Source organism: Candidatus Arsenophonus triatominarum (genome assembly GCF_001640365.1).
Taxonomy (GTDB): domain Bacteria; phylum Pseudomonadota; class Gammaproteobacteria; order Enterobacterales; family Enterobacteriaceae; genus Arsenophonus; species Arsenophonus triatominarum.
Genome location: NZ_LWMI01000014.1, coordinates 1 through 56,680, shown reverse-complemented (window position 1 = coordinate 56,680; position 56,680 = coordinate 1). Strand labels below are relative to the sequence as shown.

Genomic DNA, 56,680 nt, shown 5'->3' with positions numbered 1-56,680 from the left:
ATGTAAAATAGATAAACAAATTTAATAACAATAATTATTAAATAATTCACTAAATGATAATTTATAAAATAATAATTTAACGATTTCCTCTAATATAACGCAACAGAGAATCAAACCTATTTAAACACAAATCCAGCCATCAGCAATAAAATTAAACCAATTATATTCAACAAGTTGATTTTTATAGGGATTTAATAGTAAAATAAATAGTATATTAAAGCAATTTAGACTGAAACAATTCTATGTCCTCTTAGTTAAATGGATATAACAAGCCCCTCCTAAGGGCTAATTGTAGGTTCGATTCCTACAGGGGACGCCATTAAACAGTTTGTGACTGTTCACTTTAGTTCGCAAAATCCAGTAAAAACTTCCATTGATGCGTATTTATAGTTCTTAATAGTTCACTGAAGTTCGTTGACAACCACTATCTTTTTTGGGTAAATTCGGGGTAAATTATATATCTAATAACCGAAAATTTACCCAATGCTTGCAGTTAAACAAGTAGAATCCGCTAAAACAAAAGATAAGCCTTACCGTTTGTCAGATGGTAATGGTTTGTATCTATATGTACCGATTTCAGGTATTAAAGTATGGCAAATGCGTTACCATTTTTTGGGTAAAGAAAAGATTTACACATTAGGTAAAGTGTCAAATATAACCCTACAGAACGCAAGAGAGAAAGCATTTGAATTAAAGAAAGAACTCCTTAATGGAGTTGATATTTCAAAAAGTAAACTAATAATAAAATCAGAAAATAAAAATACATTTTTTGAAATATTTAAGGAGTGGTATGCATTCAAGCACGAAGTATGGTCAGAAAGATATAGAAAAGAAATAAAAAATATGTTTGAAAGTGATATTTTACCGCTTATCGGTAACAGAGTCATTTCAGAAATAAAGCCTATGGAGTTAGTGAATATAATAAGGCTATTTGAAAATCGTGGTGCTATGGAAAGAGCAAGCAAAGCTAGAAGAAGGTGTGGTGAAGTATTTCGCTATGCAATTGTAACTGGTAGAGCAAAATACAATCCAGCACCAGATCTTGTTGACGCTGAAAGGGGTTATATAAAAAAACATTATCCTTTTCTAACTGAATCACAGATACCCGAGTTTAATAGAGCGTTATTATCATTTTCAGGAAGCATAATAAGTAGAATAGCAACACAAGTACTTCAGTACACCGCTTTAAGAACAAAAGATCTAAGATCAATAACTTGGGAAAACGTTAATTTTAATAAAAGAATTATAACTATTGCTCATGCAGTAATGAAGAATAGAAAAGATCATATCGTGCCGATGTCTGATCAAGTTTATAACTTATTGAAACATCTAGAGCCAATCACTAAAAGTATATCTCACTTCGTTTCCGCCGGAAGAAATAGCAAACATAAGCCAATCAGTGAAAATACTGTTTTAGGTGTCATTCGTTACATTGGTTTTGATGGTATAGCTAGCGGTCATGGATTCAGACATCAATTTAGTACAATTTTAAATGAGCATGGGTTCAATAAAGACTTAATTGAAAGACAGTTAGCTCACGTGGATAGAAATAACATACGAGGAATATATAATCACGCTCAATATCTAGAAAAACGTAAAGAAATGATGCAATGGTTTGCAGAGTATATTGATCAAATAACAACAAAAAATGATTTAACTGATTAACGTTACTTTCTCAGCTTAAATTACCTTTTTTAATTCCAAAACCACTAACACGCAACCAACAACTAATTCTTAACAACTTCCTTCAACGCTGCTAATATGGTGCCATTAAGTGGGACTGAGTATCCCAACGATGAAATGGTCCACGGTTTATTTGAAGTTGACACGAGTTTCGCACCAATAAAAAAACGCTCTATTTTTAAGTTTAATTCAACATAATATATAAATAGACAAAATCTTATAAATTAAAAGCAACTTACTGTAATTTAAACAAATTTATACGTTTTAGTAACTTGCAAATTAACCTTTGCTTTTAAGCCATTTCTGGAATTTTATATGCCTGTTCGAAACTCGTGGTTGAGAAAAAAGCCAAAGAGACGGGCGCAGTGCTCGAAGAACGGAAGAAATACCGATTTAGTCCGAGTCATTAAGAGTAAACGCCCCTGACCAAGTAGGGGCTTCCTTGCTAAAGCTGAATTGTGATGAAAGTAAGTAGCGTACTTAATGTACCTTATTTGTTTTCAATAATGCAACTGGATGTTAACAACCGTGAAAGATGTCGGATGAGTAAAAAATTCACCCCAACGCCCCATATGATGCTGTCTTTCGCCAGTTTCTGAGTGAAAAAGAGACGGCTAAAGACTTCTTTGAGATTTGGCTACCGTATGAGATTTGTAGTGGCATACTAAATTTGGCCACCTAAGTTGAGGTGATATGCTTACCTCATAATTTTTATAGGTGCCGAAATGAGTAAAATAATTACTGCTGAATTTAAATGTGAAACCGCCAAATTAGTCCTTGACCAAAATTACACCTACCAGGAAGCCGCGAAAGGCATGAACGTCAGTCTTTCAGCGATTAGCCGGTGGGTAAACGTTAAGGGAAAACATCGCCTGGTCTGCCATTAACACCTGAACAAATTGAGTTCAGAGAAATGAAGAAAAAAATCCACCGGCTGGAAATGGAGAATGACATCTTAAAAAAGGCTACTGCGCTCTTAATGTCCGACTCACTGAAAAATTTTCGGTAGTTGAAAAGCTAAGAGTGCTTTATCCGGTGAAAACTTTGTGTCGTATTTTTAATGTTCACCGAAGCAGTTATCGCTATTGGTGTCGGCCTAAGGAGCCAGATATTGAGCAGACGATAAAACGTAGCCTAGTCAGCGAAGCGTGGAACGTTAGTGGCGGCTCTGCTGGCGCAAGGACTATCGCCACGATGGTTACCAATACACACAACGTGAAACTTGGGCGGTGGTTAGCGGGTAAGTTGATGAAAGAATTAATCATCGTCAGTTGCCAAGAGCGAAAACATAAATACAACCGCGGTGGAAATGAACGTATTGATATTCCAAATCTGCTCAATAGGCAGTTCGCTGTTACAAAGCCTGACCAGGTTTGGTGCGGCGATGTAACCTACATTTAGACAGGCTCACGATGGGCCTATCTGGCTGTGGTATTGGATTTGTTTGCCCGAAAACCGGTGGGCTGGGCAATGTCATTTGCACCAGACTCAGAATTAACCGCCAAAGCACTACAAATGGCTTGGGAACTACGTGGGCATCCCAAACAGGTGATGTTCCATAGTGATCAGGGAAGTCATTATATAGCTAGGCGACTTAATTTTGATTACAGCATATGTATTAAAAACAGGTCATCGATAGTGCATCCTGTTTCCATCTTTTTACGTTTAGCTTGAGACCATTTATGTTCTATAGGATTTAAATCTGGTGAATACACAGGCAAATATTCTATCTGGTGTCCTGCGTTTATAATTGCCTGTTCAATATTCTTACCTTTGTGAAAGCTAGCGTTGTCCATAAAAATAACAGAATTTTCAGGAAGTTCTGGGAGCAATATTTTTGTGATCCAAACATAAAAAACATCACGATTAATATTGCAATCAAATAATCCGATAGCAAAAAGGGTTGTTCCCAATAAAGCGCCAATAACATTTGTTCTTCCCTTAGCACCCCAGTTTTTCAGGCCAAAACAACGGTGACCTTTTGGGGAATAGCCGTGAGTTCGTGGAGTGTCATGTGAAAAACCACTTTCATCAATAAAAACAACAGATTTATCTTTTTTTTCATACTGTTGTCTTTTTTGCTGATGTGCCAGCCTGTCGCTTTCGTTGGTTTTTGGATGGAATAGAGTTTTTTTTATAGGTTAATCCCAGCTTTTTAAGGGATTGCCAAATAGTCTTTTTACAAACACCGAATCGCTCTGCCCGTTCCTTTTGGTAAGCATCTGGATACTGTTCCACATCTTTTGCTAAAGCATTTTTATCGAGCTTCCTCTTACGTGGCGTTGAATTTTTTGGCTCTGGTCGTTTAAGCCAACGTACTAAAGACGCTTTTCCAATACGGAATTGTTTCGCAGTTTCTCGAATTGTTAAACCTTCGGCTTTCCTTACAGATATTACTTTACGTCGAAAATCAATTGTATAACTCATAACACACCTTGTAATCAAAATTAAGTCGCCTAGCTATACCAGTCGTCAGTATAGGCAGGCATTGTGGCGTTATCAGATGACCCAAAGTATCAGTCGCAGAGGGAATTGTTGGGATAATAGTCCGATGGAACGATTCTTCCGTAGTCTGAAGACCGAATGGGTGCCAACGACTGGCTACCAAAGCTTTAGTACTGCTCAGTCAGCCATTATTCGCTACATAACCCACTACTATAGCGATATAAGACCTCACTGGTATAACGGTGGATTAACGCCAAACGAATCAGAGCGACTGTTCCGTGAACAGTCAGGTAGGGTGGCCAATTTTAGTTGACCACTACACTTAGCGCCAAGTGTTGGACTGAAATCATTTAAACTTACGTTAAGTAAAGTAGCAAATGCGGCAGCATTTGTAATATTTAAAGGGTTTATTCCATTTAGAATCTGAGCAACAGCACTCTGACCCATTCCTAGTTCATGAGCTACCCTCTCTTGGGAAAGATTTAATTCTTTCTTTTTTTCCTCAAAAATGGATTTAAGTCTAATCGCATCTCTGAGTTGCTCTTCATTTAACGGCTTTTTTTTCATGTAAAAAATTCTATTACCTATTGGAATACTTATCAATAACATGCGGCATTTACATTAAAATTACTTTAAGTAATAATTTAACGTGTAAAAAGGGGATATTTTAATGAAACGACTAACACTACCTCAATATGTTGATATGCATGGACAAGAGAAAGTCGCTCAAGTTTTGGGTCTATATCAAGGAGCAATTAGTAAAGCTCTTAGCGCCAGAAGAAATATTACTATTCTTGTTCATGAAGATGGAAAAATTGAAGCTGAAGAATTAAAGCCTTTTCCATCAAAACGTTATCAACGATAAAGTTAATTAACACCACCGCTCTTTAACATCTTGGGCTCCCTGAAATTGGGAGATTTTTAAATTCCCAGCCCATCGGGAGAGAAAACTATTATTTGAAACTTATGAACTAAGTATAGGACATCCTAAAGATATTTAAAATTATGAAGTAAGAATAGCACACCAAACTTAGTGACCAAATTTAGTGTGCCATTACAATCTCTTGTGAATAAACCATTTAAATTTCTATTTTTCAATAAGCTACATAATATTTTTCATTGGTAATAATCATTTTTAAATGAATTCATCTTTTTCTTTATCAATATCCTTGAAAATTGTATTCAATTAAACATGAACTAACAGAATTGAAATAAAGATTATCAAATTTATAAACTGAAAATGGTAAATTATATTCAAGTTCTAGAACTGAGAAGGGGTATCTCAGTACTTCATTTTAGTTTCGAAAATACTTACGTGTGGCTGCAAAGGATCATCCTGTAAACGGAGATACGGATTTTCATCTAGGTCAAGCTCATCATCTATAAAACCGTTAATATTTTGTCCAGTCCATATATCACCATCATCAGCCCTTTTTTTACTCTCATCGTGGTTGACTAAAGTATCAAATCTTGGCTTCAGGTTTTCTTTATATGTTTTTATAAAATCGCTGGCGCTTAATTGCTTTTTACTCTCATCTTGTGATGAGTGTTTTAAAACTTCTTTTGCGTATTGCTGGTTTGAAGGAACGATGTTTGACAAAATTGTATTTTGTGGATTTAAGCTAATGGAGCTTATGAACGGATAATCTTTTTTGACACGTTTTTGTACTGCTACGTTAACAGAGGGCGCTTCCAACGAAGATGTTGGGGAAGGTTTTTCAGCCAACTTATACATAGATTTTTTTATTTCTTGATGAGAATCGATAAAGTCATATATCCATGTGTTATCAGGATTACCTTTATTACAGAAATTTCCTAATCTTTCATTAAAATGAGTTTTGTAATTTTTTTCCCCAAAAAAATCACGATTATCTTTAACGTTAATATCACCGTAAGAAAAGGCTCTTTCTTCCATCGCCCCTTTTATAGAAAATTTAAATGTATAATCACTACTAGCTTCATTTTTTATAATAGATGCCTGAAATTTATCTTGATGTTTTGCGGGACTCATTTCCTTCAATTTATAGAAAGCTTCTGCTTTTTGTAGAGAGGATTCAATATCAGACTGATTGTCTGGGGTATGAGTTAAGTCATAAAGCAACCCCAAAACTTCATCTGTCTTCGTTCCACAAAACCAGTCTTTTATTTTAGTAAATATATCCAGATGTGTAGCATCTTCTTTTGAAGAACTATTCACTGCTTGTTGAATATATTTATCGCCAATTTCTCTAGTAAATAAAGAATAAGGATTTAGATTGGATTGAACTGATATTGACATAATATTTCCCTATATAAATATATTTTTTAAAATTAAATAATTGATCTGAAGTTAATATAAAAGTTTTCGATTTATTTTTTTACTATTCGTATGACCAGTTCAAATTAACTAAAAATACTTACTAAGTCACCTTAACCTTAAGTCTAGTTTTGCACTATTCATTTAGTTAGCTCTTACCATGAACTTACGTTAGGATTGTTGCAAAGTGTAGTGGCCAATTTTAGTTGACCACTACAATATGTAGTGGCATACTAAATTTGGCCACCTAAGTTGAGGTGATATGCTTACCTCATAATTTTTATAGGTGCCGAAATGAGTAAAATAATTACTGCTGAATTTAAATGTGAAACCGCCAAATTAGTCCTTGACCAAAATTACACCTACCAGGAAGCCGCGAAAGGCATGAACGTCAGTCTTTTAGCGATTAGCCGGTGGGTAAACGTCAAGGGAAAACATCGCCTGGTCTGCCATTAACACCTGAACAAATTGAGTTCAGAGAAATGAAGAAAAAAATCCACCGGCTGGAAATGGAGAATGACATCTTAAAAAAGGCTACTGCGCTCTTAATGTCCGACTCACTGAAAAATTTTCGGTAGTTGAAAAGCTAAGAGTGCTTTATCCGGTGAAAACTTTGTGTCGTATTTTTAATGTTCACCGAAGCAGTTATCGCTATTGGTGTCGGCCTAAGGAGCCAGATATTGAGCGGACGATAAAACGTAGCCTAGTCAGCGAAGCGTGGAACGTTAGTGGCGGCTCTGCTGGCGCAAGGACTATCGCCACGATGGTTACCAATACACACAACGTGAAACTTGGGCGGTGGTTAGCGGGTAAGTTGATGAAAGAATTAATCATCGTCAGTTGCCAAGAGCGAAAACATAAATACAACCGCGGTGGAAATGAACGTATTGATATTCCAAATCTGCTCAATAGGCAGTTCGCTGTTACAAAGCCTGACCAGGTTTAGTGCGGCGATGTAACCTATATTTGGACAGGCTCACGATGGGCCTATCTGGCTGTGGTATTGGATTTGTTTGCCCGAAAACCGGTGGGCTGGGCAATGTCATTTGCACCAGACTCAGAATTAACCGCCAAAGCACTACAAATGGCTTGGGAACTACGTGGGCATCCCAAACAGGTGATGTTCCATAGTGATCAGGGAAGTCATTATACCAGTCGTCAGTATATAGCTAGGCGACTTAATTTTGATTACAGCATATGTATTAAAAACAGGTCATCGATAGTGCATCCTGTTTCCATCTTTTTACGTTTAGCTTGAGACCATTTATGTTCTATAGGATTTAAATCTGGTGAATACACAGGCAAATATTCTATCTGGTGTCCTGCGTTTATAATTGCCTGTTCAATATTCTTACCTTTGTGAAAGCTAGCGTTGTCCATAAAAATAACAGAATTTTCAGGAAGTTCTGGGAGCAATATTTTTGTGATCCAAACATAAAAAACATCACGATTAATATTGCAATCAAATAATCCGATAGCAAAAAGGGTTGTTCCCAATAAAGCGCCAATAACATTTGTTCTTCCCTTAGCACCCCAGTTTTTCAGGCCAAAACAACGGTGACCTTTTGGGGAATAGCCGTGAGTTCGTGGAGTGTCATGTGAAAAACCACTTTCATCAATAAAAACAACAGATTTATCTTTTTTTTCATACTGTTGTCTTTTTTGCTGATGTGCCAGCCTGTCGCTTTCGTTGGTTTTTGGATGGAATAGAGTTTTTTTTATAGGTTAATCCCAGCTTTTTAAGGGATTGCCAAATAGTCTTTTTACAAACACCGAATCGCTCTGCCCGTTCCTTTTGGTAAGCATCTGGATACTGTTCCACATCTTTTGCTAAAGCATTTTTATCGAGCTTCCTCTTACGTGGCGTTGAATTTTTTGGCTCTGGTCGTTTAAGCCAACGTACTAAAGACGCTTTTCCAATACGGAATTGTTTCGCAGTTTCTCGAATTGTTAAACCTTCGGCTTTCCTTACAGATATTACTTTACGTCGAAAATCAATTGTATAACTCATAACACACCTTGTAATCAAAATTAAGTCGCCTAGCTATAGCCGTACAAGGTGTGAATGGCAGGGCTTGTACTCTGGAGTATATCTCGGCATCGAAACGGCGCAACACGCTATCTTCATTAAACCGCGTGAGCAAATCACCGCGAATGGTGTCTATCAGTTGTGACAGTGTCGGGCGCGAAAAACCGCTAGTTTGCATGGATTACTCTCCACAGGTTGTTGAGGGTCATCGTTTTTATGTTATGATCAGGTAATAAGGTCAGGGTGACAATTGCCGTTAATCTATCGATGCCTGAGCGATATATTCCTTCGCTTTTTACGCCGTCTGATGAGTTAATGTTGTGCGTTTCAGCAGATGCAATCGAGAGCCAATCCGGTCGTTTTTTATGGTCGGCCAGGTATCGCCCCACCATCCAAATGGCGTATCGGTGTCATCATCCGGTTCAGCCCGTCGCCAAGTGAACAGCGGGATAATCACGGCACGGCTTAATCGGTCGTCATGTTGAATAGGGATCCCTGTCATATTATTTCATACCTTGAGTGGGTGTAGTAGCTCAGACTTAATCTGACAGTTACCGGTTATTTATACAGTACCTGTCAGGTTAAATTTGATTTAAATCTTTCTCTCTCCAAAGTTGTTTTCCATCGTGTAAAGTTGCCATAGGAGTTCGACCGCAACACATTTTTCCTTGATGAGTGCGTTGGTTATTATATTCCGCTAACCATTTATCTAAATCAGCTTGTAATTCATTTAAAGCCCTATAGATTTTCTTACGAAAAGCCACCTGATAGAACTCTTGTAATACAGTTTTATGAAAGCGTTCACAAATCCCATTAGTTTGAGGTGAACGAGCTTTAGTTTTTGTATGATCAATATCATTGATAGCGAGATAAAGTTGATAATCGTGATGTTCAACTTTACCACAATACTCACTGCCTCTGTCCGTCAGTATACGTAACACCGGTAACCCATGCTGGGAATAAAAAGGGAGAACCTTGTCATTTAATAAATCTGCCGCCGTTATCGCGCTTTTTGTTGTGTAAAGCTTACAATGAACGACTTTACTGTAAGTATCAATGTAAGTTTGTTGATAAACACGACCAACGCCTTTTAAATGACCGACATAAAAAGTATCTTGTGAACCCAGATAACCTGGATGCGCTGTTTCAATCTCACCACAGGCTTCATCATCTTGCGCTTTCTTTTCTAGAGCACTGATTTGTGATTCTGACAGGATAATTCCTTCTGTTGCGATTTTATCTTCAAGCGCTTTTAGGCGTTTTGTAAAATTTTCGAGATTATGGCGCAGCCAAATAGAGCGAACGCCACTCCCCGAAACAAAAATGCCTTTTTTTCTTAGTTCATTACTACTGCGGTGTTGACCGTGTGCAGGGTATTCAATCGCATACTCGACTACAGCGCTTTCAATCTGTTCATCTACTCTATTTTTTACGTTAGGCACCCGTCGATTTTGATTAATTAAAGCGTCTATCCCACCATCGTTAACAAGTTCCTGGTAGCGATAAAACGTATCTCGGGATACCCCCATAATCTTACAGGCTTTTGAGACGTTATTAAGCTCTTCAGCGAGGTTAAGTAACCCGACTTTATGTTTGATGATAGGATTATTTGTTTGATACATAGAATTACCTTTTATTTAATTATCTAATGATGTTAATTAAAACCGGTAACGCTCTTTTTTAAATCAGAATTGTCGGATTAAGTTAAGACTAATACAGATTAAGTATTTTTATCTTTTTTGAGGCGTGAACGTCTGTATTGTTGTTTTTCCTATATGCAATCCAGAAACTCCAGATATTGTCACATTTGTTGCTCCACCTTTTTTTTCAATTTTAATACCTTTTTCTTTTTTTGCCGCTTCTTCAAAACTTGAATACATCCTACTCTTTTCTTTGCTAGCAGATGGTCTACTACTAAATGAAGAAGCGGATGGATGAAATGATTGTTTAAAATCTTTTTTTAGTGTTGAAGAACCAATAGTTATATTACTACTTTCTTTAAATGTTGAATATGAACCTTTGCTTTCTATTGCGAATCCTCCCTGTATCTTTTTAATTCCTGATAACAATGTTCTATCAATTTTTACATTACTATTTCCTTCTAGATTTTTATATATTTTATACTTTTCTCTACTGCTAGATGGTCCACTAAATGAAGATACTGATGGTTTTGTTGTTGATGAGGTAGATGATTGTTGACTTGGTGTATTTTTCGTACCTGAAAAAAAAACAGAAAATTTTGAAAAAGTGGAATTGGAACTTTTTGTATTTTTTTTATCGCATTGGTTTGTTGTTAAAATATTAGATGTTATTGTTGATGTCGATGTTGTTATTTTGCTCATAAAAACCTCCAGAATAATTATCTTATGGTTATGAAAGTTATGGTTTTCCTGAACCACTTTAATTATAGTAGAAATTTATTGTTATTCGATAATATTTTTTAATGGGCAACAGAAATCTGATTCTGTGTTTATTGATGCAGTTAAAAATAAAATCATACTGAGTTTAGGTTAGAAAGAAAAATTTTCACTAATCCTCTTCTGCGTCCAGTGGTTTCAATTCCTCAATCGGTGGAACATAGGCGGCTTCTGGCGCTACTCGTAACTCACATAATGTCCCACTCTCATCTTGCCTATAAACAACTTCACTAATAACTAGCTCCCGATTGTTAAAGCCGAGCACCGGATCAAACACAATCACTCGCTGGTTAGGTTTCTTCCATACACGAGTTTCGCACAGGCATATAAAATTCCAGAAATGGCTTAAAAGCAATGGTTAATTTGCAAGTTACTAAAACGTATAAATTTGTTTAAATTACAATAAGTTGCTTTTAATTTATAAGATTTTGTCTATTTGTATATTATGCTGAATTAAACTTAAAAATAGAGCGTTTTTGTATTGGTGCGAAACTCGTGCCATAGACTGCCATCACCTTGCCGCCAACCTTGTACCGTATAAGTGGTTTCGTCAGTTCTGGCTGCCCGTTGCTTGGCTCCAAATTCGCTACGCGCGCGACAACTGGCCCAGTTACATTACCCGATTGCTGGATATGCTGAGGGCGATAGCGTGTTATCTGGCTATCTTTGACTTTGGCACGAATAGCGGTTAATGTCGCTTCCCCAAAATCGTCATCATCACCCGATAGTTGACCCGCCACCTGATATTCAGAAAAGCGTTCACGGATACTCTGTTCTGTATCACAGGTGAGAATATTTTCTCCCCAGACAAGCGCAGTTGTTGCACAATCATTGCCGACCGTGCCAATCAATAGATTGCCGTCTTCATCATCCCAGGCGAGCGCCTGTTGGCTTCCTAGCGCTTTGTTTAGCACCCATGGACCCCGCGGGGGTTTCCCATAGTCAGCCTGAAAAGCCTGTAGCGGCGTTTTGGGGGCCTTTTGGCTAATGACACCTTAATGCCAAACGGCTCTGCTAGCGCTGAGGCTATTTGATAAAGCGTTTTCCTCGTAAATAACGTGGAGTTGGCGGCGCAATCAAATCTGCTGTCTTACTCCGGCCACTGATGCCAACTTGTAGCGTCATAGCGTATCGGAGTCGCTTCAATCCAACCGGTTAAGACTTTATCCTGACCCATCATAACTTCGACACGTTCACCTTTTTTAATTCTCGGCTGTAGCGGTACGCTTCCCGATTCACCAGGCCACTGGCAGGTAATTTCTACATTGAAATCGCGGGATAGTCGTTCTATCCCTGCTGAAATCTGAACACACGTCCAGCCGCCCCATTCGCGCCCGTTGACGCGCAATATCACGGAGTCACTCATCTTGCGGGTACTCTCAAGGGTTTAACCGGCATAAAGCTGGGATGATTAACCGCATTTCGACTGGTAATATCGGCTTCGCGTGCGGCGTTGTCATACCAGTTAGCCGCCAGAACTAACGCCGGTAGCACCGTCTCTGGCGTGCGGGTAACCGTTTTTTCAACTTGTGCCAGTAGTGTGGCAATATCCCTGTTGGCATCGGTTTTCACTTGTTGCAAGGTAAAGAACAGTGCATCGTCAAGCGTTAACGCCTGTTCGTGCTCGATAGCCTGATTCAGCGTTTCTCGCACCGTGACCAACGCATCCCACGTTACCGCCGCGAGTCCTTCAATGTGACTGCTTGCCGAAGGTGGGGATCATATCAAACTAATAGTATGTTTAGTTCATCATCGGTTAGGCCGGTCGATATTTTGATAATTAGCCGATCAACACCATTAGCAAATAGTTGCTTTGCCAGTTGGCGAGTAGCTTATTGACGGCCTTTTTCTAGACCTTGCTGCAATCCCTCGTTAACCCCATCCTGTCGGCCTAGCTGGTAGCCTTTGCTCGCCTAGCTGGATCCCCTCTTTACGGCCTTTAGCCTCAAGTTGTTCCGCGATAGTCATAAAATCCTCCCGGTAAGTCGGTGCCTTCTCTGCAAGGGTACGTATGAATCCCTCGCCGTCAATCGTATTTCCTGCTTGCGCTATATAATATAATAAACTCTTGCATTTTTCTTTAGAATATGCCATTTTTCTATTACACGAGTCGCGCACAGGAATATAAAATTCTAAAAATAGCTTGAAATGATGATTAATCAGCAAGTTACCAAAAATAATTTATTTAAATAACAATAATTTACAGTTTATAAGATTTTCCTAATTATATATTATGCTGAATTAAACTTAAAAATAACTCGTTTTTGATTGATGCGAAACTCGTGCATATGTTGAAATGACTATAGTGATCTGAGCCGATGATCACCTAAAATTTCGATTTATTCAACAAAGCTGCGTATGTGATGAATATCGATCTCCACTATTTGCCGCCTTACAGCCCGAATCTAAATCCGATAAAAAGGCTGTGGAAAGTGATAAATTAACAAGCGAGAAACATTCCACGGTATATTACCGAGACTGGCAGGGGCCTTTACACATAGAATTAATGACCACTTCCAGACGCTGAAAAATGCAACTTTAAGTTAATTGAGTATATACCGTAATTATTACAGCTAGATCAGGGATGATACATTATCTAATAAATAGCCATATAACTCAGCTCGGCCTCTTTGGTTAAACAACATTTGTTCAATATTATTTAGTTCTAAAAATGATTTTACAAATTTAGTCAGAGATCCATAAGGTGTTTTGTTTAAGTTATTTGCTATGGACTTCATTGCGTTAGACACAAACAAACCACATGCGTTAGGTGCATTTTCTTGGAGTGATTCTTTCACTACTGAAACTTCATTTGTGCCAAGAGAGCCGGCAAGTGTTTTTATGAAATTCATTTCTTTGTTATTTAGATAATTTGTACTATCAAACAATATTGCTGATTTATCTCCCGACTCAGTCGTAGACAACCCAAACAAAACCCAATGACCTCTAAACAATAGGGGAATAAAATCTCCTAGTGAAGGTATTTGTTTTCCTTTATTGTCAATGTTTAGTAATGTAGACAATAATTTTTGTGGTATATGTTCATTATCTGTATTAGTCTTAACTTAATCCGACAATTCTGATTTAAAAAAGAGCGTTACCGGTTTTAATTAACATCATTAGATAATTAAATAAAAGGTAATTCTATGTATCAAACAAATAATCCTATCATCAAACATAAAGTCGGGTTACTTAACCTCGCTGAAGAGCTTAATAACGTCTCAAAAGCCTGTAAGATTATGGGGGTATCCCGAGATACGTTTTATCGCTACCAGGAACTTGTTAACGATGGTGGGATAGACGCTTTAATTAATCAAAATCGACGGGTGCCTAACGTAAAAAATAGAGTAGATGAACAGATTGAAAGCGCTGTAGTCGAGTATGCGATTGAATACCCTGCACACGGTCAACACCGCAGTAGTAATGAACTAAGAAAAAAAGGCATTTTTGTTTCGGGGAGTGGCGTTCGCTCTATTTGGCTGCGCCATAATCTCGAAAATTTTACAAAACGCCTAAAAGCGCTTGAAGATAAAATCGCAACAGAAGGAATTATCCTGTCAGAATCACAAATCAGTGCTCTAGAAAAGAAAGCGCAAGATGATGAAGCCTGTGGTGAGATTGAAACAGCGCATCCAGGTTATCTGGGTTCACAAGATACTTTTTATGTCGGTCATTTAAAAGGCGTTGGTCGTGTTTATCAACAAACTTACATTGATACTTACAGTAAAGTCGTTCATTGTAAGCTTTACACAACAAAAAGCGCGATAACGGCGGCAGATTTATTAAATGACAAGGTTCTCCCTTTTTATTCCCAGCATGGGTTACCGGTGTTACGTATACTGACGGACAGAGGCAGTGAGTATTGTGGTAAAGTTGAACATCACGATTATCAACTTTATCTCGCTATCAATGATATTGATCATACAAAAACTAAAGCTCGTTCACCTCAAACTAATGGGATTTGTGAACGCTTTCATAGAACTGTATTACAAGAGTTCTATCAGGTGGCTTTTCGTAAGAAAATCTATAGGGCTTTAAATGAATTACAAGCTGATTTAGATAAATGGTTAGCGGAATATAATAACCAACGCACTCATCAAGGAAAAATGTGTTGCGGTCGAACTCCTATGGCAACTTTACACGATGGAAAACAACTTTGGAGAGAGAAAGATTTAAATCAAATTTAACCTGACAGGTACTGTATAAATAACCGGCAACTGTCAGATTAAGTCTGAGCTACTACACATTATCAATAGCAGTAGCGGCTATTTCTACCGCATCATGGAATTTAAAACCACCTTCTTTACTATTCAGTGATTTAGAAATGGAGTCTAACTCCGCTGATGTGATTAATCGGTTTGTGTGGAAAAATGATGAGCTGACGGGTTCTCCATCATCAACACAGACACAAAAGTTTACATTTTTATTTATTTCTTCTAAAATTTCTTCTCTCTGTTGTGATCTTTCTTGTGTTTCAAAACCCGCCATGATTAAGATTTTATCAGGTATAGACCATGCCTCTTCTGGTATTGTATTTTTATTTTTTCCTTGCACAATCTCCCATAACTTTAAACTATCTTTTCCTAACTGTTCCTTTATATAGGGATGCCCCTCTTCCTTTCCTGTATACAAATCGAAAAGAAAAGATTCAGCCTCTAATCCAGCAGGACTATTCTCACATGCTAGTGTAAACAAACAATCAATACTAAAATCATCGTTATTTCGAGCGGCGCTTTTTAAAGCTTCAAGTGAAGGAAAGTTATATGCATATTCTATTTTGTTATTCTCTTTTGCATGAACAGAATATGTACTTAATGATAGTGGGTAAGAAACAGAAAGTGCAGTCATTTGCAGTCCTTATTATTTTAATAAAAATAAAGTCAGTTCTTCAGATTGTTTAACTCCGCATCGTTTAGCCCTGTGGAAAGCTTAATGACTTCTCTATCAACACCATTAGCAAGAAGCTGGCGGGCGATCTGAATTCGGGTTTCCTGTCGGCCTTTCAGCTTCAGCTGCTCTGCAATAGTCATAAAATCCTCCCGGTAAGTCGGTGTCTTTTCCGCTAGGGTTCGTATGAATCCCTCGCCATCAATTGTATTCCCTGCTTTAGCTATATAATATAATAAACTCTTGCATTGTTCTTTGGAATACTGCCATTTTTCTATTAGAGTAGCTAACTCTACGGCAAGTTCCAACATATCTCGCGTTCGGATGTGCTTTTGTACGAGTTGCAGAAGTGCTACTCGGCGGTGCGTTAAGATCTCTTCATCCGGTATCGTGGTAATATCAACTAGCGGAAAGGCTCGCTGATACACCATAGCAGCCAGTTCTGGCTCACAGAGACAGTCTAACCATTTAGTGCTGTACGGATAGGGCGACGTGATGCCATGGTAGAACAGTAGCGGGATCACTACCGGCAAAGTGTCGTTGCCTTGCTCAATATGGCGCTGCATGGCTGCCACACTGTACCTTAAGAAGCCTAAATGCCATTAGCTTTTCAGGGGCGGCTCTGGTGCTCAATCAAACAAAGAATATACCCATCTTGCCCGCTCGAAGTCTTCATCGAATACAGCATATCTGAACAGTGGGGGCGCAGGTCGTCTTCGATAAAGCTGCCTGACTCCATCGCAAGAGTGCTAAAATCGCAATAAGCATGTTGCTCAATAGTGAAATAAAGTTGCTTAAAATAAAAACAAGTTAGATACATCTAAAAAATACAAAAATAGTTTATTTTTTAATCTTACATAGGTTATTTTTAATGCAAAAATTGATTATTTTATCATCAGCGGCTGGTTTTTTTGTAAGTCATAATTAATTTTGCTATTGAGCAACAGGCTTAATGTTATCGCAGATGAGGCGGCAAATGTATTTGCAAGAAATTTCTTGCTACAGCGATATCGCCAAGGAACTTTTTAAACAACGAATCATGTTGGGATAGTGAAGATTTTTTCATCAAAATAGTTGCTGAATAGAGAGTTGCATTTTTTGTCACGCTATAGACAATAAAAAGAGGTTTAACTTAGAAAATAACGGTTTGAAATGATCAACAAAGAGCGGTTGTTACGAGATAATCGTTTATGTAAAGCAATCATTGGATTATCAGTCGAAGAATTGAAAAATTTAGCCGCTGAATTTTCAGCTTGTTATTTGATTTATCGGAAAAAGAATCGAAAAGATCACGAGCGGCAGATGGGTGCAGGGCAGAAAGGATTTATCCCAACCCCATTAGATAAACTGCTTTTTATTTTATTGTATTTAAAATGTTATCCGACCTATGATTTGCAAGGACTTCTTTTTGGTTTAGATAGAACACGGGTATGTCGCTGGGTAAAAATATTATTGCCGGTTTTAGAGATGACCTTGGGGCGAGAATGTGTTTTGCCCGCTCGTCAAATTCGCTCTGCTGAGGAATTTTTTCGCGCCTTTCCTGGAGTTAAAGACGTCTTTATTGATGGGACAGAGCGACCTGTCCAAAAGCCTAAGAATCTGCGTCGGCGAAAAAAAATGTATTCGGGAAAGAAAAGACAGACCACTCGAAAAGGGCTTATTATGACTGACGAAACGAGGAAAATTGGATTTATCCCCATGATCAAAAATGGGCGCCGTCACGATAAACGCTTACTCGATAAAGTCGATATAATTCGCCATATTCCCCCTGAGGTAACCATCTGGGCCGATACCGGTTTTCAAGGTATAGATAAACAGCATCCTAATACACAAATCCCAAAAAAAGGAACTCGAAAAAGACCTTTATCGCCTGAACAAAAACAAGAAAATAAAATAATCTCGGGCATCCGTATTACGGTTGAACACGCCATCGCGGGTATCAAGCGCCTCGGTTGTATGACCCAAATTTTACGGAATCGTAGACCCTTTATTGATGATACCTTTTTACTCCTTAGTGCCGGTCTTTGGAATTTCTAAAATTTACTTCAATCACCGAAATACCCTTATTTAACTATTAAGCAACACGCTTATCGTCAAAGTATACCTTGGGAATATTGCGATATTCTATCAAAATCTCAGCTTCTTCAACGAGCTAGACGGCTATCAATGCCTCTGCACGAACTTGGCATTATACTTATGCGAAAGAGTCAGCGTATCGGCAGGCATTATGGCGTTACTCTGGCTGGCTTCAGTGAGCACGCTATCGATTTCTCACTCATCACGCTATCCACTTTCCCACGCTTGCACGCAAGCTGACGGATGGTTTGCTTCTCGGCCTCGGTTATAATACACGAGTTTCGCACAGGCATATAAAATTCTAGAAATGGCTTAAAAGCAATGGTTAATTTGCAAGTTACTAAAACGTATAAATTTGTTTAAATTACAATAAGTTGCTTTTAATTCATAAGATTTTGTCTATTTATATATTATGCTGAATTAAACTTAAAAATAGAGCGTTTTTTATTGGTGCGAAACTCGTGTAGTAGATCGCAGAGGCGAGTGTGTAGATTTAACAACAGGGGTTTAACTGGGGAAAAAGTGTGTGTCAATTTTGTGACAGTGCTTTAGCACATCTACGAATACATAAGGATAAAATTTTATAACTTATAGGATAAGAAAACAAATAAGTAATTGATATAAAAATAAAAAGTAGATGTGCTACGCTGCATGGCATGCAAGAGGTCAGCGGTTCGATCCCGCTTAGCCCCACCAAATTTAAATTCCAGCCAATTTAGATTTAATCAATATTAAACCCCATTACTTACTATAGCTAGGCGACTTAATTTTGATTACAGCATATGTATTAAAAACAGGTCATCGATAGTGCATCCTGTTTCCATCTTTTTACGTTTAGCTTGAGACCATTTATGTTCTATAGGATTTAAATCTGGTGAATACACAGGCAAATATTCTATCTGGTGTCCTGCGTTTATAATTGCCTGTTCAATATTCTTACCTTTGTGAAAGCTAGCGTTGTCCATAAAAATAACAGAATTTTCAGGAAGTTCTGGGAGCAATATTTTTGTGATCCAAACATAAAAAACATCACGATTAATATTGCAATCAAATAATCCGATAGCAAAAAGGGTTGTTCCCAATAAAGCGCCAATAACATTTGTTCTTCCCTTAGCACCCCAGTTTTTCAGGCCAAAACAACGGTGACCTTTTGGGGAATAGCCGTGAGTTCGTGGAGTGTCATGTGAAAAACCACTTTCATCAATAAAAACAACAGATTTATCTTTTTTTTCATACTGTTGTCTTTTTTGCTGATGTGCCAGCCTGTCGCTTTCGTTGGTTTTTGGATGGAATAGAGTTTTTTTTATAGGTTAATCCCAGCTTTTTAAGGGATTGCCAAATAGTCTTTTTACAAACACCGAATCGCTCTGCCCGTTCCTTTTGGTAAGCATCTGGATACTGTTCCACATCTTTTGCTAAAGCATTTTTATCGAGCTTCCTCTTACGTGGCGTTGAATTTTTTGGCTCTGGTCGTTTAAGCCAACGTACTAAAGACGCTTTTCCAATACGGAATTGTTTCGCAGTTTCTCGAATTGTTAAACCTTCGGCTTTCCTTACAGATATTACTTTACGTCGAAAATCAATTGTATAACTCATAACACACCTTGTAATCAAAATTAAGTCGCCTAGCTATAACGTCATTTCCATTAAATAACCTAAAGTGTGTTGCTTAATAGTGAAATAAGGGTATTTCGGTGATTGAAGTAAATTTTAGGCTGTTCTGAGATGGAAATTCCAAAGACCGGCACTAAGGAGTAAAAAGGTATCATCAATAAAGGGTCTACGATTCCGTAAAATTTGGGTCATACAACCGAGGCGCTTGATACCCGCGATGGCGTGTTCAACCGTAATACGGATGCCCGAGATTATTTTATTTTCTTGTTTTTGTTCAGGCGATAAAGGTCTTTTTCGAGTTCCTTTTTTTGGGATTTGTGTATTAGGATGCTGTTTATCTATACCTTGAAAACCGGTATCGGCCCAGATGGTTACCTCAGGGGGAATATGGCGAATTATATCGACTTTATCGAGTAAGCGTTTATCGTGACGGCGCCCATTTTTGATCATGGGGATAAATCCAATTTTCCTCGTTTCGTCAGTCATAATAAGCCCTTTTCGAGTGGTCTGTCTTTTCTTTCCCGAATACATTTTTTTTCGCCGACGCAGATTCTTAGGCTTTTGGACAGGTCGCTCTGTCCCATCAATAAAGACGTCTTTAACTCCAGGAAAGGCGCGAAAAAATTCCTCAGCAGAGCGAATTTGACGAGCGGGCAAAACACATTCTCGCCCCAAGGTCATCTCTAAAACCGGCAATAATATTTTTACCCAGCGACATACCCGTGTTCTATCTAAACCAAAAAGAAGTCCTTGCAAATCATAGGTCGGATAACATTTTAAATACAATAAAATAAAAAGCAGTTTATCTAATGGGGTTGGGATAAATCCTTTCTGCCCTGCACCCATCTGCCGCTCGTGATCTTTTCGATTCTTTTTCCGATAAATCAAATAACAAGCTGAAAATTCAGCGGCTAAATTTTTCAATTCTTCGACTGATAATCCAATGATTGCTTTACATAAACGATTATCTCGTAACAACCGCTCTTTGTTGATCATTTCAAACCGTTATTTTCTAAGTTAAACCTCTTTTTATTGTCTATAGCGTGACAAAAAATGCAAGTCTCTATTCAGCAACTATTTTCTAGTCTTCCTTGAGGAAATTCACCTTTACGTGCAAACCAAAGTAAATATTCTTCGGATAAATCAATCAAAACCCGTGCTTTGTATTTACCGAATGGCATAACGGTATTAGCAATATCGATCAGATCCTGTTTCTGCATGCAGAATTCCACTATATTATTGGTTAATAGAACCAAACACGGCATTCGTTAATCAAGAATGCCGCTTTGCAATCATACTGTTAAATTATCACAGAACCAATCCCGTTATCGCTGCCGATAAGAAACTGACTAGCGTGGAACCATATAATAATTTTAAGCCAAAACTAGAAACAACATTTCCCTGTTTTTCATTGAGCCCTTTTATTGCTCCTGCAACAATGCCTATTGATGAAAAGTTAGCAAAAGAAACTAAAAAGACCGACAAAACACCTACTGAACGAGGGGATAATTCAGCGGCAACTTGTTTCAAATATCCCATAGCGACAAATTCATTAGACACTAATTTAGTGGCCATAATACTACCTACTTTAAGTGCATCTTCAGCAGGTATACCCAAGATCCATGCTAATGGATAAAACACATAGCCTAAACAATCCTGAAAGCTTATTCCTATCACTGCGCTGAAAATGGCGTTAATTCCGGCAATAATCGCAATAAATCCTATCAACATTGCCGCTACAATCAAAGCAACTTTAAAACCAGCCAGAATATATTCGCCTAACATTTCAAAAAAACTTTGTCCATCATGAAGATGACTGACTTGAATATCTTCTTCTTCGTCAACCGAATAGGGATTAATTAATGATAGAATAATGAATGTACTAAACATATTCAGGATCAGCGCTGCAACGACATACTTAGGATCAAGCATTCCCATATAGGCGCCTACAATCGCCATAGAAACCGTCGACATGGCTGTTGCTGCCATCGTATACATACGACATGGTGACATTCGACTCAATATATCTTTATATGCAATAAAGTTTTCTGACTGACCAAGGATTAATGAACTGACCGCATTAAAAGATTCCAGTTTTCCCATGCCATTAACTTTAGCCAGTAATGTTCCTATTATTTTAATAATAAAAGGTAGCACTTTGATATGTTGCAGAATGCCAATTAATGCTGAAACAAAAATAATTGGACATAATACCCGCAAAAAGAAGGTAGCAAGATTTGCATCCATCATGCCACCAAATACAAAATCAGTTCCTGCTGCGGCATAAACCAACAAATAGTCAAAAAATTTAGCAAATCCAGCCACAAATCCCTGACCAATATCTGAATTGAGGAAGAACCAGGCTAATATTAACTCAATAACTAATAGTTGAAAAACATAGCGAATGCGAATACTAGCACGATCGCTACTGGTTAAAATCGATAACCCACCAATAAGAATAATGGATAAAAGAAAGTGAAAAACGGCAGACATAAATATTTCCAAGTAGTTTTTTAATTTAACAAATACACGAATTTCGCACCAATAAAAAAACGCTCTATTTTTAAGTTTAATTCAGCATAATATATAAATAGAAAAAACCTTATAAATTAAAAGCAACTTATTGTAATTTAAACAAATTTATACATTTTAGTAACTTGCAAATTAACCATTGCTTTTAAGCCATTTCTGGAATTTTATATGCCTGTGCGAAGCTCGTGAAATAGTTATATTATTTTATGTAATAGAAAATAATCGGGCGTGATTTTAATCACTAAAAACCGTATTAAGTGGGTGATTTAACTTGCTGATAGCTACTTAATGATGAATAAAACGATTACGAAATCAAAGCAGTCAACAACCTGCGAATTACTACGCGAAAAGCCATAAAAGATTAATGTTCTTGTAGTAACTCCATTAATTCATTCTCATTAATAATTTTTATTCCTAACTCATTTGCTTTTGCCAATTTAGAACCAGCGGCTTCACCTGCGATCACCAGATCGGTTTTTTTAGAAACACTGGCAGTGACCTTTGCGCCAAGTAATATTAATTTGTCTTTAAGATCATCACGCGTTAAACGATTTAATGTACCGGTTAAAACTAGTGTTTTACCGGTAAATGGACTATTGGTTTTCTTAACTGGTATAGCTGGCCAGCTAATACCAATTTCGTTCACTAATTCATTAACAACATCGCGATTATGTTGTTCGTGAAAAAAATTAATAATGTGCTTTGCTACTATCTCGCCAACATCGGGTACCGTTTTTAGGGACTCTATATCTGCTGACATGAGTGAAGTTAACGTCGCATAATGTGTCGCCAAATTGCCCGCCGTTGCTTCGCCAACTTCCCGAATACCCAACGCATAAATAAAGCGGGCTAATGTGGTTTGTTTGGATTTATCAAGCGCATTAATTAGATTTTGTGCAGATTTTGGCCCCATATGCTCCAATCTGGCTAAAATATCAAGATTTAAACGGTAAAGATCGGCCGCTGTCGTTACATACTCTTTATCAACCAATTGATCAATAATCTTATCACCCATGCCTTCAATATCCATTGCTCGGCACGAAACAAAATGCTTCAAGGCACCCTTACGTTGTGCGACACAAATTAAACCACCAGTACAACGGATCACAGCCTCACCTTCAATACGTTCAATGGCTGTACCACAAACAGGGCAGTGAATAGGAAACCGAATTTCTCGGCTATCAGTAGAACGTTTTTCAGTGAGCACATTAACAATCTGCGGGATCACATCACCCGCTCTACGAATAACAACTGTATCCCCTATACGTATACCTAAACGTTCTATCTCATCAGCATTGTGCAATGTTGCATTGCTTACCGTGACCCCTGCAACCTGAACAGACTCTAATCGGGCAACCGGTGTAATAGCACCGGTACGTCCTACTTGAAATTCAACATCATGCAATAAAGTTATCTGTTCTTGAGCGGGAAATTTAAATGCCGTAGCCCAACGAGGAGCTCGAGCAACAAAACCAAGCTCTTCTTGCAGCGACAACGGATCCACTTTAACAACGACACCATCGATATCAAAACCTAAACCTAAACGCTCTTGCTCAATTTGATGGTAATAGGCTAAAACTTGTTGGCTATTTTGGCAAAGCGCTACCTTATCACTAACGGGTAAGCCCCATTTTTTAAACTGCATTAGACATTGATATTGGCTAGCAGGCAATTGTCCGCCCGCTAGCAAGCCGAAACCATAACAAAAAAAGGTTAATGGCCTTTTGGCAGTAATACGAGGATCAAGCTGACGTAATGACCCTGCTGCGGCATTGCGTGGATTGGCAAAAATTTTACCACCATTACGCCGAGCTTCTTCATTCAGCTTTTCAAAACCCCGATGAGTCATAAAAACTTCACCACGAATTTCAATACGCGCAGGAATATTATCGCCGGTCAAACGGAGTGGAATTACTCGAATGGTACGAATATTGGCCGTAATATTTTCGCCTGTTGTACCATCACCACGGGTCGCAGCCTGCACCAATTCGCCTTGTTCATATAACAAGCTAACCGCCAAACCATCTAATTTAAGTTCACAACAAAATGTCAACTGGCTATTATTTTTTAAACGATCATGTATTCGTTTATCAAAGGCTAAATAACTCTCTTCATCAAAAACGTTATCTAATGACAGCATCGGTATTTCATGGCGTACCTGCTCAAAAGCCGTTAATGGCGCAGCACCAACCCGTTGTGTTGGCGAATCAGCAGTGATCCATTCTGGATGCTCAGCCTCCAATTTTTTCAATTCCTGCATCATCCGATCATATTCTGCATCAGGTATTTCAGGCGTATCTAATACATGATAAAGATATTCATGATGCCGTAATTGCTGTTTAAGCCAAGCAAGATAATTTTGTTGTTCTTTCATTATTCACCATACAACTAAAGACAAAACCCCCCGCTATCACGGGGTCGATTACTAATCATCTAATATTTAAGTTAATGCTTTTCTAATTCGGCTATGATATTCCTCTATCATTTGGGGTGTCAGCATTTTGCGATCCTCATCAAGCACAACACCACCAACATCAGCCGCAATACGTTGTGCTGCTTGCAACATCAATTTGAAGTTTTGTGCTGAATCACCATATGAAGGTACCATCATAAATATAGATACACCCGGAGTGGTGAAATCAGACATGGCCTCTGGCTCAAAAGAACCGGGTTTCACCATATTGGCTAAGCTAAATAAAATCTGCCCAGAACCAGAAGGATCAATATGACGATGAAAGATCTGCCTTTCACCAAACTGAAAACCCGATTGAAAAATACTTTGTAACAACAGATCACCGCCTAAAACTTGACCTTGCAATGCCGCAACATGTAAAACAACAACAATATCCTTTTTATTAGCTTCGTCAGCTAAGTTACTTTGTTGTTCACCATCAGGATGTTCAACTCCACCAACAGCCTGTTGGCTGCTTTCTGCTGTGTTTGCTACGAAAGCGCCTTCCCTTTCTTCACTATTAATTGAATTTAGCGCAGGCTCAGAAATCTCAAGTTCAAGCTGTTTAGTCTGAACGCTCTTTTCTTGCTTAGCACGAAATCCAATTTCTACTTCAGTATCAGCTATGTGTGAATCATCGTTAGGTGTTTTCACTACCTTAGATGATTCAGATTTTCGGGAAGCAAATTGTTCATTTGCCTTCTGACTAGTCAATTCAGATGCTGATTGTTGTGCCTCCATCATTTTATCGCCAAGGGATGGATCGCCTGCACTCTCAAGGGTATCCTGATTAGGTTGTTTACGGCGCTTCATAGGGCGATCTTTAAATAGCTTCGAACGCTCTTTACGACTTGTCCAAAAGCCATGTAACAGTAAAGCTATTATAGCTATCGCACCAACGACCACTAATATTAGACGCAAATCCTGCATCGCTCTATCTCTGTTGTTTGAAAAAATAATCGCCACCATGGCGGTATCACTATATTAAGAGTATTTGCCAATAACGTTAAGTGCAACCCTCTACATAATTTTCTTACAAAAAGTTAGATATTTATTCTTTTTTCGCTGTTTTTTTAGCCAACAAAAGACTAGCCAGCTAAAAATCCTATCTATCACGAGTTTCGCACAAAACTAATTTGGGTACGCTAATAAAACACGGATGTGCTCAGTAATAGCATTTTTGATTACGTCCCAATTTTGTTGATAAAGGGTTATTTTTTCAGATATACGACGTTTATGTTGTTCAAACCACGCAGAAATAGCGAGAAAAATATGATTTCTTTGCGCTCGGCTAGTGCGAGCCTGACAGCGTTCAATACCACAATTTTGTTTAACTTCTCGATGATAAACTTCAACAGACCAACGGGCATCCATGATAGATTTGACGTATTGACGGGTGGGATTGTCTTTGTTTTTTACTAAGTAATCAATACGGCCGTTTTTGGCTATAAATTTGAAAACAGTCACCCAACCGTAGCCTCGTAAGTGTATTGGAGTTCCTTCTTCTGAGATGTCTAACTTGTTCAATTGTTTGTTATGGTTAACAATCCTGTTTTTCCTCCGCGTGGTTACCCAGACCCAACCATGAGAGCAAATTGATTTCAGATTATCCAGGCTAGAATACCAGGCATCCATCACTACCGCTTCTGGTATGATCCCTCTTTTTTTAGCAAGAGCGAGCATTTCGGAAAAGTGCGTGTTTTTTGTTTTTCCATCAGAATCTTTATCATAAATACGATAATCAATAGGAATTAATTCAACAGTTGTTAGATTATGCCAAAGTAAATTAACTAAACCTATGCCAGCAATAGCATCATGTTCATTACCTGAATATTGATAATGGACCATCTCTATTTTTTTACTACGTGTTTTGGCAATTAGTGTATCGTCAGCTATTAGTACAAAAGGGCTTTTTTTGTATAGATGTTTCAACTAATCTCCACAGGTCTTTAGGTCGAAAACACCTGCTTTTTAGCCATCGACTAATAGTGTCATGAGATAAAGGCGATGGGCTTACTTCTGATAACGCCAAACCAGAGTATCTTACACTGCTTACTTGTAAGAATGTTTTATAGATATTTTTAATGCATGGATAACCGGACAAAATATAAATACCCTAATTTTTTCTTGTTTTGAACTTTATACTTCTTTTTATGGAGATTGCGAAACTCGTGTCTATATGATACAAGATCAAACCTAAAGGAGATAATATGAAGTATGATTAATTCAATAAAATCACTAAAAACTGCGAATGGTTTCTATTATTTTGCTCAGGGATGGCAGCTAGTTACTCGTCCAGGTATAAGACGTTTTGTTATCTCACCCTTATTAGCAAATATTATTTTACTCGGTAGTGCCTTTTGGTGGCTTTACAGCAAATTAGGCGATTGGATCCAAACATTACTTTCTTATGTTCCCAGTTGGATGCAGTGGTTAAGTTATCTAATATGGCCTATTGCGGTGATCTCTATTTTACTTATATTTGGCTACTTCTTTAGTACTATCGCCAATTTTATTGCTTCTCCTTTTAATGGCTGGTTAGCTGAAAAATTGGAAGCCGAATTAACAGGAACACCCGCGCCCAATACCAGTTTTACGGTACTTATTGCCGACATACCGCGGATCTTAGCGCGGGAAGTAACAAAATTATGTTACTACCTTATTCGTGTTATTCCGTTGCTGATCCTGTTTTTCATTCCCGGTATTGCTCAGACAATCGCACCGATTTTATGGTTTTTATTTGGTGCCTGGATGATGGCAATTCAATATTGTGATTATCCTTTTGATAACCATAAAGTAAAATTTGATCAAATGAAGTTGGTGCTTGCCAATAATCGAACAACCAGTATCCAGTTTGGTGCATTAGTCAATCTGCTGACGATGATCCCTATTATCAATCTGGTTATCATGCCCGTCGCAATCTGTGGTGCAACAGCAATGTGGGTTGATCTCTACCGTCTGAAACATAACAGTCATTAACTCAAACACTGAAGTTAGCTAAAATTCCTTACCCTAACTTCAGCTATTCTCAGATAGTAATAATAATCAAAATAAATGATTGTGGCATATTTGATGTTAGTATCCACAGTCAACATAAAAATTAAGCTTAATTTACTAAAAATAGTTATTAGTTACCACCAAATATCCCGTTATATCAGTTAGTAAAAATTAATCAAAGCGACGATAAACACCTGTGCGATATAACATAGGATAAAATTTTTATTTCCAAAATAATTCGCTTAGCGTATGGTGCTTAGTACTATATTTGAACATGTTTATAGCTTCTGAAAAATAGTAAGGACGATTGATGAGCAACATCTTTGAAGATAACTCGCTAACTATTGGTCATACTCCATTAGTTCGTTTGAAACACTTTGGTAACGGAAATTTGTTAGCAAAAATCGAATCACGTAACCCAAGTTTTAGCGTAAAATGCCGCATTGGTGCGAATATGATTTGGGACGCAGAAAAAAAAGGTCTGTTAACCCCTAAACTAGACAAATTGACAACCAATAAAACTTTAATCGAGCCGACCAGTGGCAATACCGGAATTGCCCTAGCTTACGTTGCCGCTGCACGCGGATATAAGCTTACCTTGACCATGCCTGAAACAATGAGCCTAGAGCGGCGTAAATTATTAAAAGCGCTTGGCGCTAATTTAGTCTTAACTGAAGGTGCTAAGGGCATGAAGGGCGCCATTGAAAAAGCCATCGAAATTGTTGCCACTGCTCCCGATCGTTATCTTCTTTTGCAACAGTTTAATAATCCAGCCAATCCTGGTATTCACCAAAAAACGACTGGACCTGAAATTTGGCAAGATACTGATGGTGAGATAGCCGCTGTCGTGGCTGGAGTTGGTACCGGTGGTACAATTACTGGCATCGGCCGTTATCTAAAAAAGAGAGCAGGCGGTGAAGCCATTAAAATGATTGCTGTCGAGCCAGCCGCATCGCCAGTAATAAGCCAGACATTAGCTGGCCTAGAAATAAAACCTGGTCCACATAAAATCCAAGGCATAGGTGCTGGTTTTATCCCTGATAACCTGGATCTTGCTCTTATTGATGATGTGTTTGCTATTAGCGATGATGAATCGATACAAACCGCTCGTCTAATTATGCAGAAAGAAGGTATTTTAGCCGGTATATCATCAGGCACTGCGGTTGCCGCAGCGGTAAAATTAGCGGCAAAACCAGCGTTTCAAAATAAGAATATTGTGGTTATTTTACCTTCTTCCGGTGAACGTTATTTGAGTACAGATTTATTTTCTGCTACCAAAGCAAGCTAATGACTATTTTTGCGCACAATTAGCTAAAAAAGCACTTTAAAAGTGCTTTTTTGTGTCGTAGATCAAAGTTTAGTGTGTATTAAGATGATTTCTTGAAACGAGTTTAGTATTTAAATCATTAATTATTTCGACAATCGAAATTAATCAAAAAATAAGCAGTGAAAATTTACAAATAGGGCATAAACTAGGCAAATTAGCATGTCTGGCTCTATAATGTCGATATACATAAAATTTATGATTGATAATGGAAAAAAAACGTTTTTCTTTTATTATCACTGAAAAGTAATACGCAAATCCAGATTATTTCAGCTAAAATATTTTGGATTTACTAATAAAAAATATTAAGTTTGTTGAGGGAAAAAATATGTTCCAACAAGAAGTCACCATCACAGCACCTAATGGTCTTCACACTCGCCCGGCGGCTCAGTTTGTCAAAAAGGCAAAAAGTTTTTCTTCTGAAATTACACTTTCCTATAACGGCAAATCTGCGAGCGCTAAAAGTTTATTTAAACTACAAACACTCGGCCTGACTCAAGGAACTATTGTCACTATTTCTGCTGAAGGTGAAGATGAGCAGAAAGCAGTAGAACATCTAGTTAAACTAATGGCCGAATTGGAGTAATGACATACGGGCAATATAACATTTATCTTCTATTTTTTATCCCTGGATACCTTTATCTGGGGATATCTATTTAACCATAAGTATCAAAGCCAGTCCTATGAGCTAGCTATTTTTCGCCCATTGGTAGTAAGGTAACATTTATGATTTCAGGAATTTCAGTATCACCAGGTATCGCCTTCGGCAAGGCGTTAACTCTTAAAGAAGCGCCAATTGTTGTCAATCAAAAGAAAATTTCTGACGACCAAATTGACAGTGAAATTAACCGCTTTATTGCTGGACGCGAAAAAGCAATAGCACAATTAAAAACGATAAAAAAAACCGCAGAAAAAAATCTTGGTGAAGAAAAAGCGGAAATATTTGAAGGTCATATAATGCTGCTTGAAGATGAAGAACTTGAGCAGGAAATTTTTTCTTTCATCAAAAAAGAGCACAAAACTGCGGATGCTGCAGCCCAAAAAGTGATTGAAGAACAAGCCACAGCATTAGAAGAATTAAATGACGAATACCTCAAGGAACGTGCCGCTGACGTCAGAGATATTGGTAAACGCCTACTAAAAAATATTTTAGGATTGCCTATTGTTGATCTTGGTTCAATTACAGAAGAAGTCATTTTGGTTGCGGCAGATCTTACCCCCTCTGAAACCGCACAATTAAACTTGAAGAAAGTCCTTGGCTTTATTACCGATATAGGTGGACGCACTTCTCATACTTCAATTATGGCCAGATCGCTGGAAATTCCGGCTATTGTTGGCACAAGCAATGCAACGAAGAACATCCAACCAAACGATTATCTTGTTTTAGATGCTCTCAATAACCATATTTATCAAAATCCATCTGATAGTGAGATTGACAAGCTTAAACAAATTAAAGATGAGTATTTACGTGAAAAAAGTGAGCTCGCAAAATTGAAAGATTTGTCCGCAATAACTTTAGATGGTCATCAAGTTGAAGTTTGCGCAAATATTGGTACTGTACGTGATGTAGAAGGTGCTGAGCGTAATGGTGCTGAAGGTGTGGGTCTGTACCGTACTGAATTTCTGTTTATGGATCGCAATAATTTACCTAGCGAAGAAGAACAATTTCAAGCTTATAAAGCGGTTGCGGAAGCTATGGGGCCACAGGCTATTATTATTCGTACCATGGATATTGGTGGGGATAAAGACCTTCCCTATATGAACCTACCGAAAGAAAAAAATCCTTTTCTTGGTTGGCGAGCAATTCGCATTTTCCTTGATCGCAAAGAAATCCTGCATGCTCAATTACGTGCTATCTTAAGAGCCTCTGTCTTCGGCCATCTACGTATTATGTTTCCCATGATCATTTCTGTGGAAGAAATTCGCACCTTGAAAGAAGAGCTAGCAATACTTAAACAGCAATTAATCGAGGAAAAGCACGCTTTCGATCAGTCGATTGAAGTTGGGATTATGATTGAAACACCAGCAGCTGCGGTTATTGCTCATCATTTAGCAAAAGAAGTCGATTTTTTTAGTATCGGAACCAATGATCTAACACAGTATACCTTAGCGGTTGATCGCGGAAATGATCTGATTTCTCACCTTTATAATCCAATGTCTCCTTCAGTGTTAAAACTTATTAAACAAGTTATTGATGCTTCTCATTCAGAAGGGAAATGGACAGGTATGTGTGGTGAGCTTGCTGGTGATGAACGTGCTACACTATTATTACTTGGTATGGGATTGGATGAATTTAGTATGAGTGCAATCTCAATCCCAACTATTAAAAAAATTATCCGAAATGCAAATTTCAAAGATGCAAAAACATTAGCAAAACAAGCTCTTAATCAACCGACAGCGAAGGAATTGATGGAGTTGGTTGAAACATTTATTAAAGAAAAAACACTTTGCTAAAATCATCAACCAACTCTTGACCCCATAAGAAAACAATTAATTAGGAGAAGATCCATGGGTCTGTTTGACAAACTCAAATCACTGGTTTCAGATGATAAAAATAGCACTGGTAATATTGATATTATTGCGCCAATTTCAGGTGAAGTTGTTAATATAGAAGATGTTCCAGATGTTGTTTTTGCCGAGAAAATTGTTGGCGATGGCATTGCTATCAAGCCTACTGGAAACAAAATTGTTGCTCCAGTTGATGGAACTATTGGTAAAATATTTAAAACGAACCATGCATTTTCTATCGAATCAGATAATGGTATTGAGTTATTTGTCCATTGCGGTATTGATACAGTTGAATTAAAGGGTAAAGGATTCACCCGCATAGCAGAGGAAGGACAAAAAATACAAAAAGGAGATTTAGTGCTTGAACTTGATCTTCCTCTATTAGAAGAAAAAGCAAAATCGACATTAACACCTGTGGTCATTTCTAATATGGATGAAATAAAAGAGCTAACTAAACTTAGTGGTTCTGTTATTGTAGGTGAAACCGTTATTATGCAGATCAAAAAATAAACTACTATTCTTCCCTTCATTAATTATTTATGAAGGGAACTTCTTCGCTATTTAATAACAAGAATTGTTTCCTATAAGCAACTATTCATCTTTGATATTATTTAATTCATTAAATAATCCGGTGGAAAGATAGCGATCCCCTTGTCACAAATAATAGTCACAATAACTACCCCAGGGTTCTGTTTAGCAACGCGTAATGCCCCTGCCACAGCGCCTCCTGAACTAACGCCACAAAGATACCTTCTCTATTGCTAGGTTCTTCATAATTTGTTTCGCTTCTATCTGAGTGATATCCAATATTCTATCAACTTGTGCATATCTGAATATACTTGGAATATAGTCTTGAGACCAGCGCCGAACTCCTAGTATACAGCTATTTTCTGCTGGTTGCAAACCGATAATTTCTATTTTATTAGATTTAGATTTTAAATATTGGCTGACACCGGTAATTGTCCCAGTTCTACCCATACTTGAGACAAAATGCGTGATCCGCCCCGCTGTCTGACGCCAAATTTCAGGGCCTGTCGTCATAAAATGGGCTAACGGATTATCAAAATTATTAAATTGATCAAGCACTTCACCTTCATTTAGAGATTGCATCTCTAATGCACGATCACGTTCCCCTTCCATCCCTTCCGTTTCACTAACCAAAACTATTTCAGCACCATAAGCTCGCATCACTGACTGACGTTCAACACTCATATTTTCCGGCATTAATAATTTTAGTTTATATCCCTTTACGGTGGCTATCATTGCCAATGCGATCCCTGTATTACCATAGTTGCTTCAATTATTAAGGTATCACCAGGTGTAATTTGACCTCGTTTTTCTGCTTGCTGGATCATAAAAAGGGCTGCTCTACCTTTGACTGAACCGGCAGGATTATTACTCTCTAGTTTTACCCAAATTTCAGCATCCCTATTTTTAGTCAATCTTTTTAGTTTAACTAGTGACGTATACCAATAAATTTTTCCAAATAATCCACATTATTTACCTAATTATTTTTATTATAAAGAATAAAACAACGCTAATAGCAATATAAACAACTGATAATCCTTGCTAAAGTTATAATATGCAACTTTGATTAAAGGATTTAACAATTCAATTTTTATGTCATGTCTTGATATAATTTATTACTAAATTAAATCATTATTGTGCAGACCAAATAATACCACTTACTTTCCAATTAGCTAAAACATCATTTGATGGCACTAGATTTTTGGGGCCACTCCATTTGCCAGTAAAACGATAAGTAACATGGCTAGATTGAGGAGAAACACAATTGATAGTTAACATATTAGTTTGCTTTGAATCAGGGTAACAACTACCTTGCACTGCGTTTTGATAGATTTGAGAGAATAGTGTTCCTATTTGTGTATCCCATACTGTTTTAATATTTTCATCCATGATTTCGATTCGCTTAACTTCCCCATTCTTAACACCATAAATGACTATCTTTTCTTGAAAATTATTTATACCTTGGAAAAGAGACATTAATTGCCCCTGCTCAATTTGCATTCCAGAACGAAAATGGTATCGGTTATTTAACGCTGCTGCAATAATCTGTTCTTCCATCGGGGTCATTTTATTAATCTGACCTACTCCGGTAGCGGAAATTTTAACTGAACTAGCAAACCAATTCATTGGATATAAACTTGACCATGAAATACTGCTACATCCGGTTAGTGATAATAGACTCGCTACAAATGACACTTTTAACCAAAGTAATCGGCTGTTGCCAAAAAGTTGTGGCATAAAAACACCCCTTAAAATCAATTTACAATATAATAAAAAAGTAAAAATATTAATAATTTTATTTAAAATTTGTTTATAATGTGTGAAATTAGCAGCATGATAGAATACAAGTTAATAATCTACAAAAAAGTAAGTAAAACAAGTTTTTTCCAAATAAAGATGAAATTAACTTTTACTAATCTGACAGTTTTAAAATAACCACTAATACCGATAAAAAACTTTTACAAAAAATAAATTAATAAAATTTTATATCAAAAAAGATAAATATTGGTATCATCAAATTAATTGCATTAATCACTCAAACGCTTGATCATCAATTAATCGTTTAGTATATAAAATATTTTCCTGTTGTAACTCTTCGTAAGCCATTTTCTCACACATACAGATGGTAGCATCATTCTCTTCAGGTACTAAAAACATAATTTGTGGGCAACCTTTAGCAATTAATTTTTTTTCTAAACGACTAATTAATGCATTGGCAATTCCTCTACCACGGTATTCAGGGTGCACCGCTAAATAATAAGCAGATCCTTGATAACCATCGTATCCTCCCATGATGGTACCAACAACTTCACCTGCCATTTCAGCAACTAAAAAAAGATCTGCCCCCGATAACATTTTACGCTCGATATCCGCTTCAGGATCTCTATCTGTTTGAATTAGCTGACAAAGTCCCCATAATGTGATAATTTCTTCGAAATCATATTGTTGAAAGGTTCTTATTTCCATATTTTTTTACCTACTTAGTGAAGAATAAACATTGGTATTCTTATTATCTAAACAAGAATGATGGTAGCAAAATAAAATGAATAAGATAGCGCCGAAAATGTTGATTTTATACTCCATGAATCATTATTTCACTTTTAAATAATTTAATTTATTTACAATAAAATCATATGGTTATTACGTAAACCTATTATTCTGTTTATTTAACACCGCTCTACTTGGCTTTTCAATAGCAAGTAATTAAAATTTACTAAAATAATAATACCAACACATAAATAATGTCAGAATTTTATTGGCTAAAATTAATTTTATATTAAATCCATTCCCTTCTGACAATAAGAGAATAGATAAATACTTCTGCTTTTTAGCTGAAATTGAGTTGTGATTAACTTTACTAACCGATAATTATAGTATTAACCATAGACTTAAACTGCCAACAACGACAGTTTTTAAATAGACTATAATTAGCTTACTTGACTTACGGATACATGCATAACTCTACTATTAATATTTATAGGCAATCATGCTTAATATTTTGCTATCGTTATTGCAATACTGTCAACGATCACCGAAAACTGATCCACTTTTTAACTAAATACGATCAATCAAAATTGATCCACTGTTTTACTCGGTTATAGCTAGGCGACTTAATTTTGATTACAGCATATGTATTAAAAACAGGTCATCGATAGTGCATCCTGTTTCCATCTTTTTACGTTTAGCTTGAGACCATTTATGTTCTATAGGATTTAAATCTGGTGAATACACAGGCAAATATTCTATCTGGTGTCCTGCGTTTATAATTGCCTGTTCAATATTCTTACCTTTGTGAAAGCTAGCGTTGTCCATAAAAATAACAGAATTTTCAGGAAGTTCTGGGAGCAATATTTTTGTGATCCAAACATAAAAAACATCACGATTAATATTGCAATCAAATAATCCGATAGCAAAAAGGGTTGTTCCCAATAAAGCGCCAATAACATTTGTTCTTCCCTTAGCACCCCAGTTTTTCAGGCCAAAACAACGGTGACCTTTTGGGGAATAGCCGTGAGTTCGTGGAGTGTCATGTGAAAAACCACTTTCATCAATAAAAACAACAGATTTATCTTTTTTTTCATACTGTTGTCTTTTTTGCTGATGTGCCAGCCTGTCGCTTTCGTTGGTTTTTGGATGGAATAGAGTTTTTTTTTATAGGTTAATCCCAGCTTTTTAAGGGATTGCCAAATAGTCTTTTTACAAACACCGAATCGCTCTGCCCGTTCCTTTTGGTAAGCATCTGGATACTGTTCCACATCTTTTGCTAAAGCATTTTTATCGAGCTTCCTCTTACGTGGCGTTGAATTTTTTGGCTCTGGTCGTTTAAGCCAACGTACTAAAGACGCTTTTCCAATACGGAATTGTTTCGCAGTTTCTCGAATTGTTAAACCTTCGGCTTTCCTTACAGATATTACTTTACGTCGAAAATCAATTGTATAACTCATAACACACCTTGTGATCAAAATTAAGTCGCCTAGCTATATTTGCCTGTGTATTCACCAGATTTAAATCCTATAGCTAGGCGACTTAATTTTGATTACAGCATATGTATTAAAAACAGGTCATCGATAGTGCATCCTGTTTCCATCTTTTTACGTTTAGCTTGAGACCATTTATGTTCTATAGGATTTAAATCTGGTGAATACACAGGCAAATATTCTATCTGGTGTCCTGCGTTTATAATTGCCTGTTCAATATTCTTACCTTTGTGAAAGCTAGCGTTGTCCATAAAAATAACAGAATTTTCAGGAAGTTCTGGGAGCAATATTTTTGTGATCCAAACATAAAAAACATCACGATTAATATTGCAATCAAATAATCCGATAGCAAAAAGGGTTGTTCCCAATAAAGCGCCAATAACATTTGTTCTTCCCTTAGCACCCCAGTTTTTCAGGCCAAAACAACGGTGACCTTTTGGGGAATAGCCGTGAGTTCGTGGAGTGTCATGTGAAAAACCACTTTCATCAATAAAAACAACAGATTTATCTTTTTTTTCATACTGTTGTCTTTTTTGCTGATGTGCCAGCCTGTCGCTTTCGTTGGTTTTTGGATGGAATAGAGTTTTTTTTATAGGTTAATCCCAGCTTTTTAAGGGATTGCCAAATAGTCTTTTTACAAACACCGAATCGCTCTGCCCGTTCCTTTTGGTAAGCATCTGGATACTGTTCCACATCTTTTGCTAAAGCATTTTTATCGAGCTTCCTCTTACGTGGCGTTGAATTTTTTGGCTCTGGTCGTTTAAGCCAACGTACTAAAGACGCTTTTCCAATACGGAATTGTTTCGCAGTTTCTCGAATTGTTAAACCTTCGGCTTTCCTTACAGATATTACTTTACGTCGAAAATCAATTGTATAACTCATAACACACCTTGTAATCAAAATTAAGTCGCCTAGCTATAGCGTAACGTGATGTTATCTTCGCCGGAATAATGTTTTAAGCGACTGAGCGAGACAGGGGGGTTTCTTTAGATAAAATCCGAGATAAAGGGTGACATGGGTAATATTGGAAAGAATATCAGAAAGATTAATATTCCACCCGCGCTTGTAGTGAGTGTTAAATAATTGATTCCATGATGCTTTACTTCTTCCTTCAGCTTTAAGCGCATCGGGAATGGTGAGCGTGTAATAATGTTTTCTCAATAATGCCGTTATCGCCACATTGTCATAATGTTTTCGCGATAAAAGCTGATATCCCGCCAGGTATTCTTTTTAGTCACCCCGCCGGCTGTGGTTGAAAAATGAATATGCGGATGCCATTTTTGGTCTCGTCCCCAGGTATGGATGGCAGTGAAAAAGCCCGGGGTGATATTGAGGTCACGGCAAATGGTTAATATCACATCAGCGGCTAATCGATTCATTTCACCGAGAAGCCAACGGTTGGCGCGAATAATGGGCCAATATTCACAAGGCATGGTAAAAGAGATATGCTGCCGGAACTTCGGGTAACCAAGCTAGCGTATTGTTAATCCATTGTAGGCAAGCTTTGACGCCACAATGTGGGCAGCTTCGACTTTTGCAGGTAAATTTAACCCGTTTCTCAGAATTACATTGAGGGTCAGGACAGCGCCAAATTGACCACCCCATAAGCGAAGTGCCGCTTTACCATAGTTTCCATCACAACAGTGCGGACACTATCAGGGGGTTGGCGATTAAGCCAATTGAGCCAGCGTTGACCAAATTGAAAAACATGACTAAAACGCGGTGACATAAAAGGGACCAAAAGATTGAGACAATAGGTATCGGGTTATACCAGTACTAACAAGCAATGACAAGTCGTCGCCATAGGCGACCATCTTGATATTCGTTATAAGGTTAACCTGAGTTCGGGATAAGGATCCTAATTTTTTATCACATATTCAAATAGTTAACTTAAAATAATTACATAAAACAGTATTAATTTTGGTTTTTTTCATGATTTTAGTAGAGAAAAATAGCTTCTTTTTTAACCTGCTATCACTAAGAATTTTCCTGCTTTTTTATCTTATTGATTTTAAAATATTTTTTGATAAATCGGCTATTTTTATTTTCTCGCAACTATCGCTTACCCCGAACTCAGGTTAAGGTTAATTCCCATTGTTTTCAGTTGCTGTTTCAGTGAAGCCGATAAATACCCTTTATCCGCATACAAACAACCAGAAAGATCTTTTTATCAGCTCAGGTAATGGTTTCCGATCATCTGTGTTTCCTGGTGTAAGTCGAAAACTGAGTATTTCCTCCAAATGATTGATAATTACATGAAGTTTGAAACCAAAGAACCAACCTGTTGAGGTTTTTCCTCGTTCAGCTATCCCATCGAAGACTTTATGCCGGCGGATCCGTAAGTTATCACACACAGCTATCGGAGTAGAATCGGCAACCGACAGTGCCGTTAAAGCTAAGGCACTGCGCGATTGCATTTTGTTACGTCTCTATGACAAATTTTAGTGCTCTGCTCTCTAGAGCCATTTCCCAAGACCGAGTATTGGAATTAGCTAGGTCTCTTTTTTAATGCTGATGTGACTAAACTATTCTCATAACCCAATGATGCTTTTTTTTATCATAGTACTGGCGATAGAGAAGAACAGGTTTATTATCTAGTGTGGCCGGAATGCTTGTATTTTCATCCCAGCCATCAAGTTGCATACAAAATTCAGTATCTGATTCACAAGGAATACTGATAGTGTTTTCAGCTGCGTCAGCCAAGAGTGCATCATCAATAACGTAGGTGGAAATTTTTAGTCTTGCTCTCTTCATCTGTGATCCCCACTAATTATTTAAAATGTTAACAAATCGCTATAGATACTTTAAGTTTTTAGAATATTATAAATGGAACGCTTTTCCAAAATTATTGGGATGGTGGTAAACTGGTGGCTTTTTTACTATTATTCATTGAAAATTAACAGTTTTAAATAACTTTTATCTTAATGAAAAATGTACTTTAGACGAAATTATAAGCTACTAAATTACAAATAAATTGCGATGAATCAATATTGCTAATTTAAATAGAAATAGGGCGTAGGTTAATAGAATAAAAAGATAGCCGAAAATGATTATCGCCGGTTTTTTTGTTATATGTTATTACTGAAAATGCTTATAATTTTTTTATTGAAACTTTTTTCATATTTAATAATTAGCTAAAATTTGAATTAATTTTCATTTATTGTGTGATTTGACCGGCCAGTTAAATTACAATAAGTTAAAAAATATAACGATTAATATAGCGAATTGTTAACCTAGAGAGATAAAAAATCGCCATATTGGTGATTTATCTCTCAGATGAGTATATGAAGAATTTGACAAACGGAATGTTATGGAAAAAAAGTCTTTTATCATGATCTTTTATGTGATTTAACTAGCTTAATTGCAGGTGAATATGATTTTATTGCCACGCTTGCAAATACGAGTGCACTACTGTTTGAAAAATTAGATAATATTAATTGGCTAGAGTTTTATCTGAAAAGTCATGATACGCTTGTGCTTGGCCCTTTTCAGGGCAAGGTCGCATGTGTACGTATTGCGTAAGGAAAAGGTGTTTGTGGGACTGCTTTTATGGAAAATAGAGTACAGCGTATAGCTAATGTCCATTCTTTTGCTGGGCATATTGCTTGCGATAGTCTCAGTCGTTCAGAGATAGTTTTGCCGCTAGCAGTCAATGGACAGTTAATTGGCGTATTAGATATTGATAGTCCTATTTTTGATCGTTTTGATGAAGAGAATGAAAATGGTCTGAAAGTCTTAGTTGTAATACTTTGTAACCACTTGAAAGCGTGTGTTATACCAAAATATCCACAAATTAATGTAATTTAACAGTTGGTTTGCGTGGCAATTGTCTGCAACGCTATTATAATATCGCCTGTTCATGCCTGCGTTGGTTGGCAAAACCGTTGTAATCAGGAAATTTCATGGAAAATCAACCTAAGTTGAATAGTAGTAAAGAAATAATTGCTTTTTTGGCTAAGCGTTTTCCTCAATGCTTTATTGCTGAAGGTAAGGCTCGTCCACTGAAGATTGGAATCTTTCAGGATATTGTGGCAAGGCTGACTGAAGAGGATGGTATCAGTAAAACCCAATTGCGATCTGCTTTGCGAATGTATACTTCTAGTTGGCGTTATCTGTATGGTGTCAAAGAAGGTGCTAAACGTGTTGATTTGGATGGCAATGATTGTGGTGATCTGAAATCAGAACATGTGGAATATGCGCGTCAACAGCTAATGGATGCAAAGGCTCGTATTCAGGCTCAACGAACAGAGCAAAAAGTAAGAAAACGGGAATTTCAACAGAAAGTCCAGAAGGTAGACAACGAAAAAATCTTATCGGCAACTTCTAGTAAGAAAAGTGTGTCTTCTCGCTCAACGACTAAGATTAAGGAAATAAATAAAAGACATAAACATCATTCTTGCTCTAAAAATCAAGCTAAAAAAACTCATAATAGTAAAATGGCCAATCTAGCCAAATTACAGTCTGTAACGGATATTTCTACATTAAAAGTTGGTCAAGTATTAAAGGTTATGGTTGGCCAAAGTATCGTAGATGCGTCAGTGCTTGAGATAGCTAAGGATGGTGTTCGGGTGCAATTGCCGACAGGATTGGCAATGATTGTACGCGCTGAGCATTTAAAGTTCTGATACGGAGGCCAATCACGGCATGAATAATTATATTAAACTGGCTTTTGTGTTTGGTATAACTGCAATGGCTACTTCATTCGCAGATACTGTAGCACCTCCAACACTAATAACAACTCAGAAGCTTCCTCAGCTTCAACAGGAACGCCAGCATGCCATTATTAGCGAAAGAGTTGTTTCACGTTTTACCCGTTCTCACTATCGCCAATTTAATTTGGATGAAAACTTTTCTAGTAAAATTTTTGCTCGTTATTTAAATCTGTTGGATTATAGCCATAATGTTTTTTTACAATCGGATATTGATAAATTTGCTAGTGAGAAAAGCAAAGTAGGGCAGCAGCTTGAAACCGGTCATCTAAATGAGCTTTATGCAATATTTAATTTAGCTCAACAGCGGCGCTATGAACGTTTTCAATATGCTTTATCGCGGCTTAATATGCCGCTAGATTTTGCTAATAACGATGTCATTGAAGTTGATAGAAGTAAAGCGCCTTGGCCTAAAACCATTGAGGAGCTAAATAGGCTGTGGGATGCAAAAGTTAAGTTTGATTGGTTGAATCTGAAGTTGTCAGGTAAAAATGACAGCGAAATTAAGCCAATATTAACAAAACGCTATAATTTTGCATTAAAACGTCTTGCGCAAACGCAAAGTGAAGATGTTTTTCAGTTGATTATGAATGCTTTTGCAAGAGAAATAGATCCGCATACTAACTATCTCTCTCCTCGTAATACCGAACAGTTTAACTCAGAAATGAGTTTGTCATTGGAGGGTATAGGCGCAGTACTTCGGCAAGATGAAGATTATATTATTATCAACTCAATGGTGGCGGGTGGCCCGGCAGCAAAAAATAAATTATTAAAGGTCGGCGATAAGATTATTGGTGTAGGCCAAACGAGTAAGTCGATGACAGATGTTGTTGGCTGGCGACTAGATGATGTTGTTGCCCTTATCAAAGGACCTAAAGGCAGTAAGGTACGTCTTGAAGTTATTTCAGATTCGAAACGCGCCAAGCCCCATAGCGTGACATTAATTCGTGAGCATATTCGACTGGAATATATGGCGGTGAAACTCACGATCAAAAATGTTGGCAAGAAAAAAGTTGGCGTACTTGATATTCCCAGTTTTTACGTTGGATTAACCAATGACGTTAAAACACAGTTACAAAAAATGGCCAAAAGTCATGTCACGGCACTTGTCATTGATTTACGTGGCGATGGCGGTGGTGCTTTAACCGAAGCAGTATCATTATCCGGTTTATTTATTCCAGGTGGTCCAATTGTTCAGGTGCGTGATAACAACGGTAAAATTCGTCAGGATGTGGATGATGATGATGTCGTTTATTATAAAGGCCCACTTACGGTATTAATTGATCGCTTTAGTGCATCAGCGTCAGAAATTTTTGCTGCTGCAATGCAGGATTATGGTCGTGCGTTAATTGTTGGAGAATCATCTTTTGGTAAGGGTACCGTTCAGCAATACCATCCTTTAAGTCATGTCTATGATCATATGTTACGCCCAGATTGGCCGGCTTTAGGCTCTGTCAAATATACTATTCAGAAGTTTTATCGCATCAATGGTGGTAGTACCCAGTGCAAAGGAGTTACACCGGATGTCGTTATGCCAACGGGTATCGATACCGCTGAAACGGGTGAGAATTTTGAAGATAATGTCTTACCTTGGGATAGCATTATGCCTGCTAGCTATAGTGTTGTCGGTAATATTAGCCAATATGTTGCTAATTTAATTGCTAATTATAAGGAACGCATAGCAAAAAATCCTGAGTTTAAATATATTGAGGAAGATATTGCCCGCTATCGCGCTATGAAGGCGAGTAAAAATATTATTTCGCTTAATTATGTTAAGCGTGAAAAGGAAAATCGAGAAGCGGACGCAATTAAATTAGGTCGTATTAATGAACGCTTTGCTCGACAAGGGAAAGCACCATTAAAAACGATAGATGATTTACCTAAAAATTATGAATTACCAGATCCCTATCTTGATGAAACGGTGAAAATTGCAGTTGATCTTGCAGATTTGCAAGCGTCGCATCAGACTAAAAAATAATTAAAATTCATTTTTATACTAAAAAACCAGCTATGCTGGGTTTTTAGTGTTTTTAAAACAATGAGTTATATTTAATTCATTCACGAGTTTCGCACCAATAAAAAAACGCTCTATTTTTAAGTTTAATTCAGCATAATATATAAATGGAGAAAAGCTTATAAATTAAAAGCAACTTATTGTAATTTAAACAAATTTATACGTTTTAGTAACTTGCAAATTAACTATTGCTTTTAAGCCATTTCTGGAATTTTATATTCCTATGCGAAACTCGTGTCATTGTTTTTATTGACCTATAAGTTATGTAGTAGCTCAGACTTGATCTGACAATTGCCGGTTATTTATACAGTACCTGTCAGGTTAAATTTGATTTAAATCTTTCTCTCTCCAAAGTTGTTTTCCATCGTGTGAAGTTGCCATAGGAGTTCGACCGCAACACATTTTTCCTTGATGAGTGCGTTGGTTATTATATTTCGCTAACCATTTATCTAAATCAGCTTGTAATTCATCTAAAGCCCTATAGATTTTCTTACAGAAAAGCCACCTGATAGAACTCTTGTAATACAGTTTTATGAAAGCGTTCACAAATCCCATTAGTTTGAGGTGAACGAGCTTTAGTTTTTGTATGATCAATATCATTGATAGCGAGATAAAGTTGATAATCGTGATGTTCAACTTTACCACAATACTCACTGCCTCTGTCCGTCAGTATACGTAACACCGGTAACCCATGCTGGGAATAAAAAGGGAGAACCTTGTCATTTAATAAATCTGCCGCCGTTATCGCGCTTTTTGTTGTGTAAAGCTTTACAATGAACGACTTTACTGTAAGTATTAATGTAAGTTTGTTGATAAACACGACCAACGCCTTTTAAATGACCGACATAAAAAGTATCTTGTGAACCCAGATAACCTGGATGCGCTGTTTCAATCTCACCACAGGCTTCATCATCTTGCGCTTTCTTTTCTAGAGCACTGATTTGTGATTTTGACAGGATAATTCCTTCTGTTGCGATTTTATCTTCAAGCGCTTTTAGGCGTTTTGTAAAATTATCGAGATTATGGCGCAGCCAAATAGAGCGAACGCCACTCCCCGAAACAAAAATGCCTTTTTTTCTTAGTTCATTACTACTGCGGTGTTGACCGTGTGCAGGGTATTCAATGGCATACTCAATTACAGCGCTTTCAATCTGTTCATCTACTCTATTTTTTACGTTAGGCATCCGTCGATTTTAATTAATTAAAGCGTCTATCCCACCATCGTCCTGGTAGCGATAAAACGTATCTCGGGATACCCCCATAATCTTGCAGGCTTTTGAGACGTTATCACGAGTTTCGCACCAATAAAAAAACGCTCTATTTTTAAGTTTAATTCAGCATAATATATAAATAGACAAAATCTTATAAATTAAAAGCAACTTATTGTAATTTAAACAAATTTATACGTTTCAGTAACTTGCAAATTAACCATTGCTTTTAAGCCATTTCTGGAATTTTATATGCCTGTGCGAAACTAGTGGTTATAGCTAGGCGACTTAATTTTGATTACAGCATATGTATTAAAAACAGGTCATCGATAGTGCATCCTGTTTCCATCTTTTTACGTTTAGCTTGAGACCATTTATGTTCTATAGGATTTAAATCTGGTGAATACACAGGCAAATATTCTATCTGGTGTCCTGCGTTTATAATTGCCTGTTCAATATTCTTACCTTTGTGAAAGCTAGCGTTGTCCATAAAAATAACAGAATTTTCAGGAAGTTCTGGGAGCAATATTTTTGTGATCCAAACATAAAAAACATCACGGTTAATATTGCAATCAAATAATCCGATAGCAAAAAGGGTTGTTCCCAATAAAGCGCCAATAACATTTGTTCTTCCCTTAGCACCCCAGTTTTTCAGGCCAAAACAACGGTGACCTTTTGGGGAATAGCCGTGAGTTCGTGGAGTGTCATGTGAAAAACCACTTTCATCAATAAAAACAACAGATTTATCTTTTTTTTTCATACTGTTGTCTTTTTTGCTGATGTGCCAGCCTGTCGCTTTCGTTGGTTTTTGGATGGAATAGAGTTTTTTTTTATAGGTTAATCCCAGCTTTTTAAGGGATTGCCAAATAGTCTTTTTACAAACACCGAATCGCTCTGCCCGTTCCTTTTGGTAAGCATCTGGATACTGTTCCACATCTTTTGCTAAAGCATTTTTATCGAGCTTCCTCTTACGTGGCGTTGAATTTTTTGGCTCTGGTCGTTTAAGCCAACGTACTAAAGACGCTTTTCCAATACGGAATTGTTTCGCAGTTTCTCGAATTGTTAAACCTTCGGCTTTCCTTACAGATATTACTTTACGTCGAAAATCAATTGTATAACTCATAACACACCTTGTAATCAAAATTAAGTCGCCTAGCTATATTAAGCTCTTCAGCGAGGTTAAGTAACCCGACTTTATGTTTGATGATAGGATTATTGGTTTGATACATAGAATTACCTTTTATTTAATTATCTAATGATGTTAATTAAAACCGGTAACGCTCTTTTTTAAATCAGAATTGTCAGATTAAGTTAAGACTAATATAATTTATTCCAGCCGTCATCGATGGTGAAAAGCAGTTTAGCAGGACGTGGGATATACATCTGAGTAAATTACCCTATGGGTATCTTTTCGCAGAATATAAAACAGTACTCAGCTCATTAACATCCCCGAAGCAGCGTAGCTGCGCCGCTCACGCGGAGCGTGCTACGTTTTAATTTTGATGATTAATTGTTATCTCACCACCAGTACAGAGGTTTTTGCATAACGTACAACACCCGCTGCTGTCGAACCTAACAGATGAGTTGTTATATTGGGACTTCTTGAACCAAGAATGATGATATCAGCGTTAATTTCTTCCGCTCGACTGACAATTTCATCACGCGGAGAACCAAAAGCAATAGTATAGCCTAGGCGATCAGCGGGTAAATCGATCGGTTCAAGTAGGTTTTGCATATCATCTTCTGCTTTTAGGGTGGCACAATCTTTTATTTCCATATATCCTAATGCATAAGCATTTATGATTGCCGATGAAATAGGCAATACATGGATAAAATTTAGTTTAGCTCCTGAAACTTTAGCAAACTGTACAGCCTGTCGTATAGCTTTACTCGTTAGTTCTTCTTGAGCAATATCAACAGCAACTAAAATAACTTTATACATACACACCTCCATCTAAAAATTTTTATTCTAACTTTTAAAGTATAAGATAAAAGTGATAAAATAATTGTGAATATCTTTACATGGATAAATTAAATATTTTTACCTAAATGGCAATAATCGCTGCACCTACCAGCAACCCTGTTTTCGATTACCATTCTTCGCTATTTAAAGGTCCGACACAATTGCAATAACAAGATATTATAGAAACTAAAATCAAATAGTTAATATATAGCTAGGCGACTTAATTTTGATTACAGCATATGTATTAAAAACAGGTCATCGATAGTGCATCCTGTTTCCATCTTTTTACGTTTAGCTTGAGACCATTTATGTTCTATAGGATTTAAATCTAGTGAATACACAGGCAAATATTCTATCTGGTGTCCTGCGTTTATAATTGCCTGTTCAATATTCTTACCTTTGTGAAAGCTAGCGTTGTCCATAAAAATAACAGAATTTTCAGGAAGTTCTGGGAGCAATATTTTTGTGATCCAAACATAAAAAACATCACGATTAATATTGCAATCAAATAATCCGATAGCAAAAAGGGTTGTTCCCAATAAAGCGCCAATAACATTTGTTCTTCCCTTAGCACCCCAGTTTTTCAGGCCAAAACAACGGTGACCTTTTGGGGAATAGCCGTGAGTTCGTGGAGTGTCATGTGAAAAACCACTTTCATCAATAAAAACAACAGATTTATCTTTTTTTTCATACTGTTGTCTTTTTTGCTGATGTGCCAGCCTGTCGCTTTCGTTGGTTTTTGGATGGAATAGAGTTTTTTTTATAGGTTAATCCCAGCTTTTTAAGGGATTGCCAAATAGTCTTTTTACAAACACCGAATCGCTCTGCCCGTTCCTTTTGGTAAGCATCTGGATACTGTTCCACATCTTTTGCTATAGCTAGGCGACTTAATTTTGATTACAGCATATGTATTAAAAACAGGTCATCGATAGTGCATCCTGTTTCCATCTTTTTACGTTTAGCTTGAGACCATTTATGTTCTATAGGATTTAAATCTGGTGAATACACAGGCAAATATTCTATCTGGTGTCCTGCGTTTATAATTGCCTGTTCAATATTCTTACCTTTGTGAAAGCTAGCGTTGTCCATAAAAATAACAGAATTTTCAGGAAGTTCTGGGAGCAATATTTTTGTGATCCAAACATAAAAAACATCACGATTAATATTGCAATCAAATAATCCGATAGCAAAAAGGGTTGTTCCCAATAAAGCGCCAATAACATTTGTTCTTCCCTTAGCACCCCAGTTTTTCAGGCCAAAACAACGGTGACCTTTTGGGGAATAGCCGTGAGTTCGTGGAGTGTCATGTGAAAAACCACTTTCATCAATAAAAACAACAGATTTATCTTTTTTTTCATACTGTTGTCTTTTTTGCTGATGTGCCAGCCTGTCGCTTTCGTTGGTTTTTGGATGGAATAGAGTTTTTTTTATAGGTTAATCCCAGCTTTTTAAGGGATTGCCAAATAGTCTTTTTACAAACACCGAATCGCTCTGCCCGTTCCTTTTGGTAAGCATCTGGATACTGTTCCACATCTTTTGCTAAAGCATTTTTATCGAGCTTCCTCTTACGTGGCGTTGAATTTTTTGGCTCTGGTCGTTTAAGCCAACGTACTAAAGACGCTTTTCCAATACGGAATTGTTTCGCAGTTTCTCGAATTGTTAAACCTTCGGCTTTCCTTACAGATATTACTTTACGTCGAAAATCAATTGTATAACTCATAACACACCTTGTAATCAAAATTAAGTCGCCTAGCTATAAAGCATTTTTATCGAGCTTCCTCTTACGTGGCGTTGAATTTTTTGGCTCTGGTCGTTTAAGCCAACGTACTAAAGACGCTTTTCCAATACGGAATTGTTTCGCAGTTTCTCGAATTGTTAAACCTTCGGCTTTCCTTACAGATATTACTTTACGTCGAAAATCAATTGTATAACTCATAACACACCTTGTAATCAAAATTAAGTCGCCTAGCTATAATATTAAATACATTTTTTAAATTAAAAAAGTTGTATAAAGACGTATATAAAATTCAACAACTGTGTAAAATACGCCAAAGTAATTATTGCTTTATTTTTTAACTCATTGAGGCAAAAAAATGACAAATGATTGTTCGAGTAGACCTGATACGGAAACCATTGCTACTGAAATTAGTTGCTTGAAAACTTTTATAACCTATATATTAAAAGCGTTAAATCAAGCCGATGCGGGAAGAGCTATACTCAATATGGAAAAAGAAATTCTTGCTATGCAAGATCCTAAACAAGCAGAAGTTTTTCAACGAATAATCGAACAAATCAAAACAGCCTATCGCAGTTAATAAAAAATCCCGCCTCATCAGGTGGGATTGGTTATTGTTTTACCGATTAAGATAAGTGCCCATACGTAAAGCTTCAATGCGCTTATCAAGAGGAGGATGGGATAAAAACAACTCACTAAAAGATTTAGAACGTCCGTTGATGCAAAAAGCCATCATACTGCCAGCTTCCTGGGGTTCATAACTTGTTTTCAAACGCTGTAATGCAGCAATCATTTTTTCTCTACCCACTAAATGCGCCGAACCTGCATCTGCACGGAATTCACGATAACGCGAGAACCACATAGTAATAATACTGGCCAAAATACCAAATACAATTTCTAACACCACTGATACCGCAAAGTAAATCATTGGATTACCCTGGCTACTTTCATTGTCATTATTACTATTTGATGAAAATCCAGACGCCAGCTGAGCAATGATACGTGAAATAAAAATGACAAAAGTATTTACTACTCCTTGTAATAAAGTCATTGTTACCATATCACCATTTGCTATATGGCTGATCTCATGGGCGATAACCGCTTCGGCTTCATCACATCCCATACTTTCTAGCAAACCTGTACTAACAGCAACCAATGACGCATCACGACGAGCCCCGGTGGCAAAAGCGTTAATATCGGGTGCATGATAAATAGCAACTTCTGGCATTTTTATGCCAGCTTGATCAGCCTGACGCTTGACGGTATTTAACAACCAATATTCCGTTTCTGTTGTCGGATTTTCAATCACCTGTCCACCAACAGAACGTAATGCCATCCATTTTGACATCAATAATGAGATAAATGAGCCACCAAAACCAAAAAGACCAGCCATAATCATTAGCCCTGGAACGCTTTGTCCCTGGATACCGGTCAAACTCAAAATAATTCCGAATACAAACATTACTGCCAAGTTTGTAAGTAAAAACAAGGCTATTCGCATCATAAAAATTGCTTTCCTTTATTAATTAACAATGATTAACATTAAATATAGTAATATAAATAATGTTTTTTAACTACTTTTCAAGCCCTTTGTTGTGCAGATATGAAAAAACACTCAACTTTATATTTTTACAAAAAACTAGCACAAACTGGCATTTTTATTATCTTAAAGCAACAATTTTTTTATATAATTTATTGTTTTCTATAAACCACTATAGTTAAAAACTATACAAAATAACTGTAAGCGGGTCAATTATGGCTTCTTTTTTTATTCAATGAATTAAAAATATTGTTAACTAAGCAAAAACTACTTAACTAGTCAGCAAAAAAAAATAATATTCATATTTTATTAATTGATTATTAAATTAATAACAAATCATTAATAACATGCTGAAAAATATTAAATGTTATTATATAAATAAACCCAATTATATACTTTAATATTTTAACTAAAGATTTAGCCATAAGTAATCAAATTAATTAAAATATAAAAAAACTTCTACTATTACGAAACAAATTAATTATATAAAACTTAGTATTTTTGTGAAATTGAGAAGCGATTAACTTACATAATCAATAATTTATAAAATAAAAAATTAAAGTAAATTTTTGTTAAGAAAACTATAATGAAAAAATTAATCTATGTAATAACTTTACTATTTATCTTAATTAATTATGCCACAGCGATACCAAATGATAATGTTATAAAAACCTTTAATGGCGCAGAATTCCATTTAACTGGTGATTACTATCATCCAAATATAACAGATGTTAATCAAAAAATGACACCGGTTATACCATTTGAAGGATTATCTACCCATGGCGGACAACAAATTGTTGACGGCTATAAGCAAGCATTTAAACGTGATGTAATGGGAGATTTTATAAATTTGCAGCTTAGTTTAGTAAAAAAACAAATATCACCCAATGACCAACATACGATTATTCAAAATCTGGCTATTATAAGAAAACAATTTCCTGAGTTAATTAATTTTTGGCAAGGACTCGCTGCCGCAACACACCATAATTGGATGAAATTTATTTAACCTGAGTTGGGGATAAGCATTATCAATTATGCTTGAAGAGATGTTCCTGACACAGGTATCTTTGGTTTAGATGGAATTAAACAATATGCAACCAGCCCGGCTAATAAATTCACTACAAAGTTAGCAGGAGAGCGGTGCCGCGTATGCGCTATCTGACAAAGATTTTTTAACTCATCAAATACCGATTCAATGACAGAACGATGACGCAAGATGACTTTGCCGAAACAAGTCTGTTCAACAGGCTTCATTTTCTTCTTGACACGAGTTTCGCACCGATAAAAAACGCTCTATTTTTAAGTTTAATTCAGCATAATATATAAATAGAAAAAACCTTATAAATTAAAAGCAACTTATTGTAACTTAAACAAATTTATACGTTTTAGTAACTTGCAAATTAACCATTGCTTTTAAGCCATTTCTGGAATTTTATATGCCGGTGCGAAACTCGTGACGTTATGAAGCTCTTCAGCAAGGTTAAGTAACCCGACTTTATGTTTGATGATAGGATTATTGGTTTGATACATAGAATTACCTTTTATTTTATTATCTACACGAGTTTCGCACAGGCATATAAAATTCCAGAAATGGCTTAAAAGCAATGGTTAATTTGCAAGTTACTAAAACGTATAAATTTGTTTAAGTTACAATAAGTTGCTTTTAATTTATAAGGTTTTTTCTATTTATATATTATGCTGAATTAAACTTAAAAATAGAGCGTTTTTTATCGGTGCGAAACTCGTGGAACTAAGAAAAAAAGGCATTTTTGTTTCGGGAAGTGGTGTTCATGTATAAGAAATTAATACCCGAAATGGTTACTCATTAACCTGCGCCATGATGAAATCCTTTTTATTTTCTTCTAAATTTTGCCAAAATTATGTTGAAGGTTGAGATAAGGAACGGAATAGATGGTTAAAAAGCGATTAATTATTAATCAATTTTGAACAAAAGGATAGATCTACCCTGTCGTGAGTTTTTATCGCCACCGCAAACAAGCCAGATCATGGTGACGTGCCATAAGTTCTTTACGATTCAATCCAAAATTCATTCCTGCGAAAAGTAATTTTTTCCCACATAAGAGACAAGCAAGTGGATCGACTTTAAAGACGTGTTGATACATGTTTCGCCAGGTGACTTTTTTAGCGGGTTTTTTATCTTGTTGGGCTAAAGGATAAACAACCTCCGTTAACATTTTTCGCATCCGTGCTGATGGACTTAAAAAGCCGTAATAGCGGATCATGTGAAACCATTTTTCTGGCACATGAGACGCAAACCGGGTAATAAATACATCGGATGTCATGACCAAGTCTTCCTGTTTTTTCGTGCGGTGGCTCTTATAGCGTAACGTGATGTTATCTTCGCCGGAATAATGTTTTAAGCGACTGAGCGAGACAGGGGGTTGTAGTGGTCAACTAAAATTGGCCACCCTACCTGACTGTTCACGGAACAGTCGCTCTGATTCGTTTGGCGTTAATCCACCGTTATACCAGTGAGGTCTTATATCGCTATAGTAGTGGGTTATGTAGCGAATAATGGCTGACTGAGCAGTACTAAAGCTTTGGTAGCCAGTCGTTGGCACCCATTCGGTCTTCAGACTACGGAAGAATCGTTCCATCGGACTATTATCCCAACAATTCCCTCTGCGACTGATACTTTGGGTCATCTGATAACGCCACAATGCCTGCCTATACTGACGACTGGTATAATGACTTCCCTGATCACTATGGAACATCACCTATTTGGGATGCCCACGTAGTTCCCAAGCCATTTGTAGTGCTTTGGCGGTTAATTCTGAGTCTGGTGCAAATGCATTGCCCAGCCCACCGGTTTTCGGGCAAACAAATCCAATACCACAGCCAGATAGGCCCATCGTGAGCCTGTCCAAATATAGGTTACATCGCCGCACCAAACCTGGTCAGGCTTTGTATGTAGTGGCATACTAAATTTGGCCACCTAAGTTGAGGTGATATGCTTACCTCATAATTTTTATAGGTGCCGAAATGAGTAAAATAATTACTGCTGAATTTAAATGTGAAACCGCCAAATTAGTCCTTGACCAAAATTACCTACCAGGAAGCCGCGAAAGGCATGAACGTCAGTCTTTCAGCGATTAGCCGGTGGGTAAGAGCCCTTCGTTTAGAACGTCAAGGGAAAACATCGCCTGGTCTGCCATTAACACCTGAACAAATTGAGTTCAGAGAAATGAAGAAAAAAATCCACCGGCTGGAAATGGAGAATGACATCTTAAAAAAGGCTACTGCGCTCTTAATGTCCGACTCACTGAAAAATTTTCGGTAGTTGAAAAGCTAAGAGTGCTTTATCCGGTGAAAACTTTGTGTCGTATTTTTAATGTTCACCGAAGCAGTTATCGCTATTGGTGTCGGCCTAAGGAGCCAGATATTGAGCGGACGATAAAACGTAGCCTAGTCAGCGAAGCGTGGAACGTTAGTGGCGGCTCTGCTGGCGCAAGGACTATCGCCACGATGGTTACCAATACACACAACGTGAAACTTGGGCGGTGGTTAGCGGGTAAGTTGATGAAAGAATTAATCATCGTCAGTTGCCAAGAGCGAAAACATAAATACAACCGCGGTGGAAATGAACGTATTGATATTCCAAATCTGCTCAATAGGCAGTTCGCTGTTACAAAGCCTGACCAGGTTTGGTGCGGCGATGTAACCTATATTTGGACAGGCTCACGATGGGCCTATCTGGCTGTGGTATTGGATTTGTTTGCCCGAAAACCGGTGGGCTGGGCAATGTCATTTGCACCAGACTCAGAATTAACCGCCAAAGCACTACAAATGGCTTGGGAACTACGTGGGCATCCCAAACAGGTGATGTTCCATAGTGATCAGGGAAGTCATTATACCAGTCGTCAGTATAGGCAGGCATTGTGGCGTTATCAGATGACCCAAAGTATCAGTCGCAGAGGGAATTGTTGGGATAATAGTCCGATGGAACGATTCTTCCGTAAAAATAGTTGCTGAATAGAGAGTTGCATTTTTTGTCACGCTATAGACAATAAAAAGAGGTTTAACTTAGAAAATAACGGTTTGAAATGATCAACAAAGAGCGGTTGTTACGAGATAATCGTTTATGTAAAGCAATCATTGGATTATCAGTCGAAGAATTGAAAAATTTAGCCGCTGAATTTTCAGCTTGTTATTTGATTTATCGGAAAAAGAATCGAAAAGATCACGAGCGGCAGATGGGTGCAGGGCAGAAAGGATTTATCCCAACCCCATTAGATAAACTGCTTTTTATTTTATTGTATTTAAAATGTTATCCGACCTATGATTTGCAAGGACTTCTTTTTGGTTTAGATAGAACACGGGTATGTCGCTGGGTAAAAATATTATTGCCGGTTTTAGAGATGACCTTGGGGCGAGAATGTGTTTTGCCCGCTCGTCAAATTCGCTCTGCTGAGGAATTTTTTCGCGCCTTTCCTGGAGTTAAAGACGTCTTTATTGATGGGACAGAGCGACCTGTCCAAAAGCCTAAGAATCTGCGTCGGCGAAAAAAAATGTATTCGGGAAAGAAAAGACAGACCACTCGAAAAGGGCTTATTATGACTGACGAAACGAGGAAAATTGGATTTATCCCCATGATCAAAAATGGGCGCCGTCACGATAAACGCTTACTCGATAAAGTCGATATAATTCGCCATATTCCCCCTGAGGTAACCATCTGGGCCGATACCGGTTTTCAAGGTATAGATAAACAGCATCCTAATACACAAATCCCAAAAAAAGGAACTCGAAAAAGACCTTTATCGCCTGAACAAAAACAAGAAAATAAAATAATCTCGGGCATCCGTATTACGGTTGAACACGCCATCGCGGGTATCAAGCGCCTCGGTTGTATGACCCAAATTTTACGGAATCGTAGACCCTTTATTGATGATACCTTTTTACTCCTTAGTGCCGGTCTTTGGAATTTCCATCTCAGAACAGCCTAAAATTTACTTCAATCACCGAAATACCCTTATTTCACTATTAAGCAACACGCTTATTGAAATTAAATTCTGTTCCGACTCATTGGTCATCACTTGCCGAACAGTGCATCGCCCAAGACAAAAGCTACGGAGAGTTTTTACTGTCTTTCACGAGTTTCGCACCAATAAAAAAACGCTCTATTTTTAAGTTTAATTCAGCATAATATATAAATAGACAAAATCTTATAAATTAAGAGCAACTTATTGTAATTTAAATAAATTTATACGTTTTAGTAACTTGCAAATTAACCATTGCTTTTAAGCCATTTCTGGAATTTTATATGCCTGTGCGAAACTCGTGTCTTTATTAAAAGGTGAACAACAACAACGAGATGAACGAACTCGCAATCTCTTTAGTTGGATGGCGGGATTCCCAACGCACAAAGAACTTAGTACGTTCGATTTTAAGTTTGTAACGGGCGTTCCTAAGCAATAAATACAGGAATTAAGCATTAACGTTTATTGAGCGTAATGAAAATGTAGTGTTGCTTGGCCCAAGCGGTGTAGGCAAAACGCATTTAGCTATTGAATTAGGATTAAAAGCAGTACAGGCCAAGAGGAAAACCCGCTTTACGACAGCGGCTGAACTGATGTTGCAACTCTCAACGGCTAAACGACAAAATAAGCTCAAACAATATCTATCACGTTCGGTGATGGCACCGAAGTTGTTGATCATAGATAAGATTGGATACTTACCGTTTGGGCTAGAGGAAGCAAACCTATTTTTCAATAAGCGTGTTGCTTAATAGTGAAATAAGGGTATTTCGGTGATTGAAGTAAATTTTAGGCTGTTCTGAGATGGAAATTCCAAAGACCGGCACTAAGGAGTAAAAAGGTATCATCAATAAAGGGTCTACGATTCCGTAAAATTTGGGTCATACAACCGAGGCGCTTGATACCCGCGATGGCGTGTTCAACCGTAATACGGATGCCCGAGATTATTTTATTTTCTTGTTTTTGTTCAGGCGATAAAGGTCTTTTTCGAGTTCCTTTTTTTGGGATTTGTGTATTAGGATGCTGTTTATCTATACCTTGAAAACCGGTATCGGCCCAGATGGTTACCTCAGGGGGAATATGGCGAATTATATCGACTTTATCGAGTAAGCGTTTATCGTGACGGCGCCCATTTTTGATCATGGGGATAAATCCAATTTTCCTCGTTTCGTCAGTCATAATAAGCCCTTTTCGAGTGGTCTGTCTTTTCTTTCCCGAATACATTTTTTTTCGCCGACGCAGATTCTTAGGCTTTTGGACAGGTCGCTCTGTCCCATCAATAAAGACGTCTTTAACTCCAGGAAAGGCGCGAAAAAATTCCTCAGCAGAGCGAATTTGACGAGCGGGCAAAACACATTCTCGCCCCAAGGTCATCTCTAAAACCGGCAATAATATTTTTACCCAGCGACATACCCGTGTTCTATCTAAACCAAAAAGAAGTCCTTGCAAATCATAGTCGGATAACATTTTAAATACAATAAAATAAAAAGCAGTTTATCTAATGGGGTTGGGATAAATCCTTTCTGCCCTGCACCCATCTGCCGCTCGTGATCTTTTCGATTCTTTTTCCGATAAATCAAATAACAAGCTGAAAATTCAGCGGCTAAATTTTTCAATTCTTCGACTGATAATCCAATGATTGCTTTACATAAACGATTATCTCGTAACAACCGCTCTTTGTTGATCATTTCAAACCGTTATTTTCTAAGTTAAACCTCTTTTATTGTCTATAGCGTGACAAAAAATGCAAGTCTCTATTCAGCAACTATTTTAATGTGATTGCCAAGCGTTATGAGCATGGCAGTGTTATATTGACGAGTAACTTATCATTTGGGCAATGGCCCAGTGCCTTTGCTGATGACGTAACATTAACCGCCACTATGCTGATCGTTTACTTCATCATTCGCATGTACTGCAATTGAGCGCGAAAGCTATCGATTGAAAGATAAGCGGGCGCTCAGGAGCAATAACCGAGTAAAGCAGTGGATCAATTTTGATTGATCGTATTTAGCTAAAAAGTGGATCAGTTTTCGGTGATCGTTGACACCCTTGCACACTTATGGCAGACAGCTCAATCAACATCCGCATATCCATGTCTCCGTCACCCGGGGTGGTTTGGATAGTAAACATGGTGTATGGCGTGAGCTGTTCTTCAAAAAAAGAGTAGTCGAAGAAATTTGGCGAGGCGCTGTCATCAGGCTGCTGCGTCACAGTTATGACCTGATAAATCCTAGCAGGCTTCCCTGTCTTGGGCATATCCGTGACCGGAAGGTGGTGGCGTTACTTAAAGGCGCAGTACGGACGTTACTGGAAAGTGCACTTTGCCTAGAAAACGAAAGGGGAGTGGCATAGCGTAAAATAACCTAGGTCGTTACCTTAAACGCCCACCGATATCTGCGTCAAAACTGCGGCATTACCGAGGAGGAGCGGTTGTCCATCATTACTATGACTACAGGACTGGGCAGCACCGGCAGCATACCCTACCTCAGGAAGAGATGATTAGGCGTTATATTAGCCATATTCCGGCGAGGCATTTTAAGATAGTGCGTTACTACGGTTTTTTGTCGAATCGCAAAAGACGCGTGTTATTGTCGAAGGTGTATAAGGCGTTGGAGATGACGGCGCGTAAAAAACCGGAGAAACCTGGTTTTGCAGTGCTGATGAAAGGGTTTCTGCGCACCGATCCGTACAAATGTATTCTGTGTGGTGACAGGCTATTTTTTACCAGCGCCCAGGCTGGCAAACAGGCAAT

Annotated in this window: 53 protein-coding genes, 1 tRNA gene and 24 pseudogenes; 25 read left to right on the top strand and 53 right to left on the bottom strand. The window is 37.4% G+C overall.

Annotated features, from left to right (window positions below):
* The first annotated feature begins 244 nt into the window (after nt 1-244).
* The 4 genes and pseudogenes from AYJ55_RS12755 to AYJ55_RS33190 all read left to right on the top strand — a co-directional run.
* Nucleotides 245-319, top strand: a tRNA-Arg gene (locus AYJ55_RS12755).
* Nucleotides 320-483: 164 nt separating this feature from the next.
* On the top strand, nt 484-1,665 hold the full coding sequence (locus AYJ55_RS12750) for a tyrosine-type recombinase/integrase (protein WP_063656760.1): 1,182 nt from the start codon (nt 484-486) through the stop codon (nt 1,663-1,665).
* Between the two features lie 571 nt (nt 1,666-2,236).
* Nucleotides 2,237-2,365: an Rpn family recombination-promoting nuclease/putative transposase gene (locus tag AYJ55_RS33195; RefSeq protein WP_342668171.1), complete on the top strand. Its 129-nt coding sequence runs from the start codon at nt 2,237-2,239 to the stop codon at nt 2,363-2,365.
* 43 nt (nt 2,366-2,408) lie between these two features.
* Nucleotides 2,409-3,276: pseudogene (locus tag AYJ55_RS33190) on the top strand (IS3 family transposase); the annotation flags it as partial.
* Between the two features lie 11 nt (nt 3,277-3,287).
* Here the strand turns inward: AYJ55_RS33190 and AYJ55_RS12735 are convergent.
* Both AYJ55_RS12735 and AYJ55_RS12730 read right to left on the bottom strand, forming a co-directional pair.
* The gene (locus tag AYJ55_RS12735) at nt 3,288-3,776 is read right to left on the bottom strand and encodes an IS630 family transposase (protein WP_063653499.1); all 489 of its coding nucleotides are present in this window, start codon (nt 3,774-3,776) and stop codon (nt 3,288-3,290) included.
* A complete protein-coding gene (locus tag AYJ55_RS12730) occupies nt 3,745-4,110 on the bottom strand; it encodes an IS630 transposase-related protein (protein ID WP_063653415.1) in 366 nt (121 codons plus the stop codon). Before AYJ55_RS12730 ends, AYJ55_RS12735 begins: the two co-directional genes overlap by 32 nt.
* Nucleotides 4,111-4,144: 34 nt before the next feature.
* On the opposite strand from AYJ55_RS12730, the pseudogene AYJ55_RS26115 reads away from it, so the two are divergent.
* Nucleotides 4,145-4,441, top strand: a pseudogene (locus tag AYJ55_RS26115) (integrase core domain-containing protein); the annotation flags it as partial.
* Here the strand turns inward: AYJ55_RS26115 and AYJ55_RS12725 are convergent.
* Nucleotides 4,423-4,695: pseudogene (locus AYJ55_RS12725) on the bottom strand (helix-turn-helix domain-containing protein); the annotation flags it as partial. The pseudogenes AYJ55_RS26115 and AYJ55_RS12725 overlap by 19 nt on opposite strands.
* Before the next feature lie 103 nt (nt 4,696-4,798).
* Here AYJ55_RS12725 and AYJ55_RS12720 point away from each other — a divergent pair.
* Nucleotides 4,799-4,993 carry a Cro/CI family transcriptional regulator gene (locus AYJ55_RS12720; protein WP_063656754.1) on the top strand — a complete coding sequence of 65 codons (195 nt, stop codon included), beginning with the start codon at nt 4,799-4,801 and terminating at the stop codon, nt 4,991-4,993.
* Between the two features lie 417 nt (nt 4,994-5,410).
* Here AYJ55_RS12720 and AYJ55_RS12715 read toward each other — a convergent pair whose 3' ends face one another.
* A complete protein-coding gene (locus AYJ55_RS12715) occupies nt 5,411-6,406 on the bottom strand; it encodes a hypothetical protein (protein ID WP_063656752.1) in 996 nt (331 codons plus the stop codon).
* A 312-nt stretch (nt 6,407-6,718) separates the two neighbouring features.
* Between AYJ55_RS12715 and AYJ55_RS33185 the strand changes: the two are divergent.
* Nucleotides 6,719-7,622, top strand: a pseudogene (locus AYJ55_RS33185) (IS3 family transposase); the annotation flags it as partial.
* On the opposite strand, the gene AYJ55_RS12700 reads toward AYJ55_RS33185, so the two are convergent.
* The 9 genes and pseudogenes from AYJ55_RS12700 to AYJ55_RS12665 all read right to left on the bottom strand — a co-directional run bounded on the left by AYJ55_RS12700 (nt 7,613) and on the right by AYJ55_RS12665 (nt 12,532).
* The gene (locus AYJ55_RS12700) at nt 7,613-8,101 is read right to left on the bottom strand and encodes an IS630 family transposase (protein WP_063653499.1); all 489 of its coding nucleotides are present in this window, start codon (nt 8,099-8,101) and stop codon (nt 7,613-7,615) included. The pseudogene AYJ55_RS33185 and the gene AYJ55_RS12700 overlap by 10 nt on opposite strands.
* Nucleotides 8,070-8,435 carry an IS630 transposase-related protein gene (locus tag AYJ55_RS12695; RefSeq protein ID WP_063653415.1) on the bottom strand — a complete coding sequence of 122 codons (366 nt, stop codon included), beginning with the start codon at nt 8,433-8,435 and terminating at the stop codon, nt 8,070-8,072. The genes AYJ55_RS12700 and AYJ55_RS12695 overlap by 32 nt, the downstream gene beginning before the upstream one ends.
* 35 nt (nt 8,436-8,470) lie before the next feature.
* Nucleotides 8,471-8,631: pseudogene (locus AYJ55_RS33180) on the bottom strand (baseplate J/gp47 family protein); the annotation flags it as partial.
* A gap of 126 nt (nt 8,632-8,757) precedes the next feature.
* Nucleotides 8,758-8,955, bottom strand: a pseudogene (locus AYJ55_RS33175) (phage GP46 family protein); the annotation flags it as partial.
* A 79-nt stretch (nt 8,956-9,034) separates the two neighbouring features.
* Nucleotides 9,035-10,075 (bottom strand): IS481 family transposase, encoded by a 1,041-nt coding sequence (locus AYJ55_RS12685; RefSeq protein ID WP_063654070.1) that lies wholly within the window; start codon nt 10,073-10,075, stop codon nt 9,035-9,037.
* Nucleotides 10,076-10,183: 108 nt separating this feature from the next.
* A complete protein-coding gene (locus AYJ55_RS12680) occupies nt 10,184-10,795 on the bottom strand; it encodes a hypothetical protein (protein ID WP_063656748.1) in 612 nt (203 codons plus the stop codon).
* 187 nt (nt 10,796-10,982) lie between these two features.
* Nucleotides 10,983-11,225 carry a phage baseplate assembly protein gene (locus tag AYJ55_RS28955; RefSeq protein ID WP_425393799.1) on the bottom strand — a complete coding sequence of 81 codons (243 nt, stop codon included), beginning with the start codon at nt 11,223-11,225 and terminating at the stop codon, nt 10,983-10,985.
* Nucleotides 11,226-11,368: 143 nt separating this feature from the next.
* Nucleotides 11,369-12,236 (bottom strand): annotated as a pseudogene (locus AYJ55_RS33170) (phage baseplate assembly protein); the annotation flags it as partial.
* On the bottom strand, nt 12,233-12,532 hold the full coding sequence (locus AYJ55_RS12665; protein ID WP_342668170.1) for a hypothetical protein: 300 nt from the start codon (nt 12,530-12,532) through the stop codon (nt 12,233-12,235). The gene AYJ55_RS12665 and the pseudogene AYJ55_RS33170, both read right to left, overlap by 4 nt.
* Before the next feature lie 680 nt (nt 12,533-13,212).
* On the opposite strand from AYJ55_RS12665, the pseudogene AYJ55_RS31955 reads away from it, so the two are divergent.
* Nucleotides 13,213-13,417, top strand: a pseudogene (locus tag AYJ55_RS31955) (transposase); the annotation flags it as partial.
* A 26-nt stretch (nt 13,418-13,443) separates the two neighbouring features.
* Here AYJ55_RS31955 and AYJ55_RS12655 read toward each other — a convergent pair.
* Nucleotides 13,444-13,917, bottom strand: a pseudogene (locus tag AYJ55_RS12655) (C48 family peptidase); the annotation flags it as partial.
* A 99-nt stretch (nt 13,918-14,016) separates the two neighbouring features.
* On the opposite strand from AYJ55_RS12655, the gene AYJ55_RS12650 reads away from it, so the two are divergent.
* Complete coding sequence (locus tag AYJ55_RS12650) at nt 14,017-15,057, top strand: IS481 family transposase (RefSeq protein ID WP_063656735.1); 1,041 nt, start codon at nt 14,017-14,019, stop codon at nt 15,055-15,057.
* Nucleotides 15,058-15,109: 52 nt separating this feature from the next.
* On the opposite strand, the gene AYJ55_RS12645 is transcribed toward AYJ55_RS12650, so the two are convergent.
* The 4 genes from AYJ55_RS12645 to AYJ55_RS26095 all read right to left on the bottom strand — a co-directional run bounded on the left by AYJ55_RS12645 (nt 15,110) and on the right by AYJ55_RS26095 (nt 16,823).
* A complete protein-coding gene (locus AYJ55_RS12645; protein WP_063656733.1) occupies nt 15,110-15,718 on the bottom strand; it encodes a C48 family peptidase in 609 nt (202 codons plus the stop codon).
* A 32-nt stretch (nt 15,719-15,750) separates the two neighbouring features.
* Nucleotides 15,751-16,323: an Rpn family recombination-promoting nuclease/putative transposase gene (locus tag AYJ55_RS36040; protein ID WP_425393804.1), complete on the bottom strand. Its 573-nt coding sequence runs from the start codon at nt 16,321-16,323 to the stop codon at nt 15,751-15,753.
* A gap of 44 nt (nt 16,324-16,367) precedes the next feature.
* Complete coding sequence (locus tag AYJ55_RS36035) at nt 16,368-16,496, bottom strand: Rpn family recombination-promoting nuclease/putative transposase (protein WP_425393803.1); 129 nt, start codon at nt 16,494-16,496, stop codon at nt 16,368-16,370.
* A gap of 216 nt (nt 16,497-16,712) precedes the next feature.
* Entirely contained in the window at nt 16,713-16,823 is a 111-nt protein-coding gene (locus tag AYJ55_RS26095) for an Rpn family recombination-promoting nuclease/putative transposase (RefSeq protein WP_425393802.1), read from the bottom strand.
* Nucleotides 16,824-16,909: 86 nt separating this feature from the next.
* On the opposite strand from AYJ55_RS26095, the gene AYJ55_RS12635 reads away from it, so the two are divergent.
* The gene (locus tag AYJ55_RS12635; RefSeq protein ID WP_063656731.1) at nt 16,910-17,794 is read left to right on the top strand and encodes a transposase family protein; all 885 of its coding nucleotides are present in this window, start codon (nt 16,910-16,912) and stop codon (nt 17,792-17,794) included.
* An 812-nt stretch (nt 17,795-18,606) separates the two neighbouring features.
* Here AYJ55_RS12635 and AYJ55_RS12630 read toward each other — a convergent pair.
* The 8 genes and pseudogenes from AYJ55_RS12630 to AYJ55_RS12595 form a co-directional block, all read right to left on the bottom strand.
* Nucleotides 18,607-19,095, bottom strand: coding sequence for an IS630 family transposase (locus AYJ55_RS12630; protein ID WP_063653499.1), 489 nt, complete (start codon nt 19,093-19,095; stop codon nt 18,607-18,609).
* Nucleotides 19,064-19,429 carry an IS630 transposase-related protein gene (locus AYJ55_RS12625; protein WP_063653415.1) on the bottom strand — a complete coding sequence of 122 codons (366 nt, stop codon included), beginning with the start codon at nt 19,427-19,429 and terminating at the stop codon, nt 19,064-19,066. Before AYJ55_RS12625 ends, AYJ55_RS12630 begins: the two co-directional genes overlap by 32 nt.
* A 114-nt stretch (nt 19,430-19,543) precedes the next feature.
* Nucleotides 19,544-20,443 carry a transposase family protein gene (locus AYJ55_RS12620; RefSeq protein WP_063653812.1) on the bottom strand — a complete coding sequence of 300 codons (900 nt, stop codon included), beginning with the start codon at nt 20,441-20,443 and terminating at the stop codon, nt 19,544-19,546.
* Between the two features lie 86 nt (nt 20,444-20,529).
* A pseudogene (locus AYJ55_RS12615) lies at nt 20,530-20,667 on the bottom strand (DUF3820 family protein); the annotation flags it as partial.
* Nucleotides 20,668-20,755: 88 nt separating this feature from the next.
* A complete protein-coding gene (locus AYJ55_RS12610; RefSeq protein WP_063656954.1) occupies nt 20,756-21,940 on the bottom strand; it encodes a NupC/NupG family nucleoside CNT transporter in 1,185 nt (394 codons plus the stop codon).
* A gap of 400 nt (nt 21,941-22,340) precedes the next feature.
* The gene (gene ligA / locus AYJ55_RS12605; protein ID WP_063656729.1) at nt 22,341-24,353 is read right to left on the bottom strand and encodes an NAD-dependent DNA ligase LigA; all 2,013 of its coding nucleotides are present in this window, start codon (nt 24,351-24,353) and stop codon (nt 22,341-22,343) included.
* A gap of 66 nt (nt 24,354-24,419) precedes the next feature.
* The gene (zipA, locus tag AYJ55_RS12600) at nt 24,420-25,361 is read right to left on the bottom strand and encodes a cell division protein ZipA (protein ID WP_063656727.1); all 942 of its coding nucleotides are present in this window, start codon (nt 25,359-25,361) and stop codon (nt 24,420-24,422) included.
* Between the two features lie 201 nt (nt 25,362-25,562).
* Nucleotides 25,563-26,535, bottom strand: a pseudogene (locus AYJ55_RS12595) (IS701 family transposase).
* Between the two features lie 113 nt (nt 26,536-26,648).
* Between AYJ55_RS12595 and cysZ the strand changes: the two are divergent.
* The 5 genes from cysZ to crr all read left to right on the top strand — a co-directional run bounded on the left by cysZ (nt 26,649) and on the right by crr (nt 31,770).
* Entirely contained in the window at nt 26,649-27,410 is a 762-nt protein-coding gene (cysZ, locus tag AYJ55_RS12590) for a sulfate transporter CysZ (protein ID WP_063656725.1), read from the top strand.
* A gap of 328 nt (nt 27,411-27,738) precedes the next feature.
* Entirely contained in the window at nt 27,739-28,716 is a 978-nt protein-coding gene (gene cysK / locus AYJ55_RS12585; protein WP_063656723.1) for a cysteine synthase A, read from the top strand.
* A 364-nt stretch (nt 28,717-29,080) separates the two neighbouring features.
* Nucleotides 29,081-29,338, top strand: a complete 258-nt coding sequence (ptsH, locus tag AYJ55_RS12580) for a phosphocarrier protein Hpr (protein ID WP_063656953.1) — start codon at nt 29,081-29,083, stop codon at nt 29,336-29,338.
* A 140-nt stretch (nt 29,339-29,478) separates the two neighbouring features.
* On the top strand, nt 29,479-31,206 hold the full coding sequence (gene ptsI, locus AYJ55_RS12575) for a phosphoenolpyruvate-protein phosphotransferase PtsI (RefSeq protein ID WP_063656721.1): 1,728 nt from the start codon (nt 29,479-29,481) through the stop codon (nt 31,204-31,206).
* Nucleotides 31,207-31,260: 54 nt separating this feature from the next.
* Nucleotides 31,261-31,770 (top strand): PTS glucose transporter subunit IIA, encoded by a 510-nt coding sequence (crr, locus tag AYJ55_RS12570; protein WP_063656719.1) that lies wholly within the window; start codon nt 31,261-31,263, stop codon nt 31,768-31,770.
* An 81-nt stretch (nt 31,771-31,851) separates the two neighbouring features.
* Here crr and cysM read toward each other — a convergent pair.
* From cysM to AYJ55_RS12520, 12 genes and pseudogenes are all read right to left on the bottom strand, one after another.
* Nucleotides 31,852-32,738, bottom strand: a pseudogene (cysM, locus tag AYJ55_RS12565) (cysteine synthase CysM).
* Between the two features lie 181 nt (nt 32,739-32,919).
* A complete protein-coding gene (locus tag AYJ55_RS12560) occupies nt 32,920-33,525 on the bottom strand; it encodes an RpoE-regulated lipoprotein (protein WP_063656717.1) in 606 nt (201 codons plus the stop codon).
* 294 nt (nt 33,526-33,819) lie between these two features.
* Nucleotides 33,820-34,254, bottom strand: a complete 435-nt coding sequence (locus AYJ55_RS12555; protein ID WP_063656715.1) for a GNAT family acetyltransferase — start codon at nt 34,252-34,254, stop codon at nt 33,820-33,822.
* A 654-nt stretch (nt 34,255-34,908) separates the two neighbouring features.
* Nucleotides 34,909-35,397 carry an IS630 family transposase gene (locus AYJ55_RS26090; protein ID WP_063653499.1) on the bottom strand — a complete coding sequence of 163 codons (489 nt, stop codon included), beginning with the start codon at nt 35,395-35,397 and terminating at the stop codon, nt 34,909-34,911.
* A 17-nt stretch (nt 35,398-35,414) separates the two neighbouring features.
* Nucleotides 35,415-35,732 (bottom strand): annotated as a pseudogene (locus AYJ55_RS33165) (IS630 transposase-related protein); the annotation flags it as partial.
* A 92-nt stretch (nt 35,733-35,824) separates the two neighbouring features.
* The gene (locus tag AYJ55_RS12545) at nt 35,825-36,313 is read right to left on the bottom strand and encodes an IS630 family transposase (protein WP_063653499.1); all 489 of its coding nucleotides are present in this window, start codon (nt 36,311-36,313) and stop codon (nt 35,825-35,827) included.
* Nucleotides 36,282-36,647 (bottom strand): IS630 transposase-related protein, encoded by a 366-nt coding sequence (locus tag AYJ55_RS12540; protein WP_063653415.1) that lies wholly within the window; start codon nt 36,645-36,647, stop codon nt 36,282-36,284. Before AYJ55_RS12540 ends, AYJ55_RS12545 begins: the two co-directional genes overlap by 32 nt.
* A gap of 51 nt (nt 36,648-36,698) precedes the next feature.
* On the bottom strand, nt 36,699-36,944 hold the full coding sequence (locus AYJ55_RS28945; protein ID WP_162505533.1) for a hypothetical protein: 246 nt from the start codon (nt 36,942-36,944) through the stop codon (nt 36,699-36,701).
* On the bottom strand, nt 36,935-37,198 hold the full coding sequence (locus tag AYJ55_RS28940; RefSeq protein WP_063656713.1) for an IS91 family transposase: 264 nt from the start codon (nt 37,196-37,198) through the stop codon (nt 36,935-36,937). The genes AYJ55_RS28945 and AYJ55_RS28940 overlap by 10 nt, the downstream gene beginning before the upstream one ends.
* On the bottom strand, nt 37,188-37,370 hold the full coding sequence (locus AYJ55_RS36030; RefSeq protein ID WP_162505532.1) for a transposase zinc-binding domain-containing protein: 183 nt from the start codon (nt 37,368-37,370) through the stop codon (nt 37,188-37,190). Before AYJ55_RS36030 ends, AYJ55_RS28940 begins: the two co-directional genes overlap by 11 nt.
* Nucleotides 37,371-37,866: 496 nt before the next feature.
* Nucleotides 37,867-38,140, bottom strand: a pseudogene (locus tag AYJ55_RS12525) (transposase); the annotation flags it as partial.
* A gap of 145 nt (nt 38,141-38,285) precedes the next feature.
* Nucleotides 38,286-38,519 carry a DUF1480 family protein gene (locus AYJ55_RS12520; protein ID WP_063656710.1) on the bottom strand — a complete coding sequence of 78 codons (234 nt, stop codon included), beginning with the start codon at nt 38,517-38,519 and terminating at the stop codon, nt 38,286-38,288.
* Between the two features lie 606 nt (nt 38,520-39,125).
* Between AYJ55_RS12520 and AYJ55_RS12515 the strand changes: the two are divergent.
* The 3 genes and pseudogenes from AYJ55_RS12515 to prc all read left to right on the top strand — a co-directional run bounded on the left by AYJ55_RS12515 (nt 39,126) and on the right by prc (nt 42,452).
* Nucleotides 39,126-39,572: pseudogene (locus tag AYJ55_RS12515) on the top strand (GAF domain-containing protein).
* 95 nt (nt 39,573-39,667) lie between these two features.
* On the top strand, nt 39,668-40,390 hold the full coding sequence (gene proQ / locus AYJ55_RS12510; protein WP_063656709.1) for an RNA chaperone ProQ: 723 nt from the start codon (nt 39,668-39,670) through the stop codon (nt 40,388-40,390).
* Nucleotides 40,391-40,409: 19 nt separating this feature from the next.
* On the top strand, nt 40,410-42,452 hold the full coding sequence (prc, locus tag AYJ55_RS12505; RefSeq protein ID WP_063656708.1) for a carboxy terminal-processing peptidase: 2,043 nt from the start codon (nt 40,410-40,412) through the stop codon (nt 42,450-42,452).
* A gap of 357 nt (nt 42,453-42,809) precedes the next feature.
* Here the strand turns inward: prc and AYJ55_RS12500 are convergent.
* From AYJ55_RS12500 to AYJ55_RS12470, 9 genes and pseudogenes are all read right to left on the bottom strand, one after another.
* A pseudogene (locus tag AYJ55_RS12500) lies at nt 42,810-43,822 on the bottom strand (IS481 family transposase).
* Between the two features lie 172 nt (nt 43,823-43,994).
* Complete coding sequence (locus AYJ55_RS26075) at nt 43,995-44,819, bottom strand: IS630 family transposase (protein WP_063657243.1); 825 nt, start codon at nt 44,817-44,819, stop codon at nt 43,995-43,997.
* On the bottom strand, nt 44,803-44,925 hold the full coding sequence (locus AYJ55_RS34635) for a hypothetical protein (RefSeq protein WP_281181138.1): 123 nt from the start codon (nt 44,923-44,925) through the stop codon (nt 44,803-44,805). The genes AYJ55_RS26075 and AYJ55_RS34635 overlap by 17 nt, the downstream gene beginning before the upstream one ends.
* Before the next feature lie 284 nt (nt 44,926-45,209).
* Entirely contained in the window at nt 45,210-45,638 is a 429-nt protein-coding gene (locus AYJ55_RS12490) for a universal stress protein (RefSeq protein ID WP_063656707.1), read from the bottom strand.
* Between the two features lie 251 nt (nt 45,639-45,889).
* A complete protein-coding gene (locus AYJ55_RS12485) occupies nt 45,890-46,378 on the bottom strand; it encodes a transposase (RefSeq protein WP_162505531.1) in 489 nt (162 codons plus the stop codon).
* A pseudogene (locus tag AYJ55_RS26070) lies at nt 46,347-46,541 on the bottom strand (IS630 transposase-related protein); the annotation flags it as partial. The pseudogene AYJ55_RS26070 and the gene AYJ55_RS12485, both read right to left, overlap by 32 nt.
* A gap of 15 nt (nt 46,542-46,556) precedes the next feature.
* Nucleotides 46,557-47,045, bottom strand: coding sequence for an IS630 family transposase (locus AYJ55_RS12480; RefSeq protein WP_063653499.1), 489 nt, complete (start codon nt 47,043-47,045; stop codon nt 46,557-46,559).
* The gene (locus tag AYJ55_RS12475; RefSeq protein ID WP_063653415.1) at nt 47,014-47,379 is read right to left on the bottom strand and encodes an IS630 transposase-related protein; all 366 of its coding nucleotides are present in this window, start codon (nt 47,377-47,379) and stop codon (nt 47,014-47,016) included. The genes AYJ55_RS12480 and AYJ55_RS12475 overlap by 32 nt, the downstream gene beginning before the upstream one ends.
* A gap of 33 nt (nt 47,380-47,412) precedes the next feature.
* The gene (locus tag AYJ55_RS12470; RefSeq protein WP_063656703.1) at nt 47,413-47,595 is read right to left on the bottom strand and encodes an IS630 transposase-related protein; all 183 of its coding nucleotides are present in this window, start codon (nt 47,593-47,595) and stop codon (nt 47,413-47,415) included.
* 157 nt (nt 47,596-47,752) lie between these two features.
* On the opposite strand from AYJ55_RS12470, the gene AYJ55_RS12465 reads away from it, so the two are divergent.
* Nucleotides 47,753-47,974: a DUF2594 family protein gene (locus AYJ55_RS12465; protein ID WP_063656701.1), complete on the top strand. Its 222-nt coding sequence runs from the start codon at nt 47,753-47,755 to the stop codon at nt 47,972-47,974.
* Nucleotides 47,975-48,013: 39 nt separating this feature from the next.
* On the opposite strand, the gene htpX is transcribed toward AYJ55_RS12465, so the two are convergent.
* Nucleotides 48,014-48,898, bottom strand: coding sequence for a protease HtpX (gene htpX / locus AYJ55_RS12460; RefSeq protein ID WP_063656699.1), 885 nt, complete (start codon nt 48,896-48,898; stop codon nt 48,014-48,016).
* A 622-nt stretch (nt 48,899-49,520) separates the two neighbouring features.
* On the opposite strand from htpX, the gene AYJ55_RS12455 reads away from it, so the two are divergent.
* A complete protein-coding gene (locus AYJ55_RS12455; protein WP_063656697.1) occupies nt 49,521-49,940 on the top strand; it encodes a hypothetical protein in 420 nt (139 codons plus the stop codon).
* A 26-nt stretch (nt 49,941-49,966) separates the two neighbouring features.
* Here the strand turns inward: AYJ55_RS12455 and AYJ55_RS12450 are convergent.
* The 3 pseudogenes from AYJ55_RS12450 to AYJ55_RS26065 form a co-directional block, all read right to left on the bottom strand.
* Nucleotides 49,967-50,206: pseudogene (locus AYJ55_RS12450) on the bottom strand (transposase); the annotation flags it as partial.
* A 707-nt stretch (nt 50,207-50,913) separates the two neighbouring features.
* Nucleotides 50,914-51,327: pseudogene (locus AYJ55_RS12445) on the bottom strand (transposase); the annotation flags it as partial.
* Nucleotides 51,328-51,345: 18 nt separating this feature from the next.
* Nucleotides 51,346-51,863, bottom strand: a pseudogene (locus AYJ55_RS26065) (IS3 family transposase); the annotation flags it as partial.
* Nucleotides 51,864-51,937: 74 nt separating this feature from the next.
* On the opposite strand from AYJ55_RS26065, the pseudogene AYJ55_RS12430 reads away from it, so the two are divergent.
* The 3 genes and pseudogenes from AYJ55_RS12430 to AYJ55_RS12420 all read left to right on the top strand — a co-directional run.
* Nucleotides 51,938-52,912 (top strand): annotated as a pseudogene (locus tag AYJ55_RS12430) (IS3 family transposase); the annotation flags it as partial.
* A gap of 86 nt (nt 52,913-52,998) precedes the next feature.
* Nucleotides 52,999-53,898, top strand: a complete 900-nt coding sequence (locus AYJ55_RS12425; protein ID WP_063653812.1) for a transposase family protein — start codon at nt 52,999-53,001, stop codon at nt 53,896-53,898.
* Between the two features lie 331 nt (nt 53,899-54,229).
* Nucleotides 54,230-54,662: pseudogene (locus AYJ55_RS12420) on the top strand (ATP-binding protein); the annotation flags it as partial.
* Between the two features lie 55 nt (nt 54,663-54,717).
* Here AYJ55_RS12420 and AYJ55_RS12415 read toward each other — a convergent pair.
* Complete coding sequence (locus AYJ55_RS12415) at nt 54,718-55,395, bottom strand: transposase family protein (protein WP_162505527.1); 678 nt, start codon at nt 55,393-55,395, stop codon at nt 54,718-54,720.
* Complete coding sequence (locus AYJ55_RS28925) at nt 55,353-55,616, bottom strand: hypothetical protein (protein WP_063656690.1); 264 nt, start codon at nt 55,614-55,616, stop codon at nt 55,353-55,355. Before AYJ55_RS28925 ends, AYJ55_RS12415 begins: the two co-directional genes overlap by 43 nt.
* Before the next feature lie 78 nt (nt 55,617-55,694).
* Here AYJ55_RS28925 and AYJ55_RS26060 point away from each other — a divergent pair.
* Nucleotides 55,695-55,929 (top strand): annotated as a pseudogene (locus AYJ55_RS26060) (ATP-binding protein); the annotation flags it as partial.
* A gap of 48 nt (nt 55,930-55,977) precedes the next feature.
* Nucleotides 55,978-56,680: pseudogene (locus AYJ55_RS28920) on the top strand (IS91 family transposase); the annotation flags it as partial.

What these genes read in the sequence shown, in the direction of transcription:
- AYJ55_RS12680 (WP_063656748.1), bottom strand. Translation starts at nt 10,795, where the DNA reads ATGAGCAAAATAACAACATCGACATCAACAATAACATCTAATATTTTA.
- AYJ55_RS26095 (WP_425393802.1), bottom strand. Translation starts at nt 16,823, where the DNA reads ATGAAAAAATCTTCACTATCCCAACATGATTCGTTGTTTAAAAAGTTC.
- AYJ55_RS12490 (WP_063656707.1), bottom strand. Translation starts at nt 45,638, where the DNA reads ATGTATAAAGTTATTTTAGTTGCTGTTGATATTGCTCAAGAAGAACTA.
- AYJ55_RS28925 (WP_063656690.1), bottom strand. Translation starts at nt 55,616, where the DNA reads ATGATCAACAAAGAGCGGTTGTTACGAGATAATCGTTTATGTAAAGCA.
- cysZ (WP_063656725.1), top strand. Translation starts at nt 26,649, where the DNA reads ATGATTAATTCAATAAAATCACTAAAAACTGCGAATGGTTTCTATTAT.
- AYJ55_RS12720 (WP_063656754.1), top strand. Translation starts at nt 4,799, where the DNA reads ATGAAACGACTAACACTACCTCAATATGTTGATATGCATGGACAAGAG.
- AYJ55_RS12635 (WP_063656731.1), top strand. Translation starts at nt 16,910, where the DNA reads ATGATCAACAAAGAGCGGTTGTTACGAGATAATCGTTTATGTAAAGCA.
- AYJ55_RS26075 (WP_063657243.1), bottom strand. Translation starts at nt 44,819, where the DNA reads ATGAGTTATACAATTGATTTTCGACGTAAAGTAATATCTGTAAGGAAA.
- cysK (WP_063656723.1), top strand. Translation starts at nt 27,739, where the DNA reads ATGAGCAACATCTTTGAAGATAACTCGCTAACTATTGGTCATACTCCA.
- AYJ55_RS28940 (WP_063656713.1), bottom strand. Translation starts at nt 37,198, where the DNA reads ATGCCTTGTGAATATTGGCCCATTATTCGCGCCAACCGTTGGCTTCTC.
- AYJ55_RS12730 (WP_063653415.1), bottom strand. Translation starts at nt 4,110, where the DNA reads ATGAGTTATACAATTGATTTTCGACGTAAAGTAATATCTGTAAGGAAA.
- AYJ55_RS12555 (WP_063656715.1), bottom strand. Translation starts at nt 34,254, where the DNA reads ATGGAAATAAGAACCTTTCAACAATATGATTTCGAAGAAATTATCACA.
- AYJ55_RS12540 (WP_063653415.1), bottom strand. Translation starts at nt 36,647, where the DNA reads ATGAGTTATACAATTGATTTTCGACGTAAAGTAATATCTGTAAGGAAA.
- AYJ55_RS12455 (WP_063656697.1), top strand. Translation starts at nt 49,521, where the DNA reads ATGAAAAAATTAATCTATGTAATAACTTTACTATTTATCTTAATTAAT.
- proQ (WP_063656709.1), top strand. Translation starts at nt 39,668, where the DNA reads ATGGAAAATCAACCTAAGTTGAATAGTAGTAAAGAAATAATTGCTTTT.
- ptsI (WP_063656721.1), top strand. Translation starts at nt 29,479, where the DNA reads ATGATTTCAGGAATTTCAGTATCACCAGGTATCGCCTTCGGCAAGGCG.
- AYJ55_RS12470 (WP_063656703.1), bottom strand. Translation starts at nt 47,595, where the DNA reads ATGAGTTATACAATTGATTTTCGACGTAAAGTAATATCTGTAAGGAAA.
- prc (WP_063656708.1), top strand. Translation starts at nt 40,410, where the DNA reads ATGAATAATTATATTAAACTGGCTTTTGTGTTTGGTATAACTGCAATG.
- AYJ55_RS36030 (WP_162505532.1), bottom strand. Translation starts at nt 37,370, where the DNA reads ATGGGGTGGTCAATTTGGCGCTGTCCTGACCCTCAATGTAATTCTGAG.
- htpX (WP_063656699.1), bottom strand. Translation starts at nt 48,898, where the DNA reads ATGATGCGAATAGCCTTGTTTTTACTTACAAACTTGGCAGTAATGTTT.
- AYJ55_RS12610 (WP_063656954.1), bottom strand. Translation starts at nt 21,940, where the DNA reads ATGTCTGCCGTTTTTCACTTTCTTTTATCCATTATTCTTATTGGTGGG.
- ptsH (WP_063656953.1), top strand. Translation starts at nt 29,081, where the DNA reads ATGTTCCAACAAGAAGTCACCATCACAGCACCTAATGGTCTTCACACT.
- ligA (WP_063656729.1), bottom strand. Translation starts at nt 24,353, where the DNA reads ATGAAAGAACAACAAAATTATCTTGCTTGGCTTAAACAGCAATTACGG.
- AYJ55_RS12415 (WP_162505527.1), bottom strand. Translation starts at nt 55,395, where the DNA reads ATGTTATCCGACTATGATTTGCAAGGACTTCTTTTTGGTTTAGATAGA.
- AYJ55_RS34635 (WP_281181138.1), bottom strand. Translation starts at nt 44,925, where the DNA reads ATGTATCAAACCAATAATCCTATCATCAAACATAAAGTCGGGTTACTT.
- crr (WP_063656719.1), top strand. Translation starts at nt 31,261, where the DNA reads ATGGGTCTGTTTGACAAACTCAAATCACTGGTTTCAGATGATAAAAAT.
- AYJ55_RS36035 (WP_425393803.1), bottom strand. Translation starts at nt 16,496, where the DNA reads ATGGAGTCAGGCAGCTTTATCGAAGACGACCTGCGCCCCCACTGTTCA.
- AYJ55_RS12425 (WP_063653812.1), top strand. Translation starts at nt 52,999, where the DNA reads ATGATCAACAAAGAGCGGTTGTTACGAGATAATCGTTTATGTAAAGCA.
- AYJ55_RS12695 (WP_063653415.1), bottom strand. Translation starts at nt 8,435, where the DNA reads ATGAGTTATACAATTGATTTTCGACGTAAAGTAATATCTGTAAGGAAA.
- AYJ55_RS12520 (WP_063656710.1), bottom strand. Translation starts at nt 38,519, where the DNA reads ATGAAGAGAGCAAGACTAAAAATTTCCACCTACGTTATTGATGATGCA.
- AYJ55_RS12645 (WP_063656733.1), bottom strand. Translation starts at nt 15,718, where the DNA reads ATGACTGCACTTTCTGTTTCTTACCCACTATCATTAAGTACATATTCT.
- AYJ55_RS12750 (WP_063656760.1), top strand. Translation starts at nt 484, where the DNA reads ATGCTTGCAGTTAAACAAGTAGAATCCGCTAAAACAAAAGATAAGCCT.
- AYJ55_RS36040 (WP_425393804.1), bottom strand. Translation starts at nt 16,323, where the DNA reads ATGCAGCGCCATATTGAGCAAGGCAACGACACTTTGCCGGTAGTGATC.
- AYJ55_RS12715 (WP_063656752.1), bottom strand. Translation starts at nt 6,406, where the DNA reads ATGTCAATATCAGTTCAATCCAATCTAAATCCTTATTCTTTATTTACT.
- AYJ55_RS12625 (WP_063653415.1), bottom strand. Translation starts at nt 19,429, where the DNA reads ATGAGTTATACAATTGATTTTCGACGTAAAGTAATATCTGTAAGGAAA.
- AYJ55_RS12620 (WP_063653812.1), bottom strand. Translation starts at nt 20,443, where the DNA reads ATGATCAACAAAGAGCGGTTGTTACGAGATAATCGTTTATGTAAAGCA.
- AYJ55_RS12685 (WP_063654070.1), bottom strand. Translation starts at nt 10,075, where the DNA reads ATGTATCAAACAAATAATCCTATCATCAAACATAAAGTCGGGTTACTT.
- AYJ55_RS12650 (WP_063656735.1), top strand. Translation starts at nt 14,017, where the DNA reads ATGTATCAAACAAATAATCCTATCATCAAACATAAAGTCGGGTTACTT.
- AYJ55_RS12465 (WP_063656701.1), top strand. Translation starts at nt 47,753, where the DNA reads ATGACAAATGATTGTTCGAGTAGACCTGATACGGAAACCATTGCTACT.
- AYJ55_RS12560 (WP_063656717.1), bottom strand. Translation starts at nt 33,525, where the DNA reads ATGCCACAACTTTTTGGCAACAGCCGATTACTTTGGTTAAAAGTGTCA.
- zipA (WP_063656727.1), bottom strand. Translation starts at nt 25,361, where the DNA reads ATGCAGGATTTGCGTCTAATATTAGTGGTCGTTGGTGCGATAGCTATA.
- AYJ55_RS12475 (WP_063653415.1), bottom strand. Translation starts at nt 47,379, where the DNA reads ATGAGTTATACAATTGATTTTCGACGTAAAGTAATATCTGTAAGGAAA.